The sequence below is a fragment of the Thioalkalivibrio sp. ALMg11 genome, assembly GCF_000377905.1.
GTDB lineage: Bacteria > Pseudomonadota > Gammaproteobacteria > Ectothiorhodospirales > Ectothiorhodospiraceae > Thioalkalivibrio.
This window is the reverse complement of sequence record NZ_KB898872.1, coordinates 113,784-169,356: the sequence shown is the minus strand read 5'-3', so window position 1 is coordinate 169,356 and position 55,573 is coordinate 113,784. Positions and strand designations below refer to the sequence as shown.

General features: G+C 67.3%; 56 protein-coding genes and 1 riboswitch (2 of these 57 only partly in view). Of the genes, 37 read left to right on the top strand and 19 right to left on the bottom strand.

All coding sequences use genetic code 11. The annotated features are described in order from the left end of the window. The 4 genes in view from D578_RS0103450 to mnhG are tightly spaced (at most 15 nt apart) and all read left to right on the top strand, a layout consistent with a single transcriptional unit that may run on beyond the window. A protein-coding gene (locus D578_RS0103450) for a Na+/H+ antiporter subunit D (protein ID WP_018948590.1) crosses the window boundary here: on the top strand, positions 1-177 show its final stretch. It extends 1,329 nt beyond the left edge of the window; 177 of the gene's 1,506 nt are visible here — the last part of the coding sequence; the start codon falls outside the window, past its left edge; its stop codon occupies positions 175-177. Then, positions 174-647 carry a Na+/H+ antiporter subunit E gene (locus tag D578_RS0103445; protein WP_018948589.1) on the top strand — a complete coding sequence of 158 codons (474 nt, stop codon included), beginning with the start codon at positions 174-176 and terminating at the stop codon, positions 645-647. Before D578_RS0103450 ends, D578_RS0103445 begins: the two co-directional genes overlap by 4 nt. A 15-nt stretch (positions 648-662) precedes the next feature. Further along, on the top strand, positions 663-938 hold the full coding sequence (locus D578_RS0103440) for a cation:proton antiporter (protein WP_018948588.1): 276 nt from the start codon (positions 663-665) through the stop codon (positions 936-938). Beyond that, the gene (mnhG, locus tag D578_RS0103435; RefSeq protein ID WP_018948587.1) at positions 931-1,329 is read left to right on the top strand and encodes a monovalent cation/H(+) antiporter subunit G; all 399 of its coding nucleotides are present in this window, start codon (positions 931-933) and stop codon (positions 1,327-1,329) included. Before D578_RS0103440 ends, mnhG begins: the two co-directional genes overlap by 8 nt. Positions 1,330-1,470: 141 nt before the next feature. Here mnhG and D578_RS0103430 read toward each other — a convergent pair whose 3' ends face one another. After that, positions 1,471-1,920 (bottom strand): hypothetical protein, encoded by a 450-nt coding sequence (locus tag D578_RS0103430; RefSeq protein ID WP_018948586.1) that lies wholly within the window; start codon positions 1,918-1,920, stop codon positions 1,471-1,473. Between the two features lie 252 nt (positions 1,921-2,172). Here D578_RS0103430 and D578_RS0103425 point away from each other — a divergent pair, with 252 nt between their 5' ends. From D578_RS0103425 to D578_RS0103415, 3 genes are read left to right on the top strand one after another with little or no spacing between them, the layout of a single operon-like run. After that, entirely contained in the window at positions 2,173-2,856 is a 684-nt protein-coding gene (locus tag D578_RS0103425) for a metalloregulator ArsR/SmtB family transcription factor (protein WP_018948585.1), read from the top strand. A gap of 38 nt (positions 2,857-2,894) precedes the next feature. Further along, the gene (locus tag D578_RS0103420) at positions 2,895-3,629 is read left to right on the top strand and encodes an MBL fold metallo-hydrolase (protein WP_018948584.1); all 735 of its coding nucleotides are present in this window, start codon (positions 2,895-2,897) and stop codon (positions 3,627-3,629) included. Positions 3,630-3,651: 22 nt separating this feature from the next. Next, positions 3,652-4,971, top strand: coding sequence for an MFS transporter (locus tag D578_RS0103415; RefSeq protein WP_018948583.1), 1,320 nt, complete (start codon positions 3,652-3,654; stop codon positions 4,969-4,971). Between the two features lie 27 nt (positions 4,972-4,998). Here the strand turns inward: D578_RS0103415 and D578_RS0103410 are convergent, their stop codons facing one another. After that, a complete protein-coding gene (locus tag D578_RS0103410; protein ID WP_018948582.1) occupies positions 4,999-5,457 on the bottom strand; it encodes a DUF6231 family protein in 459 nt (152 codons plus the stop codon). 105 nt (positions 5,458-5,562) lie between these two features. Here D578_RS0103410 and D578_RS0103405 point away from each other — a divergent pair, with 105 nt between their 5' ends. From D578_RS0103405 to D578_RS0103385, 5 genes are all read left to right on the top strand, one after another. Continuing rightward, positions 5,563-6,045 (top strand): Crp/Fnr family transcriptional regulator, encoded by a 483-nt coding sequence (locus D578_RS0103405; RefSeq protein WP_018948581.1) that lies wholly within the window; start codon positions 5,563-5,565, stop codon positions 6,043-6,045. A 24-nt stretch (positions 6,046-6,069) separates the two neighbouring features. After that, positions 6,070-6,861 carry a YdcF family protein gene (locus D578_RS0103400; protein ID WP_018948580.1) on the top strand — a complete coding sequence of 264 codons (792 nt, stop codon included), beginning with the start codon at positions 6,070-6,072 and terminating at the stop codon, positions 6,859-6,861. Continuing rightward, positions 6,861-8,939 (top strand): hypothetical protein, encoded by a 2,079-nt coding sequence (locus D578_RS0103395; protein WP_018948579.1) that lies wholly within the window; start codon positions 6,861-6,863, stop codon positions 8,937-8,939. The genes D578_RS0103400 and D578_RS0103395 overlap by 1 nt, the downstream gene beginning before the upstream one ends. A 107-nt stretch (positions 8,940-9,046) precedes the next feature. Further along, a complete protein-coding gene (locus D578_RS0103390; RefSeq protein WP_042798333.1) occupies positions 9,047-9,676 on the top strand; it encodes a YdbL family protein in 630 nt (209 codons plus the stop codon). A gap of 38 nt (positions 9,677-9,714) precedes the next feature. Then, complete coding sequence (locus D578_RS0103385; protein ID WP_018948577.1) at positions 9,715-11,082, top strand: YihY/virulence factor BrkB family protein; 1,368 nt, start codon at positions 9,715-9,717, stop codon at positions 11,080-11,082. Positions 11,083-11,101: 19 nt separating this feature from the next. On the opposite strand, the gene D578_RS0103380 is transcribed toward D578_RS0103385, so the two are convergent. Next, a complete protein-coding gene (locus D578_RS0103380) occupies positions 11,102-11,533 on the bottom strand; it encodes an SRPBCC family protein (protein ID WP_018948576.1) in 432 nt (143 codons plus the stop codon). A gap of 157 nt (positions 11,534-11,690) precedes the next feature. Between D578_RS0103380 and D578_RS0103375 the strand changes: the two genes are divergently transcribed. The 3 genes from D578_RS0103375 to D578_RS0103365 are packed head-to-tail and all read left to right on the top strand — an operon-like array spanning position 11,691 to position 16,496. After that, positions 11,691-12,149, top strand: coding sequence for a hypothetical protein (locus D578_RS0103375; RefSeq protein ID WP_018948575.1), 459 nt, complete (start codon positions 11,691-11,693; stop codon positions 12,147-12,149). A gap of 55 nt (positions 12,150-12,204) precedes the next feature. Beyond that, positions 12,205-13,332 carry an efflux RND transporter periplasmic adaptor subunit gene (locus D578_RS0103370; protein WP_018948574.1) on the top strand — a complete coding sequence of 376 codons (1,128 nt, stop codon included), beginning with the start codon at positions 12,205-12,207 and terminating at the stop codon, positions 13,330-13,332. Then, positions 13,329-16,496: an efflux RND transporter permease subunit gene (locus D578_RS0103365; RefSeq protein WP_018948573.1), complete on the top strand. Its 3,168-nt coding sequence runs from the start codon at positions 13,329-13,331 to the stop codon at positions 16,494-16,496. Before D578_RS0103370 ends, D578_RS0103365 begins: the two co-directional genes overlap by 4 nt. Here the strand turns inward: D578_RS0103365 and D578_RS0103360 are convergent. From D578_RS0103360 to metG, 12 genes are all read right to left on the bottom strand, one after another. Further along, positions 16,474-16,899: a DUF1841 family protein gene (locus D578_RS0103360; protein WP_018948572.1), complete on the bottom strand. Its 426-nt coding sequence runs from the start codon at positions 16,897-16,899 to the stop codon at positions 16,474-16,476. The genes D578_RS0103365 and D578_RS0103360 overlap by 23 nt on opposite strands. A gap of 27 nt (positions 16,900-16,926) precedes the next feature. Next, positions 16,927-17,577 (bottom strand): endonuclease III, encoded by a 651-nt coding sequence (gene nth, locus D578_RS0103355; protein WP_018948571.1) that lies wholly within the window; start codon positions 17,575-17,577, stop codon positions 16,927-16,929. Positions 17,578-17,642: 65 nt separating this feature from the next. Continuing rightward, complete coding sequence (locus tag D578_RS0103350; RefSeq protein ID WP_018169451.1) at positions 17,643-18,080, bottom strand: hypothetical protein; 438 nt, start codon at positions 18,078-18,080, stop codon at positions 17,643-17,645. Between the two features lie 107 nt (positions 18,081-18,187). Then, positions 18,188-18,889 carry an electron transport complex subunit E gene (locus D578_RS0103345; protein WP_018948570.1) on the bottom strand — a complete coding sequence of 234 codons (702 nt, stop codon included), beginning with the start codon at positions 18,887-18,889 and terminating at the stop codon, positions 18,188-18,190. After that, on the bottom strand, positions 18,886-19,581 hold the full coding sequence (rsxG, locus tag D578_RS0103340; protein WP_018948569.1) for an electron transport complex subunit RsxG: 696 nt from the start codon (positions 19,579-19,581) through the stop codon (positions 18,886-18,888). The genes D578_RS0103345 and rsxG overlap by 4 nt, the downstream gene beginning before the upstream one ends. Then, positions 19,574-20,635: an electron transport complex subunit RsxD gene (gene rsxD / locus D578_RS0103335; protein ID WP_018948568.1), complete on the bottom strand. Its 1,062-nt coding sequence runs from the start codon at positions 20,633-20,635 to the stop codon at positions 19,574-19,576. Before rsxD ends, rsxG begins: the two co-directional genes overlap by 8 nt. After that, positions 20,635-22,287 (bottom strand): electron transport complex subunit RsxC, encoded by a 1,653-nt coding sequence (gene rsxC / locus D578_RS0103330; RefSeq protein WP_018948567.1) that lies wholly within the window; start codon positions 22,285-22,287, stop codon positions 20,635-20,637. Before rsxC ends, rsxD begins: the two co-directional genes overlap by 1 nt. A 31-nt stretch (positions 22,288-22,318) precedes the next feature. After that, positions 22,319-22,900, bottom strand: coding sequence for an electron transport complex subunit RsxB (gene rsxB / locus D578_RS0103325; protein ID WP_018948566.1), 582 nt, complete (start codon positions 22,898-22,900; stop codon positions 22,319-22,321). After that, positions 22,897-23,475: an electron transport complex subunit RsxA gene (gene rsxA, locus D578_RS0103320; RefSeq protein ID WP_018146036.1), complete on the bottom strand. Its 579-nt coding sequence runs from the start codon at positions 23,473-23,475 to the stop codon at positions 22,897-22,899. Before rsxA ends, rsxB begins: the two co-directional genes overlap by 4 nt. Before the next feature lie 174 nt (positions 23,476-23,649). Continuing rightward, positions 23,650-24,357 carry a hypothetical protein gene (locus D578_RS0103315; protein ID WP_018948565.1) on the bottom strand — a complete coding sequence of 236 codons (708 nt, stop codon included), beginning with the start codon at positions 24,355-24,357 and terminating at the stop codon, positions 23,650-23,652. After that, a complete protein-coding gene (gene mtnB, locus D578_RS0103310) occupies positions 24,357-24,977 on the bottom strand; it encodes a methylthioribulose 1-phosphate dehydratase (RefSeq protein WP_018948564.1) in 621 nt (206 codons plus the stop codon). The genes D578_RS0103315 and mtnB overlap by 1 nt, the downstream gene beginning before the upstream one ends. Before the next feature lie 101 nt (positions 24,978-25,078). Beyond that, complete coding sequence (gene metG / locus D578_RS0103305) at positions 25,079-27,118, bottom strand: methionine--tRNA ligase (protein ID WP_018948563.1); 2,040 nt, start codon at positions 27,116-27,118, stop codon at positions 25,079-25,081. A 456-nt stretch (positions 27,119-27,574) separates the two neighbouring features. Here metG and apbC point away from each other — a divergent pair, with 456 nt between their 5' ends. The 4 genes from apbC (at position 27,575) to D578_RS0103285 (ending at position 30,512) form a co-directional block, all read left to right on the top strand. Next, entirely contained in the window at positions 27,575-28,666 is a 1,092-nt protein-coding gene (apbC, locus tag D578_RS0103300; RefSeq protein ID WP_018948562.1) for an iron-sulfur cluster carrier protein ApbC, read from the top strand. Positions 28,667-28,693: 27 nt separating this feature from the next. Next, entirely contained in the window at positions 28,694-29,260 is a 567-nt protein-coding gene (gene dcd / locus D578_RS0103295) for a dCTP deaminase (protein ID WP_018146031.1), read from the top strand. 31 nt (positions 29,261-29,291) lie between these two features. Beyond that, positions 29,292-30,197 carry a carbamate kinase gene (locus D578_RS0103290; RefSeq protein WP_018948561.1) on the top strand — a complete coding sequence of 302 codons (906 nt, stop codon included), beginning with the start codon at positions 29,292-29,294 and terminating at the stop codon, positions 30,195-30,197. A gap of 96 nt (positions 30,198-30,293) precedes the next feature. After that, positions 30,294-30,512 carry a hypothetical protein gene (locus D578_RS0103285; protein WP_026289152.1) on the top strand — a complete coding sequence of 73 codons (219 nt, stop codon included), beginning with the start codon at positions 30,294-30,296 and terminating at the stop codon, positions 30,510-30,512. A gap of 39 nt (positions 30,513-30,551) precedes the next feature. Here the strand turns inward: D578_RS0103285 and D578_RS0103280 are convergent, their stop codons facing one another. The 3 genes from D578_RS0103280 to fnr form a co-directional block, all read right to left on the bottom strand. After that, the gene (locus tag D578_RS0103280) at positions 30,552-31,121 is read right to left on the bottom strand and encodes a DUF2058 domain-containing protein (RefSeq protein ID WP_018948559.1); all 570 of its coding nucleotides are present in this window, start codon (positions 31,119-31,121) and stop codon (positions 30,552-30,554) included. Positions 31,122-31,463: 342 nt separating this feature from the next. Next, positions 31,464-31,961 (bottom strand): DUF2390 domain-containing protein, encoded by a 498-nt coding sequence (locus D578_RS0103275; protein ID WP_018948558.1) that lies wholly within the window; start codon positions 31,959-31,961, stop codon positions 31,464-31,466. Next, a complete protein-coding gene (fnr, locus tag D578_RS0103270; protein ID WP_042798331.1) occupies positions 31,954-32,685 on the bottom strand; it encodes a fumarate/nitrate reduction transcriptional regulator Fnr in 732 nt (243 codons plus the stop codon). Before fnr ends, D578_RS0103275 begins: the two co-directional genes overlap by 8 nt. Before the next feature lie 282 nt (positions 32,686-32,967). Between fnr and D578_RS0103265 the strand changes: the two genes are divergently transcribed. The 17 genes from D578_RS0103265 (at position 32,968) to cobJ (ending at position 53,867) form a co-directional block, all read left to right on the top strand. Next, on the top strand, positions 32,968-34,206 hold the full coding sequence (locus tag D578_RS0103265) for a cyclopropane-fatty-acyl-phospholipid synthase family protein (protein ID WP_018948556.1): 1,239 nt from the start codon (positions 32,968-32,970) through the stop codon (positions 34,204-34,206). A 131-nt stretch (positions 34,207-34,337) separates the two neighbouring features. Beyond that, entirely contained in the window at positions 34,338-36,236 is a 1,899-nt protein-coding gene (locus D578_RS0103260) for a hypothetical protein (RefSeq protein WP_018948555.1), read from the top strand. Positions 36,237-36,324: 88 nt separating this feature from the next. Next, a riboswitch (cobalamin riboswitch) is annotated at positions 36,325-36,572 on the top strand. Positions 36,573-36,714: 142 nt separating this feature from the next. After that, positions 36,715-38,505, top strand: a complete 1,791-nt coding sequence (locus tag D578_RS0103255) for a TonB-dependent receptor domain-containing protein (protein WP_018948554.1) — start codon at positions 36,715-36,717, stop codon at positions 38,503-38,505. 3 nt (positions 38,506-38,508) lie between these two features. Next, positions 38,509-39,063 (top strand): cob(I)yrinic acid a,c-diamide adenosyltransferase, encoded by a 555-nt coding sequence (locus D578_RS0103250; RefSeq protein ID WP_026287978.1) that lies wholly within the window; start codon positions 38,509-38,511, stop codon positions 39,061-39,063. A 113-nt stretch (positions 39,064-39,176) separates the two neighbouring features. Then, entirely contained in the window at positions 39,177-43,730 is a 4,554-nt protein-coding gene (locus D578_RS0103245; RefSeq protein WP_018948553.1) for a cobaltochelatase subunit CobN, read from the top strand. A gap of 151 nt (positions 43,731-43,881) precedes the next feature. Then, positions 43,882-44,325, top strand: a complete 444-nt coding sequence (locus D578_RS0103240; protein ID WP_012982206.1) for a MotA/TolQ/ExbB proton channel family protein — start codon at positions 43,882-43,884, stop codon at positions 44,323-44,325. Then, on the top strand, positions 44,322-44,612 hold the full coding sequence (locus tag D578_RS0103235; protein WP_018176347.1) for a DUF2149 domain-containing protein: 291 nt from the start codon (positions 44,322-44,324) through the stop codon (positions 44,610-44,612). Before D578_RS0103240 ends, D578_RS0103235 begins: the two co-directional genes overlap by 4 nt. A gap of 59 nt (positions 44,613-44,671) precedes the next feature. Further along, positions 44,672-45,286, top strand: coding sequence for a cob(I)yrinic acid a,c-diamide adenosyltransferase (gene cobO / locus D578_RS0103230; RefSeq protein ID WP_018169472.1), 615 nt, complete (start codon positions 44,672-44,674; stop codon positions 45,284-45,286). Beyond that, positions 45,283-46,575: a cobyrinate a,c-diamide synthase gene (locus D578_RS0103225; protein WP_018948552.1), complete on the top strand. Its 1,293-nt coding sequence runs from the start codon at positions 45,283-45,285 to the stop codon at positions 46,573-46,575. The genes cobO and D578_RS0103225 overlap by 4 nt, the downstream gene beginning before the upstream one ends. After that, positions 46,572-47,426 carry a uroporphyrinogen-III C-methyltransferase gene (gene cobA, locus D578_RS0103220; protein WP_018948551.1) on the top strand — a complete coding sequence of 285 codons (855 nt, stop codon included), beginning with the start codon at positions 46,572-46,574 and terminating at the stop codon, positions 47,424-47,426. The genes D578_RS0103225 and cobA overlap by 4 nt, the downstream gene beginning before the upstream one ends. Before the next feature lie 22 nt (positions 47,427-47,448). Continuing rightward, a complete protein-coding gene (locus D578_RS0103215; RefSeq protein ID WP_018948550.1) occupies positions 47,449-48,558 on the top strand; it encodes a cobalt-precorrin-5B (C(1))-methyltransferase in 1,110 nt (369 codons plus the stop codon). After that, on the top strand, positions 48,555-49,499 hold the full coding sequence (locus D578_RS0103210) for an ABC transporter ATP-binding protein (protein WP_018948549.1): 945 nt from the start codon (positions 48,555-48,557) through the stop codon (positions 49,497-49,499). The genes D578_RS0103215 and D578_RS0103210 overlap by 4 nt, the downstream gene beginning before the upstream one ends. Beyond that, on the top strand, positions 49,496-50,269 hold the full coding sequence (locus D578_RS0103205; protein ID WP_018169477.1) for an ABC transporter permease: 774 nt from the start codon (positions 49,496-49,498) through the stop codon (positions 50,267-50,269). Before D578_RS0103210 ends, D578_RS0103205 begins: the two co-directional genes overlap by 4 nt. A 19-nt stretch (positions 50,270-50,288) precedes the next feature. Further along, positions 50,289-51,683, top strand: a complete 1,395-nt coding sequence (gene cobG, locus D578_RS0103200) for a precorrin-3B synthase (protein WP_018948548.1) — start codon at positions 50,289-50,291, stop codon at positions 51,681-51,683. Further along, a complete protein-coding gene (locus D578_RS0103195; protein WP_018948547.1) occupies positions 51,680-52,333 on the top strand; it encodes a precorrin-8X methylmutase in 654 nt (217 codons plus the stop codon). The genes cobG and D578_RS0103195 overlap by 4 nt, the downstream gene beginning before the upstream one ends. Then, positions 52,330-53,085, top strand: a complete 756-nt coding sequence (locus D578_RS0103190; protein ID WP_018948546.1) for a precorrin-2 C(20)-methyltransferase — start codon at positions 52,330-52,332, stop codon at positions 53,083-53,085. The genes D578_RS0103195 and D578_RS0103190 overlap by 4 nt, the downstream gene beginning before the upstream one ends. Further along, a complete protein-coding gene (cobJ, locus tag D578_RS0103185) occupies positions 53,082-53,867 on the top strand; it encodes a precorrin-3B C(17)-methyltransferase (RefSeq protein WP_018948545.1) in 786 nt (261 codons plus the stop codon). Before D578_RS0103190 ends, cobJ begins: the two co-directional genes overlap by 4 nt. A 13-nt stretch (positions 53,868-53,880) precedes the next feature. Here the strand turns inward: cobJ and D578_RS0103180 are convergent, their stop codons facing one another. Further along, on the bottom strand, positions 53,881-54,681 hold the full coding sequence (locus D578_RS0103180) for a cobalt-precorrin-6A reductase (RefSeq protein ID WP_018948544.1): 801 nt from the start codon (positions 54,679-54,681) through the stop codon (positions 53,881-53,883). A gap of 4 nt (positions 54,682-54,685) precedes the next feature. Here D578_RS0103180 and D578_RS0103175 point away from each other — a divergent pair, with 4 nt between their 5' ends. Then, positions 54,686-55,573, top strand: partial view of a bifunctional cobalt-precorrin-7 (C(5))-methyltransferase/cobalt-precorrin-6B (C(15))-methyltransferase gene (locus D578_RS0103175; RefSeq protein ID WP_026289151.1) — the 5' portion only. The gene runs 357 nt beyond the window's last position; only the first 888 of its 1,245 coding nucleotides appear in the window; it begins with the start codon at positions 54,686-54,688; its stop codon lies off the right edge, out of view.

The window sequence follows — 55,573 nt, the reverse complement described above, 5'->3', positions numbered from 1 at the left end:
GATGTCACCTCCGGCCCGATGATCTGGATGTGGATCCCGGTGATCATGCTGGCCCTGATGACCGTGGCCATCGGTCTCTACGGCGAGCCCATCTATCAGATGGCGGCCATGTCCGCCGAGCAGTTGCTGGATCCGTCGCGGTACATCGAGGCGGTACTCGGGGAGGCCCGCCAATGATCGCGCTGACCTGGAACATCGCGCTGGCCCTGATCTGGGTCTTCCTGACCGGGACGTTTACCACCGGTAATCTGTTGGTCGGGTTCTTCCTTGGCTACGTGCTGCTGGCATTTGCCCTGCGCGACAAGCCGGGGTTTTCCAGCTACGCGCGGCGGGTGCCGAAATTCATCGGGTTTATCGGCTTCTTCCTGTGGGAACTGTTCCTGTCGAACCTGAAGGTGGCCTACGATGTGATGACCCCGACCCACCACATGGTGCCGGGTGTGATTGCCTTCCCGCTGGATGCGAAGACCGATGGCGAGATCACCATCGTCGCCAATCTGATCTCGTTGACGCCGGGGACGCTAAGCCTGGACGTCTCCACCGACAAGAAGGTGCTGTATATCCACGTGATGTACCTGGAGGACCGGGATGCGGTGATCCGCTCGATCAAGTACCTGGAACACCGCGCCCTGGAGGTCCTGCGCTAGGCGCGGGGAGGTCCGATGTTCGATATCGCTATTATTGCTTCCAACGCATTGCTGAGCCTGGCCCTGGTGCTGGCGTTCTGGCGGCTGTACCTGGGGCCGACGCTGCCGGATCGCGTTGTGGCGCTGGAGTTGATTGCGTCGTTGACCATCGGCTTCATTGCGGTCTACGTGATCTCCAGTGGCCGCACCCCGTTCATCGACGTGGCCATGGTTCTGGCGCTGACCGCGTTCCTTGCCGCAGTGGGCTTTGCCCGTTACCTGGAGAAAGGGGGGCATCGGGACGATGATTGAGTTTTTCACGGGGTTGCTCCTGGTCGTCGGGGCCGCGTTCATGGTGGTCGCGGCACTGGGCCTGGTGCGTATGCCCGATCTGCCGATGCGCCTGCATGCCACCACCAAGGCCGGTGTGCTGGGGGCGGGCCTGATGATGGTCGGCGTGGCCGTCTACTTTGGCGACGGCGGGGTCACCACCCGCGCGGTGGCGGTGATCGGCTTCCTGCTGCTCACCGCACCGGTGGCTGCGCACGCGATCGGGCGCGCTGGCTACTTTGTCGGGGTGCCGCTGTGGGAGCACACCAAGACCGACGAGCTGAAGGGCCGCTACGACGAGGAGAATCACACCCTGGCCTCGCCCCCGGAGATGCAGGACGCGAAGCAGGACGACGACGCCCCGCGTTCTTGACCCCGCCGGCGCCCGCGATCTGACGGCCGATCATCCGGGTAGGGGAGACATGACGGTATGCCAGACACGAAAAAGCCGGGGCGCAAGGCCCCGGCGATGGGTACAGTCGTTGGAGTGACGATCGTTCCGGAATGACGGCCCTCAGGCCGCGTGGGTCTCCTTCGCCTCGCGGGCAGCCCGGGCCTGCTCTGGATCGTAGGCTGCGCCGGACCAGAGCATCTCGTAGGCGATCTCCTCGTTTCCGTTCTCGCACAGTTCCAGTACCTGCTGGAAAAGGGGCTGGAAGGTCTCGCTCTGGTGCGACGCCTCGTGTTCGTCGAAGCTCTTCCAGAAGGTGATGATCAGGGCCTCCTTGTCCTTCATCGGGCTCTCGACCGCCTGGCCGATGGTGGAGCCCTCATTGGAGACGGCACCGGAGTTCAGCGCGACAAAGCCGCCGACGAAGCCGGTATCCGAGTGATAGGTCTTTACGTTCTCGCAGAGGACTGCGACACGTTCCTGCAGGTCGTCGATGGTGTATTCCGACTTGAGGATCACGCGGTTGATGGTGACTACACCGTCGGCCGGGAAGTTATTGATCAGTTGGCTCATGACGTTCTCCTGTTGCAGGGGAAGTGTGCCCGAAGGCACGGGATGCTCGGTTAGTTAGTAAGCAACTTCTAATCGAAGTTCCCGACTAATCTACTCAGGAATTCGCGCGACCCCCAAATCACCCAAAAACTGGAGGGCCCGATCCGGCGGGCCCTAGGCGGCGGGAGGATTCCTTCGTTGCCAGATGCGGGTCATCACCGGTCTTGCGTCCGATGCCTGGGTCATTTATCGTTCATTCCAATGAATATTGGAATGAACGCCGTGTCCGGACGTGAACTCAAGGATTTGCTGTACGAACAGGTGGCCCGCATCGCCCGGGCCGCGGCCAGCCCGAAGCGCCTGGAGTTGATCGAGGTGCTGGTGCAGGGCGAAAAGAGCGTCGAGCAGCTGGCGGCCGATGCAGAACTCAGCGTGAAGCTGACCAGCGCCCACTTGAAGGAGCTGCGCCAGGCGCGGCTGGTCGAGGCCCGGCGCGAAGGGCGCCATATGTTCTATCGCCTGGTGGATCAGCATGTCGCCGATTTCTGGGTGATGCTGCGCACCCTGGCGGAGGAGCGCCTGCTCGAGTTGCAGGCCGCGACCCGCGAGATGGCCGAGGGCCCGGGCGAGCTGGCCCCGATGGCCGGCCCCGAACTGCTGGAGCAGGCGCGTCGGGGCGACCTGATCGTGCTCGATGTCCGTCCCGGCATGGAATACGCGAACGCCCATCTGCCGTATGCCCGATCCATCCCCATCAGCGAGCTGCGCAATCGGCTCGGCGAGCTGCCGACCGACCGACCGGTGGTGGCTTATTGCCGTGGTCCGTACTGCCTGATGGCCAGCGAGGCTGTAGAGATCCTGGCCGCGCACGGGTTCCAGGCGACCCGGTTCGAGGACGGCGTTGCCGAATGGCGCTATCAGGGTCTGCCCATTACCCAGGACTCGGAATCCAACTAACCCAAGGAGAGACCGGAAATCGGTCCAGGAGGCACGTCATGTTTTTCCATCAGCTGCCCACGCGGGAATCGTCGCTTTCCTATCTGTTCGGCTGTGGATCGCTGGGGAAGGCGATTGCCGTGGATGTGGTGGACGGGGACCAGGACTGGTTTCTGGAGCGGGCCCGCGAGGCGGGTGTCGCGATCACTCATGTGATCGACACGCATATCCATGCCGACCACTATTCCGGAGGCCGTGATCTGGCAAGGCGTGCCGGAGCCGAGTATTGCCTCCACGCGTCGGATCGCTCGGTGGTCGAGTTCGACTTCCATGCGTTGGAGGATGGCGAGCGTATCGCGGCCGGGAATGTCGAGGTCGAGGTGATCCACACCCCGGGGCATACCGAGGACAGCGTGTGTCTGCTGGTGACCGACAAGCGTCGCGGCGATCAGCCCTGGTTTGTGCTGACTGGCGATACGCTTTTTATCGGAAGCATCGGGCGGCCCGACCTGGCCGGGCGCGAGCGCGAGATGGCAGGGCGCATGTTCGACAGCCTGCATCAACGCCTGCTGGGTCTGCCGGACGAGCTGGAGATATACCCGGGCCATTATGCCGGGAGCGTCTGTGGCGCAGGCCTGTCCGGCAAGCCCTCGTCCACCCTGGGCTTCGAAAAGCGCTTCAACCCGGGGCTCGCGATCAGCGACCGCGAGGCGTTTGTCGAATTTCTGACCGGAGATATCCCGCCGCGTCCTTCGGGGATGGATGCCTACGTTGCCGCGAACATCGCGGCCTGATCCGCAACAAAAGGGACTCGTCATGACGGACCATCACAAGGCCGCGGAGGCCTATGCCCACCTGACCCATGGAATCCGGGAGAACCTCGGGCAGTTCGGTCAGCAGTTGATCCAGGTCTTTTTTGTCGGCCTGACGATCGGAATGATGCGTACGGTCGTGCCGGCCCTGGCGGAGAGCGAGTTCGGCGTGGCCGAGGGCTCGTTCATGATGCTGACCGCGTTCGTGGTCGCCTTCGGCGTGGTGAAGGGGGCGCTCAATTTTGTCGCGGGGCGCCTGTCCGAGCGGCTGGGCCGCAAGACCGTGCTGATGCTTGGCTGGGTGGCGGCGATTCCGATCCCGTTCATGATCCTCTACGCACCCTCCTGGAGCTGGATCGTGGCCGCGACCGTGCTGCTGGGCGTGAACCAGGGCCTGGCCTGGTCGATGACCCAGACGGCCAAGATGGACATCACCCGTGCCGACGAGCGCGGCTTCACCATGGGGATGAACGAGTTCTCCGGCTATGTCGGGGTTGCCGTGGCGGGGATCGTGACCGGCTACATGGCGGCCGCCTACGGCCCCCGCATGGGGCTGCTGATCTTTGGCCTGGTAGTGATCGCGCTGGCGATCGTGCTGACGGCGCTGTTTGTGCGCGAGACCCTCGACTGGGCGAAGGCCGAGGGCGCGCGGCATGCCGCCGGGCAGTCCACAGGGCCCATCCCGCGTTATTCGAAGAATATCTCCGATACGCCCAGCACCTGGGAGGTGTTCACGCTGATGTCCTGGCGCGACCGGCGCATGGCCGCGTTCAGTCAGGCGGGGCTGGTCGAGAAGTTCGTGGATGCGCTGGTGTGGGTGTTCTATCCGGTATTCCTGTACCAGCAGGGGCTCAGCCTGGCGGCGATTGGCTGGGTGGTCGGGATCTACGGCTTCGTCTGGGGCGGCTCGCAGTTCATCACCGGCCGCCTGTCGGATCACGTCGGACGGCGGCAGCCGATCATCTGGGGCATGTGGATTTGCGGCGGCGGGGTGGCGTTGACGCTGCTGGGAGAGGGCGTGCTGTGGTGGTCGTTCGCGGCAGCGGTGACCGGTCTCGGCATGGCGCTGCTGTATCCCAACCTGAGCGCGGCAGTGGCGGACATCGCGCATCCGAACTGGCGCGGTTCGGCGATCGGGACTTACCGCTTCTGGCGCGATCTTGGCTATGGGGTAGGCGCCCTCGGGCTGGGCATCGTGGCCCATGTCGGCGGGTCGGTGGTCTGGGGCTTCTGGTTCGTGGTGATCGCGATGTTCGCCTCCGGTGCCGTGGTCTGGTGGTGGGGCGAGGAGACGCATCCTCGCCTGAATCCGGACGACGAGTAGGCGTGTCGTGTCTGCCTCGGTGGGCTGCTACCAGCGGCGCTTGTCCCACATCTCCGGGTTGGCCCAGAAGCGGGCGTTCAGCCAGTCGGGGGTGAGCTTGTAGTCGTACAGGCTGGTGCGATAGACCGTGTGGTCCGGCGCGGCCGCCTCGGCCTCGGGGTCGTGGCGGAAGCCGAGGGCGAGGAAATCGTTCAGGCCCCAGCGTTCGTCGTCCCGGCGGTGCAGGATGAGCACCTCGTCGGCCCAGCGGTCGCGCAGCCCGCCGAGCAGCTGTTGTCCCGTCGTGACGTCCAGAGCGCTCAGAGTATCCGGCAGCAGGACCAGCGGCACGCGCGGCCCGGGCGGGTGCTCGAGAAATGCCGCGACGCTCTCCTGCTCGACGCCCGGAGGGCTTTCCTGGCGATCCGGGTCAGCCACGAGCAGGACGGCCCGGCCGTCGCGCAGGCGCCGCGGCAGGTGGCGGCGCAGGGCATCGATGTCGATCAAGCGGTACCTCCCCGTTGGTCTTCGTCACCCCGTCCCGGGGTCGCGTTCGTTATACTCTAATGTACTCTCACTTCTACTGCGGACCCGTCAGAAGGAAGCCTCTCCATGTCCAAGGATTTGCTGACCGAATTCCTCTCCAAACACCCGATCTCGGCCTCGCTGACGCCGGCCGAGGTCGAGATCCTTCTCGAATACCTGGAGGTGCTGGAAACCCATCACAAGCAGGTGATCGCCGATATCGGCGAGGTCGGGGAGTCGTTGTTCTTCGTGGTCAGCGGGACCGCCGCGCTGTACCACGACGACGGCAATCAGGAGATCGAGGTCGGGCGCATGCAGACCGGCGAGCTGGCCGGGTCCATGTCGTTCTTCGACCGCGTGCCGCGCGGCGTGCGTATGCGCGCCCTGAGTGACAACACGCGCCTGCTGCGTCTGTCGCGGTCCATGTATGACCGCCTGCGCGTCGAACAGCCGTACATCGCGGTGAACCTGCTGGAGTTCGCCATCATCAGCCTGGATCACCTGATCCGCCGGGTTTCCGAGGACGTGGCCACCTACGCCCACTACCTCTACTCCCCGGGCAAGAAGTAAAGCGGGGCGCAGGCGGAGAGCGTCGTGCTCGCGTCCCTGCAGACGGCGGTCGAATACCTGCTGCTGCCCCCGGGGCTGGGGATTGCGCTGACCCTGGTCGGGGTCGCCTTCTGGCGCGCCGACTGGCGCGGGGGGCGGCCGTTATTGGCGCTGGGTCTGCTGGCGCTGGTGCTACCGAGCCTGAATGTCGTCGCCCAGCCGCTAGCACACAGTATCGAGCGCGATCTGCGCGATGCCGTGGTCGCGGTGGGACGGGCCGATGCCATCGTGGTGCTGGGCGGCGGGCGCTGGCCCGGACGCGCCGAGGACGGCGGCCGTGATGCCCTGAACCCCCAGACCCACGAGCGCCTGCGCCATGCCGCGCGGCTGCACCGCGATAGCGGGCTGCCGCTTCTGGTCTCGGGCGGGCGTCCGGGGGCGTTGCCCGGGCGGCGTTCCGAGGCCGAGTTGATGGCGGCTGCCCTGCAAACCGATCTGGGCGTGCCGGTGCGCTGGCTGGAGAGCACGTCGCGCAACACCTGCGAGAACGCCACGCATACCCGCCAGCGCCTGCAGCAAAGCGACGTGCAGCGGGTGCTGGTGGTGACCCAGGCCCTGCACATGCCTCGGGCCCTGGCCTGCTTCGAACGTGCGGGCCTGGCGGCCGACCCGGCCCCGACCGGCTTTCGCGGCCCCACGAGCGATCCACGGCGGGTCGAGGACTTCCTGCCGACCCTCGATGCCCTGGAGACGTCGCGCTTTGCCCTGCGCGAATGGCTGGCCCGCCTGGTGCGGCCGCTGCGCGATCGTCTGCCGGAGCGGGGCGACCCGGCCTGATGCTCGCGCCGCGCCGTGCACCGGGATTGTATGGCGCGGCGGCCGGGCTGGTGCTCTTCCTGCTGGCGGGTGTGGCCGTGGCCACGGATGCGGAGGCTGAGTTCGATGGCGGCATCCAGCTGGATCTGCGGATCGAATCCCTGTTGCGCGAAGATCTCGACGCGCATGGCCTGAGCACCCGGGTGCAATGGACGAGCGCCGGCCTGTCCCTGGAGATCCGCGCGGATCGCGTCGAACTCCCCGAGCCAATCGGAACCCTGCAAGACCTGCGTGTGGAATGTGGTGATCTGCAGGTGAGTCGTGCCGAGGTCCGCTGCGATTCGGCGCAACTTTGGGGCGATGCCGGGGATCTGCACCTGCGAGGTGCCCGAGTGGGCCTGTATTGGGGGCGCGAGACGGGCGAGTTTGCGCTGGCGGGTGCGTGGCCCGGCTGGTTCGGGGCGCAAGGGGATTTCCACGTGCGGCTGGATCCCGCTCGCGGCTGGGATGTTCGGGCCGATCTGGCGGGGATCAATCTGGCGGCCCTGGCCGGATCCGAGCGTCTGCCGGTGGAGTTGCCCGTGCATCTGGGGCAGGGCGCTGCGGATCTCGCGCTGCACTGGCGTGAACGCGGGCGTTCCGAAGCCACCCTGGCAGTACACGATCTCGCCTTTAGCGACGATCTGGGTCTGCAGGCCGGGGAAGAACTGGACGGTCGGCTGCGCCTCACGGGCGACGCCGACGGCTGGGATGTCGATCTGGCGCTGACAGCGGGTGTGGTGTTCGTCGACCCCTGGTTTGTCGATCTCGATGCCGAGGGCCCGGTGGAGCTGGAGGCCCGGGGGGTTGTGGGGGATGGCGAGGGCCTGGCCGTGCGGGCGGATTCGCTGTCACTGGATTATGGCGACGCGGCCGCTCTGCAAGGACAGGGCCTCGCCTTTGCGCCCGAACACGGTCTGGATGGTCAGTTCCAGGGCGAAGTCGGGGCGTTGGGCGTGATCTACGACAGCCTGCTGTCGCCCTGGCTGGTGGGGACCGCGTTGGGCGAACTGGATGCCTCGGGTCGTCTGACCGGCGAGGTCGAAATGCACGCCTCCGCAGCGCGCTACGCCCGGGTCGAATGGTCCGGGGTCGAGGCCCAGGACCGGCGCGGGCGCTTTGGCGTGAGCGGTGCGCAGGGCGAACTGGACTGGTCGGCCACCGTGCCGGGTGGCCCCGGGCGAATCGGCTTTGAAGCCGCCCATCTGTACGGCCTGCCGTTCGATGCCTTCGCGGCCCGGGTGCGCACCCAGCCACAGGGGCTGGAGCTTCTGGAGGCGACCGAGATCCCGATCCTCGATGGGGGCTTGCGGGTCGGAGCCTTCAGCGTGCAGCAGACGGAGACGGGGCCGGACGTGCAGTTCCAGGGCGGGATTCGGGCGATCAGTCTTGAGCCGCTGACCGAGGTCCTGGGCTGGCCCCGCTTCTCCGGGCAGGTCGCCGGGATGATCCCGCGCGTGCGCCTGGAGGACGGTGATCTGAACGTGGATGGGCGGTTGCTGGTCCAGGTGTTCGATGGCGAGGTGGTGCTGCGCGATGTCTATATCCACGATCTGTTCGGCTATGCCCCGGAGCTCGGGCTGTCGACGCAGATCCAGCGCCTGGACCTGGAGCTGGTCACCCGGGCCTTCGATATCGGACGGATCCAGGGACGGCTGTCCGGGCACGTGAACGATCTGGTGATGGTGGACTGGTCGCCGGTGCACATGGATCTGGAGCTGATGACGCCATTGGACGATCCGGGACGGCGGCGTATCAGCCAGCGGGCGGTGGAGAACATCACCGAGCTGGGTGGCGGCCTGCAGGCGGCGGCCTCGTCGATCTTCCTGCGCTTTTTCGAGAATTTCAGCTATAGCCGCCTGGGCTTTCGCTGCGAACTGCGCGGGGACGTGTGCACTGCTTCCGGCGTCGAGGATCGCCCGGACGGCGGGTTCGTACTGGTAAAGGGTGGTGGCCTGCCGCAGATCGAGGTGATCGGCTACAACCGCCGGGTGGACTGGCCGGAGTTGATTGAGCGCCTGGCGACGATTCAGGGCGGCGAGGGCCCCGTGGTGCAATAGGGCCCCGTGAGGCAATTAAGGATCACGCGATGTTTGGTTACGGTTCAGGATGATGGTGTAGATTGGGCACATGCGGGGTTCACCCGCCCGAACAAGGGATGACAGGCATGAAGGCTTTGTGGAGTGTTCCGGGACTGGCTCTGATGTTCGCGCTGCTTGCGGGTTGCGTGACCATCAATATCTATTTCCCCACGGCGGCGGCGGAGGAGGCGGCCCGCGCCATCGTGCGGGATGCGCTGCAGGTGCCCGAGGCCGAGCCGGCACCGGAGTCCGAGCCCGGTGTGCAGCTGCCGACGTCGGAGCTGCGTCACGCGGGCACGGCGAGCGCCGCGCCGGTGTTGGTGTGGGTGCTGGCACGCCTGGTGAGCCCGGCTGCCGCACAAAGCCCGGACCTGCAGATCGAGACCCCGGCCATCAACCGCATCCGCGCCTCGCTGCGTGAGCGGGGGCCGCAGTTGTCGCCGCATTTCCGCAGCGGTGCAATTGGCTTCGGCAACAACGCAGATGTAGTGATCCGGGATCTCTCCGAAGTCCCGCTGCGCGATCGCAGCACCGTGCAGCGCCTGGTCAGCGAGGAGAACTCGGACCGCGATTCGCTCTACCGCGAGATCGCCCGCGCCAACGACCGTCCGGACTGGGAACGCCAGATCCGCGAGACCTTTGCCCGCGTCTGGGTGGAAGAGGCCCCCTCGGGCTACTGGTATCAGGACGGCAACGGCCAGTGGCAGCAGAAGTAACGTCGCGTGAAGGAAACCCACATCCACGGGAGTGAGGCGTGGCCGGCGTAGCCTGGGCCGAACGCCTGGATGCCCGGCGCCGCCACTTGACGGAGCTGGTCAATTACACGGACCTTTCGGCGCTGCCGCGCTGGAAGGCCGTCCCCCTCGGGATGGTGCGCGGCGTTTTCGCCCTGGTGCGCGAGGTCTCCGAGGGGCAGCTGACACTGCGCGCGATGAGCCTGGTCTTCACCACGCTGCTGTCGATGGTGCCGTTGCTGGCGCTGTCGTTCTCGGTACTCAAGGCCTTTGGTGCCCACAACGCGGTGGAGCCGTTCCTGCTGGGCGTGCTTGAGCCCCTGGGCGAACAGGGGGTGGAGATCGCCCACAACGTGCTCGAGTTTGTCGACAACATGCGCGTGGGCGTGCTTGGGTTCGTGGGTCTGCTGTTCCTGGTCTACACGGTCATCGCACTGGTGCAGAAGATCGAGCTGGCCTTCAACGCCATCTGGCGGGTGGAGAACAGCCGCAGCCTGGCCCAGCGTTTCTCCAACTACCTGTCGGTGATCCTGATCGGCCCGGTCCTGGTGGTCTCCGCCATGGGGGTCACCGCCACCGTGATGTCGTCGGCGGCCATGCAGACGATTGCCGGGATCGGGCCCGTCGGCATGCTGATCACCGAGATCTCGCGGCTGGTGCCCTACCTCCTGATCATCGCCGCCTTTGCCTTTATCTACGTGTTCGTGCCGAACACCCGGGTGAAGGTGATCCCGGCGCTGATCGGGGCCATCGTGGCGGGGCTGCTGTGGCAGAGCGTGGGCTGGGTGTTCGCCAACATGGTGGCGGGTTCGACCCGCTATGCGGCGATCTACTCCAGCTTCGCGATCATGATCATGCTGCTGATCTGGCTCTATCTCGCCTGGTTGATCCTGCTGATCGGCGCGAACGTCGCCTTCTTTGTGCAGCACCCGGAATACATGAACGTGCGCGGTATCCGCCTGCGCCTGTCCGGCGCGGGGCGCGAGCGCATGGGCCTGCACCTGATGCAGCAGGTCGGCCAGCGCTTCCATGACGGGCATCCGGCGCCGACGCTGGACGAGGTCGCCGCGGCGCTGGCCGTGCCGGGCAATGCCCTGGGGGGCTCCGCGCGCCGGCTGGAGGAGGCCGGGCTGCTGTTGAAGGCGGGCGAGGACGGGCAGCAGCTGGTACCGGCGCGGGATCTCGCCGCCATCCGTGTGGACGAGATCCTGGAGGCCCTGCGCGCGGACACCGACGACCACGCCATCCGCCGCTTGCGTGGCAGTTCGGCGGTGGAGACGACTTTGAAGGAAATCGATGTGGCGCGGCGGGAGCGTCTCGATGGACGCACCCTGCGCGATCTTTTGAATGAGACTGCCGGCCATTCCGGAGCGGTGGAAACCGCCTGACGGCTCGCCTGAAGGTCCGTCAGGAGCGCGGCGCCTCGGCGTCCAGGCGCTGTTGGGCGCGGGCCATCAGCTGCCCCGATACGCGTTCCACCAGCGACTGTGCCATGCGTCGCACGGCGGCATCCAGGATCGGATTCAGCTTGTACTCCAGTTCGAAGTCCACCCGCGTGTGGCCCTCGCCATCCGGGGTCAGCCGGTAACTGCCGCGATTGTGAACCCCGCGGATGGAGCGCCAGGCGAAGTGTTCGGGGGCGATGGCGCTGCAGACCTCGACGTCGAAGCCCATGCGCATGCCGGCGGCGCGAATGGTCCAGCGGTAGCAGTCATCGCCCAGCCGCTCGATATGTTCCACGTGGTCGCACAGGTCCACGAAATTGGGGACATGGCTCAGGAGCTCGAAGACCCGATCCGGCTCGGCGCGCAGGGAGGTGGAGTGGCTGATTGTACGCATGGAGGATTCATCTTCGTAGGCGGCTCTTTGGACTAAGAGCCTGGCGTGGGTTCGGGGTTCCACGCAAGTGCGGACCGGATCGGCTTCCACCGGCTTGTCGCACCCGGGGTGGGGGCCTACGATGTTCGCTTACGCTGGCGACCCCCGGATGCCCTTGATGTCCACCGCGCAACAACGTCCCGAACCTGACTTCCTGCAACGATTCGAGGCCGGTTCTACCGGCATTCTGTACTGGGAACAGCTGGACCACCTTTGGACGCGTCTGCGCGAGCACGCGGACGGGGGCTGGTACGTCTATGCGGTGGGGGAGGCGGTCCCGGACGAGCCGGTGCCGCAGGAGACCTTCCTGCGTTTCATCGACGAAGTCGACCCCCTGCTGCGGCGTGATCACGACGAGGATTACTGCGGGATCGTATACGTCGACGACCGCGAGCATCCGGAGTTCGTGAAGATCTTCGATCCCAACAACCTCGGCTCCAGCTGCGGCTCCTCCGGGCTCCGGGTCCTGCCGGGCTGGGTCGTGTCGCGGGTGCCGCCGGTGGACCTGGAGGTCGCGGTGCCGCCTACCGGCAGCCGCCGACGCTGGTGGCAGCGGCTGTTCGGCGGTGCACAGTGAGACCCGGGGCCGGGTTGGTGGTGCGGTCCACCCGGACCTGCCCGGAAGTGTAGCGATGAGCGGGTCTGTCTGGCAGCGCCTGCGCGCCCAGTCCCGGTTGTTCATCGCTCTGGGCATTCTGATCCTCGTGGTGGTCTGGATCGTCTCCGGGATGCTCGGGCGCGAGGCGGAGGAGCCGCCGCAGGCAAGCGACCCCCAGCCCATGGCGGTGGCGGTGACGGAACTCACGGCCGAGTCGGTAGAGCGTTTGTTGGTGCTGCAAGGGCGGGTGGAACCGGATCTGCGCGTGATGGTTCGCGCGGAGACTGCCGGCCAAGTCGCCGAATGGGCCGTGGCCCGCGGGGCGCGGGTGGATGTGGGGGATGAACTCGCGAACCTGCGCATGGATGATCGCGAGGCGCGGCGGCGGCAGGCGATTGCCCGGTTGCGCGGGGCGGAGAGCGAATACGAGGCGGCCCAGCGCCTGCACGACCAGGGCCATGTCTCGCGTACCCAACTGGAGGCCCGCGAGGCGGAGCGCGAGGCCGCACGGGCCGAGCTCGAGGCGATCGAGCTGGACATCCGCAACACGCGGATCGTCGCACCCGTCGCGGGCATCGTGAACCAGCGCCTGGCGGATCGCGGCGACTTCGTCAGTCGCGGCGACCCGGTTGCAGAGGTGGTCGACAACGACCCGCTCCTGGCGGTGGTGCATGTACCCCAGCACCAGATCGGGCGGGTCGAGCCGGGCCAGCCGGCGCGGATCCGTTTCCTTGATCGACGGCGTGCCGAGGGCGAGGTGCGGTTCGTTTCGCGCGTGGCCGAATCGGGCACGCAGACCTTTCGCGTCGAGATTGCCGTGCCGAACCCGGACGAGGCACTGCCGTCGGGTATCAGTGCCGGCGTCGAGATCCCGACCGCTGTGGTGCAGGCGCACAAGCTGTCCCCGGCCTGGATGGGGCTGGATGACGCCGGGCGTGTGGGCGTGAAGACGGTCGACGAGGTGGATCGGGTGGTGTTCCACGCCGTGGAGGTGATCCGGGCCGCGGCCGATGGCGTCTGGGTGACCGGCCTGCCCGAACAGGCACGGGTGATCACCATCGGCCACGGTTTCGTGACGGATGGCGAGCGGGTGCGCCCGCAGGCGGCGGAGGCGGACCCCGGGGCGGCGGTGCCGGAATCGGTGGACGGGGCGGCGCCGTGAGGTCCCTGATCGCCTGGGCGGTGGCACATGCCCGGACGGTACTGCTTTTTCTTCTGCTGATCCTGGTGCTGGGGGCGACCGCCTACAACATCGTGCCCAAGGAGGCGGCACCGGAGATCGATGTCCCGATCTTCTTTGTCTCGGTGCCGTATCCCGGGGTCAGCCCGGAAGACGCCGAGCGGTTGATGCTGCGGCCGCTGGAACGCGAGCTGCAGGCGCTGCCCGGGGTGGACGAGATGCAGTCCTGGGCGGGTGAGGGTTTTGCCCTGGTGCGTCTGGACTTCGAGCCGGGCTGGGACAATCGCCAGGCGCTGTCGGACCTGCGCGAGGAGGTCGACCAGGTGCGCCCCGAGCTGCCGGCCGGTGCGGAGGAGCCGAGCGTCTCCGAGGTCGATCTGTCGCTGTTTCCGGTGCTGACGCTGAATCTCTCGGGGCCGCTGGACGAGCGGGCGCTGGTGCGCCTGGCGCGCGAGCTGCGCGACCGGGTCGAGGCGATCCCCGGGGTGCTGGAGGCGGATGTCGGCGGGGATCGCGAGGAGCAGATGGAGGTCCTGGTCGATCCGCTGGTGCTGGAGACCTATGAGCTGTCCTTCAGCGAACTGACCCGCGCGATCGAGCGCAATAACCGGCTGGTGGCGGCCGGCGCGCTGGATACCGGTGCCGGACGTATTCCGCTGCGCGTGCCGGGCACGATCGATGATATCGACGACGTGCTGGATACCGCGATCCGCGTGGAGGGCGATGCGGTGGTGCGGGTTCGCGATGTCGCGGAGGTGCGCCAGACCTACCGAGATCCCGAGGGCTTCACCCGGATCGATGGCCAGCCGTCGGTTTCGCTGGAGATCCGCAAGGCCTCCGAGGCCAATATCCTCGAGGTCGTGGCCGCTGCCCGGGCGACCATCGAGGCCGCCCGGGCCGACTGGCCGGAAGCGGTGGAGGTGACCTACCTGCAGGACATGGCGCGGGATGTGGATGACCTGCTGGGGGACCTGGAGAACAGCGTGATCACCGCGGTGCTGATCGTGGCGCTGGTGATCCTGGCCATGATGGGTGCGCGGGCGGCGCTGCTGGTGGGAATGGCGATCCCCGGGGCCTTCCTTGGCGGCATCCTGGTGATCTACCTGATGGGCTTCACGCTGAACGTGGTGGTGCTGTTTGGCCTGATCCTGGTCGTGGGCATGCTGGTGGACGGCGCAGTCGTGGTCGTCGAGCTGGCGGATCGCTATGTCGCCGAGGGCATGGCCCGGGCGGATGCATTCCGCGCGGGCGCCCAGCGCATGGCCTGGCCGATTACCACGGCCATAGGTACCACCCTGGCGGTGTTCGCGCCCATGCTGCTGTGGCCCGGCATGGTCGGTGAGTTCATCGTCTACCTGCCGGCCACCGTGATCGTGACCCTGATCGCCTCGCTGGCGATGGCGCTGGTCTTTATCCCGGCGCTGGGTGCGGTGATCGGGCAGAGCCGGCCGATCAACGCCGCGCAGACGCGCTACGTGCGCGCGGCGGAGGAGGGACGCTACGACGAATTGCAGGGGATTACGCGGGCCTATATCCATCTGTTGCAATCCCTGGTGCGGCATCCCGTCTGGACGCTGGCCGGGACGGTCGCGGTGGTCGTGGTTGCCTACGCGCTGTATGCCACGCAGGGCCAAGGTGTGGAGTTCTTCCCGCAGGTCGAGCCCGACTTCGTGCAGGTCCAGGTGCAGGCGCGCGGGGATCTCTCCGTGTGGGAGGCGGACGCCCTGGTCCGGCAGGTGGAGGGTGCCGTGCGCGGCGTGCCCGAGATCCGCCACGTCTACGCGCGCACCATCGGGACCCAGCTGGGCCGTCTGCAGGGCGACTATGCCGAGGACGTGATCGGGGTCATCCAGCTGGAGCTGATTGGCTGGCGGCAGCGGCCACCGGCTTCGGCCATCATCGAAGACCTGCGCCGGCGCACCGCGGACCTGCCGGGGATTCGCCTGCAGTTCAGGTCCCAGGAACGTGGACCGAGCGAGGGTCGCCCGATCGTGGTCGAGGCCGCCAGTGCCGATCCCGACCGGATCCCACCCGTGATCCGGCAGCTGCGCGCCGAGGTGGACGCCCTCGGCGGGTTCGTGGACGTGACCGACGATCTGCCCCTGCCCGGGGTGGAGCTGGAGGTGCGCTTCGATCGTGAACAGGCGGCTCGTTTCGGGGTCGATGTCCCGTTGCTGGGCGAGGGGGTTCAACTGGTCACCAGCGGGATCCTGCTGGGCACCTACCGTCCCGACTACAGCGACGAGGAGGTCGATATTCGCCTGCGCTTGCCGGCTGCGCAGCGCCACCTGCAGCAGCTGGCGGGCCTGAACCTGCCGGGGGCGACCGGACTGGTGCCGCTGGCCCATTTCGCCGAGCTGGTGCCCGTGCCGGCGACCGGCCTGATCAAGCGCCGTGACGGTGATCGGGCCTACACCCTGGAGGCGGATGCGGGCCCCGGCTATCTGGTGGACGAGCGCCAGCGTGCGCTGCAGGCGCGGATGGCCGAGCTGGAGCTGGACCGCGAGGTACGTCTGCGCTTTCGCGGTCAGGCCGAGGAGCAGGCCGAGGCCACAAACTTCCTGCTGAGGGCATTCGGGCTGTCGCTGTTCCTGATGCTCGCGATGATGGTGACCCAGTTCAATCGTTTCTCCCAAGCGTTTCTGGTGCTCTCGGCCATCGTGTTTTCTACCGCCGGGGTGCTGCTGGCGTTGCTGGTACGCGGGGAGCCCTTCGGCATTGTGATGAGCGGGATCGGTGTGCTGGCGCTCGCGGGTATCGTGGTGAACAACAACATCGTGTTAATCGATACCTATAACGAGCAGCGCAGGCTTAGGCTGGATGCGACGGAGGCGGCCCTGCGCGCGGCCGCGCAGCGGATGCGCCCGGTGTTGCTGACGGCGATTACGACCATCCTGGGGCTGTTGCCGATGGTCCTGGCGTGGACGGTGGACTTTTCCGGCCAGGACTTCTACGTCGGCGCGCCGGTCACCGGGTTCTGGGTCCAGCTGGCCACGGCCATCGCCGGAGGGCTGTTGTTCGCGACCCCGCTGACCCTGCTGTTCACGCCCGCCATGCTGGTATTACTGGACCGGTGGGGGCTGGATCGACCGCCCACGTCCGCAAGCGCGGCGGGCTCCTCGGTCAGCGGGTCGCCAGGCGCTTGATGCACTCGAGGTAGGCGTTCTCGTCCGGCGCGGCGTTGCTGCGCTGGGCTTCCCACAGGATCTGGCCCAGGCACTCCATCATCCGGTGCTCGGCATCCATGACGCCGAAGCGGGCACACAGGCCCTGGTGCAGCTGTCGGGTGCCGGCCGGGCGGTCGGTGCGTGCCTGATCGCGCAGGCTCAGGTGCATCGCCATGTGTAGGAACGGGTTGGAGGTGCCGAGCTCCGGCGGGAATTCGCCGGTCAGCGCGGTCTCGCGGTCCTTCAGGTAGTTGTGGTACTCGGGGTGGTCCGAGATCACGTCCACCAGTTGCTGTTCCAGATCGGACAGGGCCTCGCCGGCCTGGGCCTTTTGCCAGGCGTCGACGAACTGGGTGCGGATCTGGTCGCGGTTGCCGTACATGGGGTGTCCTCGGGGTAATGGTGGTGGTCAGGCGCCACGGGTCGGGGGCGGCGTCTTGGCCTTGTATTCGCACAGATCCTCGATCGGGCAGCGCCAGCATTCCGGTTTGCGCGCCTTGCAAACGTAGCGCCCGTGCAGGATCAGCCAGTGGTGGGCGTCCTGCAAGTACGCCTTCGGGGTCAGGCGCATCAGGCGCTTTTCCACCTCCAGCACGGTTTTTCCCGGGGCCAGTCCGATGCGGTTGGCGACGCGGAAGATGTGCGTGTCCACCGCGATGGTGGGGACGCCGAAGGCGGTGTTGAGGATGACGTTCGCGGTCTTGCGGCCAACGCCCGGCAGTGCTTCCAGCGACTCGCGATCACGCGGGACCTCGCCCCCGTGGCGCTCCACCAGCAGGCGGCAGGTTTTCATCACGTTCTCGGCCTTGGCGTTGTACAGGCCGATGGTCTTGATGTGTTCCTTGAGACCGTCCAGGCCCAGCTCGAGGATGGCCTCGGGCGTGTTGGCGACCGGGTAGAGACGGCGCGTGGCCTTGTTGACGCCGACATCCGTGGCCTGGGCCGACAGGATGACCGCGATCAAAAGTTCAAAGGGGGTGTCGTAGTCGAGCTCGGTCGTCGGCTCGGGGTTCGCCGCCTTCAGGCGCTCGAAGATGGCTTCTCGCTTCGCGGCGTTCATGGATGCGGGGCTCCAAACAAACCGGCCCCGCTTCGCGGGGCCGGCAACTCGCGTAGTGGCGTTCCTCAGACGTGGCGGAAGTGGCCAATATCCGGCGCAGCGTCGCGCGGGTTGGACTCGGCTTCCTTCTCCAGGTCCTTGATCAGCTTGGCGTGCTTCTCTTCGATGTCGTGCATCGCTTTTTCGTCCATCTTCGGGAAGATGACGTCACGGATGAACGAACCCAGCTCGTCCAGGCAGCTCGGCCAGTACTTGTCGTTCAGGTGGAACGCGTGGTGGGCATGGGTGCCCATCGGGTAGCTGTCGAACTTGCGGATCATGGTGTAGGACAGGTCGCTGTCCTTCTCGACAAAGTCCTTGGCGAAGTCGTACCACCACTTGTAGTACTTCTCCTGGAGCTCGTCGTTGAACCCGTGGTTCTCGAAAAAGGCGGCGATCGTGCCGCGCGGGGCGAGGCCGTAGCGCGTGCCGCGCTTGCCAGCAAACGGGAAGTGTCCAGCCATGCCAATCTCCTGGGACGTTTGAATGTCCGGGGCATGCACCCCGGTAGAACGGATTCGTGGCGCCGGAAGTTTACCGGCTGACACCCAATAATCAAGGCCAGACCCGATCAGGCGTTGTCGGGGCTCGCCTCGGTTGCGGTCGCTGTCTCGTCGTCGGTGGTGCTTGGTTCCGCTTCGAACTGGCTGTCGATCCAGTTCTTGGCGGCGATCAGCAGGCCCATGGCCATGAATGCGCCGGGTGGCAGCAGGGCCAGCAGGAAGCCGTGCTCGGACGGGTAGAGCTGCAGGGTCATGCCGTGGCCCCAGTCGCCGAACAGCAGGTGGGCGTTGGCCATCAGGGTGCCCTGGCCAAGGACCTCGCGCAGGGCGCCCAGGGCGATCAGCACGCCGGTGAAGCCCAGTCCCATCATCAGGCCGTCCAGCGCGGCGCGCGGGACCGAGTTGCGCGAGGCGAATGCCTCGGCGCGGCCGATGATGGCGCAGTTGGTCACGATCAGTGGGATGAAGATGCCGAGGATCAGGTACAGGCCGTGGAACCAGGCGTTCATCGCCAGTTCGATCGCGGTGACGATGGAGGCGATGATCAGCACGTACACCGGGATGCGGATCTCCGGGCGCGCATGGTCACGGATCAGCGAGACCAGCACGTTCGATAGCAGCAGGGTCAGGGTGGTCGCGATGCCGAGGCCGATCGCGTTGACCATGGTGCCGGAGATCGCCAGCAGCGGGCACAGGCCCAGCAGCTGCACCAGACCGGGGTTGTTGTGCCACAGGCCGTCGCGAATGATTTCGGTCAGGGTCGGGTTCATCGGTTTGCCTCGTTGTCCCCGTTGGCTTCGTTGTGCGGGAGCGGTTCCACCACGGAGCCGGTCGCGTCGGGCCGGGTCGCCAGCAGCTCGTCGCGGTGTTGGGCGAAGTATTCCAGTGTGCGATAGACGGCGCGAACCACCGCACGCGGGGTAATGGTGGCCCCGGTGAACTGGTCGAAGACCCCGCCGTCCTTGCGCACGTGCCAGCCCTCGGCCGGCGGGTCGCCCAGCGAGCGCCCGTCAAAGCTGCGGATCCAGTCGGAGCGTTCGGCCTCGATGGTATCGCCCAGTCCCGGGGTCTCGCGGTGCGCGGAGACCCGTACGCCCTGGAGTTCGCCGTCGCGGTCGATGCCGATCAGCAGGTGGATGTTGCCACTGTAGCCGTCGGGGGCGACCGCGGAGAAGACGATACCGACCACCTCGTCGTCCGCATCGCGGGCGAACCAGGCCGGCAGGTGAGCGCCGCCCAGCAGATCGTGGTCCAGGTCGATGGTGTCGTGGACCGGGTCGTTGCGGTAGTCGAGTTCCCCGGTCAGCTCCGCGATGCGGTTGCGGTTGACCGCCATGCGGTTCTCCGCGATGCGCGCCTCGGTGGAGTCCTGGACCAGGGCGACGATGCCGGCCCCGGCGGCGGCAAACCCAGCGAGCAGGGCGGTCGCAAGCAGGATGTCCCGCGGCTTCAGGTTACCCATGGCCGTCCCCCGGTGGCGGTCCGCGGCGCTCGCGGCCGAAGATGCGCGGGCGCGTCAGGTGGTCCAGGGTCGGCGCGACCATGTTCATCAGCAGCACGGCGAAGGCGACCGCGTCCGGGTAGCCGCCCCAGGTGCGGATCACGAAGATCAGCACGCCGATGCCGGCACCGTAGAGGATGCGCCCCAGCGGGGTGGTGGAGGCGGAGACCGGATCGGTGGCGATGAAGAAGGCCCCGATGATCACTGCTCCACTGAACACGTGGAAGGCCGGGGAGGCGAAGGAGTCCGGGTCCAGAATCCAGAAGAAGCCGGCCGGGATCGCCACGCCCAGGATCACCGCCACCGGGATGTGCCAGTGGATGATCCGCCGGAACAGGAGGTACAGGCCGCCGAGCAGGAAGAAATTGCCGATCCACTCCCAGCTGGTTTCGCTGAAGGTGCCGAACAGCGGATTGGTGGTGATCTCGCTCACGGTGCGCCCGGCGCCCAGGCCCTCGCGCATCGCATCCAGCGGTGTGGCGCGGGTGATGGCATCCCAGTCCATGGCGGCCGGGAGGCTGCCGGTGAGGATCGTCTGCAGCGTCTGGCCGAGGCCCAGCGACATCTCGGACAGGGTGTCCGGGGCCGGCCACAGGGCCATCTCGCGCGGGAACGAGACCAGCACCACCACGTAGCCGACCATCGCCGGGTTGAACGGGTTGTAGCCCAGCCCGCCATACAGGTGCTTGGCGACGATGATGGCGAAGGCGATGCCGATCAGGGTGACCCAGATCGGTGTGAGCGGCGGTACGGCCAGGGCGAATAGCCAGCCGGTGACGATCGCCGAGTTGTCGCCCAGCGTGGCCATCACCGGGCGCTTGCGGGCGGCGACGATCGCGGCCTCGAAGGCCACCGCGAACAGCACCGCCAGGACCACATTGACCAGCACGCCCCAGCCGAAGAACCAGGCCATCGCGAGGGTGCCGGGCACCAGTGCCATCAGGACCTGCTGCATGACCCCGCCCACCGAGTGGGCCGGGATCATGTGCGGCGAGGATTCGGTGCGAAAGCGCATCAGCGGTTGCCCGTGTCCGTGGAATCGCGTTCGGCGGGTGCGTCGGGTTTGGCGGCGGCCTCGTCCGGTTGTTCGGTCTTCGAGTCCTCGGTTGTGTCCCCGGCCTTGGCGGCCTTGCGCGCCCGGGCGCGCTCCAGCGCGGCCTGGATGGCGGCCTGCTTGTCGCTGTCGGCGTTACCGTCGCCATCGGCGCTGCCCTCTTTCTTCTTGAGCGCCGCCTTCTTCTTGGCCATGCGTTCGGCCTTTTCGCGTTCCTCGCGCTCGATGCGTTCCTGGCGGAACTCGTAGCGCTCGCGCGCGATGTCCGACTTCTGGCGTTCCTTCTCGCGGGCCCAGATCTCGTTCTTGGCATAGCGGTAGTACTGCACCAGCGGGATGTTGCTGGGGCAGACATGCGCGCAGCAGCCGCATTCAATGCAGTCGAACAGGCCGTAATCCTGGATCGTGTCGAAGTCCTTGGCTCTGGCCTGCCAGTAGAGCTGCTGCGGCAGCAGCTGCGCCGGGCAGGCGGCCGCGCACTCGCCACAGCGGATGCAGGGCATCAGCGGGCCGGGGGCGGGGGTGTCCTGCGGGCGGGTGGCCAGCAGGCAGTTGGTCCCCTTGATGACCGGGATGGCGTCGTCGTGGACCGCGAAGCCCATCATCGGGCCGCCCATCACCAGGCGGTCCACGCCCTCGGCGTAGCCGCCGGTGGCGGCGATCACATCGGCGAACGGGGTCCCCAGCAGGGCCTCGACATTGCGCGGATGCTGCACGCCCGGCCCGGTGACGGTGACGATGCGCGACAACAGCGGGCGACCCTGGATCACGGCGTCACAGACCGCCTTGAAGGTACCGGGGTTGTTGCAGATCATCCCGATGTCCGCCGGCAAGCCGCCGCTGGGGACCTCCTGGCCGGTGAGGACCTTGATCAGCTGGCGCTCGCCCCCGGTGGGGTAGATGGACGGCACCGAGACCAGCTGGAGCCGGTCGCGCAGCTCGCCGGGGAGGGTCTCGGTCAGCGCCCGCATCGCCTCCGGCATGTTGTCTTCCACCGCGAACAGCACGCGCTCCACACCCAGCAGGTGCGCGACAATGCGGATGCCCTCGAACACCGCCTCGGGGGCGCTGCGCAGCAGCGAGTCGTCGGCGCTGATGTAGGGTTCGCACTCGGCCCCGTTCACGATCAGCGTGTGGATGCGCTGGCCGGCGCGTGGATTGAGCTTGACCGCGGTGGGGAAGGCGGCACCCCCCAGTCCGACGATCCCGGAATCACGAATGCGCTGGCGCAGCTTGCGCGGGTCGCGGGTGTCCCAGTCGAGCCAGGGCTCCATGCGAGTTTCGCCCCAGTCGTCGCGGCCATCGCTTTGGATGATGATGCAGGGGGCGTTGAGGCCCGAGGGGTGGGGTACGGCGTGGTTAGTGATCTCTACCACCTCGCCGGAGGTCGGGGCATGCACGTGGGCCGCGATATAGCCCTTGGACTGGCCAATGCGCTGGCCCTTGGTCACGGAGTCGCCGACCGCCACGCATGGCTCCGCCGCCTCGCCGATATGCTGGCCCAGCGGGACGATCAGCCGGGACGGCACACCCATCACCAGCACCGGATCGCGGGTGCTGGCGTCGGACTCGTCGGCCAGTTTCAGGCCCCCATGGAAGCGATGCAGCTGCATAAGCGTAGTCTAACGGTTCGCGGGCTCCGGCTTAGCCGGATCGCGAACCGTCCGCGATGACGTGGATGGGCCGCTCGATAGGCGAAGGATCCGGCTCCGCCCAGCGCCATTCGGTGATGTCAGTGCCGACCGGGACCATGGCGATGCAGTCCACCGGGCAGGGCTCGATGCACAGCTCGCAGCCGGTGCATTCTTCCTCGATCACGGTGTGCATCTGCTTGGCAGCCCCGAGGATTGCGTCCACCGGGCAGGCCTGGATGCACAGGGTGCAGCCGATGCAGATGTTCTCGTCGATGATGGCGACGGCCTTCTCCTGCTCTTCTTCCTCCAGCGGCGTGGGCTCGCGGTCGAGCAGGTCGGCCAGGGCATGCACGGTCGCCTGGCCGCCGGGCGGACAGCGGTTGATGTCCGCCTCGCCGGAGGCGATGGCCTCGGCGTACGGGCGGCAGCCGGGATACGAGCACTGGCCGCACTGGGTCTGCGGCAGCAGGGCGTCGATCTGATCCACGACCGGGTCGGACTCCACGCGAAAGCGCTGCGCGGCGAAACCGAGGATCACCCCGAACACGGCGGCCAGGCCGCCGATCGCGAGGATGGCATAGAGCACGCTCACAGCCGCACCAGCCCGGAAAAGCCCATGAACCCCAGCGACATCAGTCCGGCGGTGATCATGGCGATCGCGCTCCCGCGGAACATCACCGGCACGTCGGCCACGGCGATCCGCTCGCGGATGGCGGAGAACAGGATCAGCACCAGCGAGAAGCCGACCGCGGCGCCGAAGCCGTACAGGGCCGACTCGACGAAGTTGTGCGCCTCCTGGACGTTCAGCAGGGCCACGCCCAGCACCGCGCAGTTGGTGGTGATCAGCGGCAGGAAGATGCCCAGCACGTTGTACAGCAGGGGCGAGGTCTTGCGCACCACCAGCTCGGTGAACTGCACCACGGCGGCGATGACCAGGATGAAGGCGATGGTGCGCAGGTACTCGAGCCCGAGCGGGAGCAGCAGGTATTCGTTGATCACGTAGGAGCTGACCGCCGACAACGTCAGCACGAAGGTCGTGGCCAGGCCCATGCCGGTGGCCGTCTCGACCTTGCGCGAGACCCCCATGAACGGGCACAGGCCCAGAAACTTCACCAGTACGAAGTTGTTCACGAGGATCGTACTGATGAGGATCAGGACGTATTCCACGTTAATTCCGAGTCTTCAGGTCAACAATACAGTATCCGGGAGTGGTACAGCGTACTCAACCCCGAGGGCTTCGCGGGTATCCGCCTGCTGCGGGGTGACCCCGTCTTCGGGCTGCTTCCAGGTGCGGCGCTCGGCCGGCGGACCACCTTGGGTTCGGCGGGCCTGAGTATGAGACTAGTCGCCCTGCGCGCCGGCGGGCATGAGCGAGGTCAGGGGCCGCACCGGATGCGCGTCCTGCGCATCCGGTGCGGCCTCGGGCCGGGCGCTCAATAGCCAGGCCTGGTGAGCGCAATCCAGTTCGTCGCCGCGCGCGGACAGGACCAGCACCGTCTCCGGTGTGCGGCCGATCTCTTCCGCCAGCCGGCGGTAACTGCCGGCATCCCGACGGCCCCCGATCCGGGTATCGAACAGCCCGTCCAGGCATTCTTCCACTTCCGGGTGCGGACTGTGGCGTAGCCAGTCGCGCTGCACCGGGGCCGGGGTTGCGCCGAAGCTGTAGAGGGCGACGCCGGCCGCGTGCAGGCGCACCAGGGCGTCGGCTGTGGTCGCGTCCAGTTGTGGCTGCAGTGCGCCGGCTTCCAGCGCGTCCGCCCAGACCATGCCCTGCAACTGGCGCACCGGGGTGATGTCCTGACCGCTGCGAATCCACGCGCGGATCTGGTCGAGCAGGCCGTCTACGTCCAGCTCGCGCCCGGAGTAGGCGAGGATGTCCGCCAGGGTGCGCTGCACGGCGGTGGTTTCGGCGTGCCGGTCGAGGAAGTCGGGCAGCGCCTCCAGGGCATAGGGTTCCAGGGTCTCGCGCAACACGTCGGATGGGGCGAGGATGCCCTCGAAGGCCAGGATGATGGCCTGAGGCGCAGAAAGCGCGGCGGAGGCGACCATTACTCGACGAGCTGGCGGGCCAGCGTCTCGCACTCGAACATGAACTCGAAGGCTTCGGTTCGCTGCATCGCCAGTTCTACGGTCTGACCCCACGTGTACAGGCCGTGCCCGGTGATCAGATACCCGGCGAGCTCCGGATTGCGCGTCATGGCGGCGTCGACCTGGGCGGCCAGCTGCTGCACGTCCGGGTGATTGGCAAACACCGGGATCTGGAGGCCGCGCGAGGGGTGTTCGCAACCCGGGAGTTCGCGTAGGGCTTCGTAATCGCGCAGCAGCAGCGCGCCGGCCACCTGACGCGACAGCACCGTGCCGTGGATGCTGTGCGTGTGCAGTACGGCCCCCAGTTTGGGGTCGTGGCGGTACATGATGATGTGCAGGAAGGTCTCGGGGCCGGGGTCTCCGCTGCCGGAGATCAGGTGGCCTTCCAGGTCGACGACCATGAAGTCGTGCGCGTCCAGCAGATCCTTGCTGCGACCGGGGGCGGTGATGACGATGTGCTGGTCATCCAGGCGCGCGGAGAAATGCCCGGTGCGCGCCGGGATCCAGCCGCGGTCCGCGAGCTCGCGTCCGGCGTCGGCCAGCAGGCGGACCTGTGCTTTGAATTCGGGGCTTTGTTCCATGCGTCCGGGGATCGAGAAAAGAGCGGCAGCTTACGCGAGCAACGGGCGCAAATCCATGGGCCGCGGGTGTTCTGCGTAAATCGAGTCTCCGGGAGCGGGCATTACTTGACGCGCATGCCGGGGCGGGCGCCGTCATCCGGGCTCAGGATGTAGAGCTCCGAGCCGCCCGGTCCGGCGGCCAGTACCATGCCCTCGGAGACGCCGAAGCGCATCTTGCGCGGGGCCAGGTTGGCGACCATCACGGTATGCCGGCCGATCAGGTCCTCCGGCGCGTAGGCCGACTTGATGCCGGCGAATACCTGGCGGGTTTCACTGCCGATGTCCAGGGTCAGCTTCAGGAGCTTGTCCGCGCCTTCGACGTGCTCGGCGTTGGCGATCCGCGCGATGCGCAGGTCCACCTGGGCGAAGGTGTCGAAATCGATGGTGTCGGCGATCGGGTCCACGTTCGCTTCCGGGGCGGCGTTGTCGGGGGCACTGGATGCCTCGGTGGGGGCAAGGGTGGCCTTCGACGCCTCCAGCAGCTTGTCGATGGTCTCCGCTTCGATGCGGGTCATCAGCGGCTTGAACTTCTGGATGCTGTGCCCGACCAGCGGCTCGCGGCTGGCCCAATGGGTGTCTTCAAGATTCAGGAACTCGGCGGCGTCAGCGGCCAGTTTCGGCAGCACCGGGGCGAGATAGACGATCAGGATGCGGAACAGGTCCAGCCCCTGGGTGTTGATGGCCTGGACCTCGGACTCGCGGCCTTCCTGCTTCGCCAGCACCCAGGGCTGGGCTTCGTCGATGTACTGGTTGGCCTGGTCGGCCAGGGCCATGATGCGGCGCATTGCCTGGGCGAATTCGCGTTTCTCGAACGCCTCGGCGATCGCCTCGCCCTCGGCAACGAAGGCCTCGTGCAGGTCGGGCCGCGGCAGTTCCGCGGCCAGCTCGCCGTTGGAGCGCTTGTTGATGAAGCCGGCGCAACGGCTGGCGATGTTGACCACCTTGCCGACCAGATCCGAGTTCACCCGCTGCACGAAGTCTTCGAAATTCAGGTCCAGGTCGTCGACGCTGTCGCCCAGCTTGGCGGCCAGGTAATAGCGCAGGGACTCCGGATTCAGGTGGTCCAGATAGTCGCGGGCGCGGATGAAGGTGCCGCGCGACTTGGACATCTTCTGGCCGTTGACGGTCAGAAAGCCGTGGCAGAACACCGCGGACGGGGTGCGATAGCCCGCGCCGTGCAGCATGGCCGGCCAGAACAGGGTGTGGAAGTAGGCGATGTCCTTGCCGATGAAGTGATACAGCTCGGCGTCGGAGTCCGCGCCCCACCAGGCGTTAAAGTCCAGGCCCTGCTGTTCGGCGTGGGCGCGAAAGCTCGCCATGTAGCCGATCGGCGCGTCCAGCCAGACGTAGAAGTATTTGCCCGGCGCATCGGGGATCTCGAAGCCGAAGTAGGGCTCGTCGCGGGAGATGTCCCAGTCGCTCAGGCCGGTGTCGAACCACTCGTCCAGCTTGTTGCGGATCGCGTCCTGCAGGCGCCCGGAGCGGGTCCAGTCGCGCAGGAAGGCCTCGAAGTCGCCGAGCTTGAAGAAGTAGTGCTCGGAGGCGCGCGATTCCGGACGCGCGCCGCTGATCGCGGAGACCGGGTCCTTCAGGTCCAGCGGGCTGTAGGTGGCGCCGCAGGCCTCGCAGGAATCACCGTACTGCTCGGCCGCGCCGCATTTGGGGCAGGAGCCCTTGATGAAGCGATCCGGCAGGAACATCCCGGCCTCGGGGTCATAGGCCTGGTCGATGGTGCGGGTCTCGATGTGTCCGGCGTCGCGCAGTGCGGTGTAGATCTGCCCCGCCAGTTCGCGGTTCTCGTCCGAATGGGTCGAGTGGTAGTGGTCGAACCCGATGCGGAACTCGGCGAAATCGGACTCGTGCTCCTGACGCACGCGTTCGATCAGTTCTTCCGGCTCTATGCCCTCGGCGCGCGCCTTCAGCATGATCGGGGTGCCGTGGGCGTCGTCCGCGCAGACATAGATGACCTCGTGGCCGCGCGCGCGCTGGAAGCGCACCCAGATGTCGGTCTGGATGTATTCGACCAGGTGGCCCAAGTGGATCGGGCCGTTGGCGTAGGGCAGGGCGCTGGTGACAAGGATCTTGCGCGGGGTGTCGGTCATTGCTTGGCTCGCGTTGGCGGCACCGGGCCGCAGGGTGCAGGGGCGCTATTGTCGGGGCTGGCTGTCGGGTTGTCGAGGCGTGCCAAGGGCTCCGGCATGTTGTCCACAGAAGTTGTGGATAACTCTGTGGGCAACCCGGTGGAATCGGTCGCCAAGCCTTGCCACACAAGGCCGCATGACAAATTGGTTAAAAATCGACCAACCTGTAAGAATCCCATAGAAACAGAAAGATGCATAACTATTATGCAGTAACTTAGATGCTTGTTCGCCTATCTTGGCCGATGCTCCCCATCTTCGGGCCCTTTGTGCATAAAACCGTCGCAAGGGCCTTGACACCTGCCTTAATGCGCGCCTTGAGGCTTCGGAAAGGACGGGTGGCTGGTGGTGCCATTGGCGTAGTGCACTGGGGCCAGTAGAATCGCGCGATCACTCCCAACACCGGATGCCACGATACCCATGGCCGAACTCGCGCGAGAGCAGATCGAAAACGCCCTGAAGACCGTTCAGGACAAGTACCTCGAGCAGGACCTGGTCGCCGCCGGCGCGGTCCGGGACATTCGCGTGGACGGTGCCCGCGCCGCCATCGATATCCAGATGGGGTACTCCGCCGCTGGCTACCACGACGAATTGCGCGCCGCGATCCAGGGCGCACTGGCCGGCGTGGCCGGGCTGGAATCGTCGGAGGTGACGATCAGCACGAAGGTCACGACCCACGCGGTGCAGAAGAGCCTGAAGCCGATGGCCGGGATCAAGAACATCATCGCCGTGGCCTCCGGCAAGGGCGGGGTGGGCAAGTCCACTACCGCGGTGAACCTGGCGCTGGCGCTGGTCGCCGAGGGCGCGCAGGTCGGCATCCTGGATGCCGACATCTACGGCCCGAGCCAGCCGCGCATGCTGGGGATCAAGGACAAGCCGGAATCCAAGGACGGCAAGAGCATGGAGCCGCTGGAGCGCCATGGCGTGCAGGCAATGTCCATTGGGTTCCTGATCGACGAGGACACGCCGATGATCTGGCGTGGCCCGATGGTCACGCAGGCGCTGGAGCAGCTCCTGAACGAGACCAACTGGAAGGATCTGGACTACCTGATCATCGACCTGCCGCCGGGCACGGGTGACATCCAGCTGACCCTGTCGCAGAAGATCCCGGTCTCCGGTTCGGTGATCGTGACCACGCCACAGGACATCGCGCTGCTGGACGCGCGCAAGGGCCTGCGCATGTTCGAGAAGGTGGAGGTGCCAGTACTCGGCATCATCGAGAACATGAGCATCCACATCTGCTCGAAGTGCGGCCACGAGGAATACATCTTTGGCCAGGGCGGCGCGGAGGGCATGGCGGAGGAATACGGCGTGGATCTGCTGGGCGCGCTGCCGCTGGATATCCGCATTCGCGAGCAGGCGGACGGTGGCGAACCCACCGTGGTCGCCGACCCGGAAGGTCGTATCACGGAGATCTACCGCGAGATCGCGCGGCGCACGGGTGCCAAGCTGGCCGAGCAGTCCAAGGACTACAGCAGCAAGTTCCCCAATATCGTGATCCAGGACAACTGATCCGGTGCGTCACCAGGGACTGGGCCAATGAGCATCAAGGCGGACCGCTGGATTCGGGAGATGGCCGAGACCAAGGGCATGATCGAGCCCTTCGAGCCCGGCCAGATCCGCTACCGCGACGAGCAGCGGATCGTGTCCTATGGCACATCCAGCTACGGCTATGACGTGCGTTGCTCGGATCACTTCAAGATCTTTACCAACATCAACTCGAGCATCGTCGACCCCAAGGGTTTCGACGAGGGCAGTTTCGTGGACGTGCAGTCGGACTGCTGCATTATCCCGCCGAACTCCTTTGCCCTGGCGCATACGGTCGAGTACTTCCGCATCCCGCGCGACGTGCTGACCATCTGCCTGGGCAAGTCGACCTATGCGCGCTGCGGCATCATCGTCAACGTAACCCCTCTGGAGCCCGAGTGGGAAGGTCATGTGACGCTGGAGTTCTCCAACACCACGCCGTTGCCCGCCAAGATCTACGCCAACGAGGGCGTGGCGCAGATGCTGTTCCTGCAGTCCGACGAGGTCTGTGAGACCTCCTACAAGGACCGCGGTGGCAAGTACCAGGGCCAGCGCGGCGTCACGCTTCCGCGCACCTGACCCATTCCTTCAATTAGGGAGTAGGACCGCCATGCGTATCGTGATCGCGCTGGGCGGCAACGCCCTGCTGCAACGCGGCGAGACCCCCTCGGCCGAGGCCCAGCAGCACAATGCCCGACGTGCGGCGGCGGCCATCGCGGCCGTGGCGCGCGAGCACGAGGTGGTCGTTACCCACGGCAACGGGCCCCAAGTGGGGTTGCTCGCAAACCAGGCGGAATGCGATCGCATTGCCTGGCCACTGGATGTGGTTGGGGCCGAGAGCCACGGCATGATCGGCTACATCCTGGCGCGGGAACTGCACAACGCGCTGGGTCATGACCGGGTGGCGAGTCTGCTCACCCAGACCGAGGTCGACCCGAACGACCCCGCCTTTGACCACCCGGAAAAGTTCATCGGCCCGACCTGGGGCGAGGCTCGTGCCCGTGCGCTGGCCGAGGAGCGTGGCTGGGACGTCGCCCCGGACGGTGAGGGCTGGCGGCGGGTGGTGGCCTCGCCGGAGCCGCAACGCCTGCTGGGCATGGAGGCCGTCCGCAGTCTCGTGGATGGCGGATCGGTCGCGATCTGTGCCGGGGGCGGCGGCGTGCCGGTCGCACGTGACGGCGACGGGCGTCTCTATGGCATCGAGGCCGTGGTGGACAAGGACCTGACGGCGGCGCGCCTGGCTGCACATGTCGAGGCGGATTGGCTGTTGATGCTGACCGACGTCGACGGGGTCTACATGGACTGGGGCACGCCGGACGCGCGGCGCCTGAAGGCGCTGCTGGTCACAGCCGTGGATCCGGCGGCGTATCCGGCTGGATCCATGGGCCCGAAGATGGACGCTGCGCGGCGCGCCGCGCAGGATGGCATCCGCGTCGGGATCGGTAAGCTGGAGGACGCCGCGGCCATCCTGGCCGGGCGAGCGGGGACCCGGATCCTTCCAGTGGGTGCGGCCTGACGGCCTGGAAGGGAGCCCCTGGCCGTTACATTCGCCCTTGCGCGCCGGCCGCGGAACTTGCAGGCTTCAAGTACAAATGGAACAAGAGTGAACATGATGCGAGAGATTCAGCGAGCCGCCCCCCTGGTGATCGGGCTGACGGCCGTGGGCCTGCTGGCGCTGGGTTGCGGCAGCGGCGGACCGGAGGAGTCGGCTGGTCCCGCCCAGGGTCTGGAGCAGGGCGGCATCACGCCGCAGGACATGTCCAGTGACGAGGCGCGGCGCCCGCAGCAAAGCGGCCTGCCTGCAGCGGACGTCAAGCGATCGACGGACTGAGCCGGTGAGTGCTCGATGGTTGTGCTGCGTACGGGGTATTCACCACATGAGGTCGTCGGGTACGACGTAGTCCTTGTAGGGATCGTCCGGATCGGCTTCCGACCCGGCGTCGTCCACGGCGGGGATGACTAGCGGCCATTCCGGATCGCGCTCGCGAATGCGGTCCGCGGTCTCGCGCGGGATGACCCGGAACCCCTTTTCCGGGCGCACATCCAGGCCGGCAAGCGCGGCGCGGCCATCGGCCAGGCGCTTTTGCAGGTCGGCGGTCACCGGGAGGTGGCGGATCTGCCCGCCCTGCTGGAAGTGATAATCCAGAGCGGCATCGCCGGTGGGGATTGGCGCCAGGTGGGTGCTCACCAGTTCGCGGACCTGCGCGTGGCGCGCCCGGCGTTCGGCACGTTCCTGCTGTTCGCGGTTCTTCTGTCGCGAACGCTCAGCCTGCTCGGCCTTGCGCGCCTCGGCAACGCCTGGCTCCGGACCGGTATTGCGGTCCTTTTTCTTTTTCGCGTTGCCTTTCTGGGCCTTGTGCTTTTGCGACTTGGCCTGGCGAACCTGTTTTTCGTCCACCAGCCCCTTCTTCAGGAGCTGACTGCGCAGATCTTCCGACATGAATCCTGCCGTGTTCGGTCAATGGGTTAGGGAAACACTCATCCATGTACACGTTCGCGCTCGAGTCGCTTTTGGGCGCGAACAAGGCGCGGTGACTGCCGTGCAGTCACTCTGCACAAGGGAACCGCAACGCCGTGCGCGCGCAAAAGCGGCCGAGCCCCTTCGGGGTTGGCACCCCAGGTTCCCCGATCCTGCGTTGCGCCGCTTGCAGGTAGAAGCCACTACCTGCTGCACGACGCGCCTTGGTTCGGAAAACCTGGGGTGCCAACGCGAACGTGTACATGGATGAGTGTTTCCCTAAGAGCATAGCCGGAATCTGCCCTCGCGTGCAGCATGCGCCGGTCAGGTCGCGGCAAACGCGCGCACTCCGTCGCGGATCTCGGCATCCGGTAGATCGGGGAACAGGGTGCGCAGTCGGCGCTGGGGATCGATGGCGTTGGCCCCGGTGCTCTGTTCGGTCTGGCGTCGGGCCTCTGCAAGCAGTTGCAGGCCAGCGAGGCGCTCGCTTTGCAGCTCCAGCGCCAGTACGGCGCGGTAGAGCGTGTCGCGTTCGGGGGTGTGGAGTTGCCGACGCAGTACGCGGAGGCGTTCGGTGGAGGATGCCTGCCAGCGCCGGGCCGTTTCCCGGAGTGCCCGCCATTGCGGGGCGCTCAAGGGCTGCGGGTACCACAGGGCAAACAACGCCAGCATCACGTCCACGCCAAAATCGTCCTGCCAGCGCATCAGGCACTCGCGCGCGACGGGGTCGGCCCAGAGGCTGGCGGCGAAATCCCAGAACGGGGCGAAGTCTGTGGCCAGTGGGTCTTCCCCTGGCTCCGGCTCGGGTCCGGGTTCAGGCACTGCTCGCGGCGGAGGTGAAGGTGACGCCGGCCGTGTTGCGCAGGCCGTCGGGCTGGAGGATCTCCAGATCCCGGGTGTGCAGGTTGATCACGCCCTGGTTGCGCAGCTGAGTAAACAGGCGGCTGATGGTCTCCTGGGTCAGGCCCAGGTGGTTGGCGATGTCTGCCCGTGACATGGGCAGGTAGAACCGCTCGGGGGACAGGCCGCGGGCGCGATGGCGCTCCGACAGGACGATCAGGAAGGTCGCCAGACGCTGTTCCGCGGTGCGCTGGCCGAGCAAGGCGTGCAGGCTTTCGTCCTGGGCCAGTTCCTGACTCATCACGCTCATCATGTGCTGGCGGAAGGTCGGCAGGCGGCCGGCGAGGTCGTCGACATGGCCGTAGGGCACGGCGCAGACGCTGGTGGACTCCAGCGCAATGGCGCTGACCGGGTGTTTGCCGGAGTGGATCGCGTCCAGCCCCAGCAGGTCGCCGGCCAGCGCGAAGCCGGTGATCTGTTCGGTCCCGTCATCGGAGATCAGCACCGTTTTCAGTGCCCCGGTACGGACCGCGTACAGCGCTTCGAACTTGGTCCCCATGGTGAACAGGGCCGCGCCCTTGGCGATGGGCCGACGTTGCTGGACGATTTCGTCGAGTTGCCAGAGTTCATCCTGGGGCAGGCCCATGGGCAGGCAGAGCTGGCGCAAGGTGCAGTGCTGGCAGGCTTGGGTGGGTCGTAGCGTCATGCGTGCAGGGTAGCCGTTTTTTCGGCGTTGGGGAAAGCGATTTTCGGGGTATGCCATCGGGGGCGGGAATGCGGTACTGTCCCGATGAGTTGTAAGCGATTACAAAAGGCTCTGCCGTCGGTCAGGGCCGCACATCGAGATGGCTCGGTGTCTTCCCGACGGCTGCGTGGAAATGCGCTATATCGGTAATTAGACTGAGTCTAGAGCCTGCGACACGATCACGGTCGGCATTACACGTGAGGGCTGAGAGACCCGACCGATAGAACAAGGACAGGGGTAGAGATGATCGAGCGGTTACTGGAACGGTACATACGCTACGGGACCTTTGTGCTGCGGCATCCGGATGGCCGCGAGCAGCGCTTCGGGAGCGGCGCGCCGGAAATCACGATGCAGCTGCATGATAAGGCGGCGTTACGCAAGATCGGACGCGACCCGGGCTTCCAGCTGGGCGAGACGTACATGGACGGCCTGTGGTCGCCCGGCCCCGAGGGCTTGCAGGTGTTCCTCGACGTGGCCATGCGCAACTTCGCGCCGATGTTCAAGCAGCGGGTCAACCCCGCCGTGCGCATGCTGCGGGCCCTGATCGAGCAGGGCAACAAGGTGGCGCGCTCCTACCAGAACATTGCTCATCACTACGATGTTGACGAGTGGCTTTATCGCCAGTTCCTGGACGAGGGCATGTTCTACAGCTGCGCCTATTTCGAACGCTCGGACATGAGCCTGGAAGAGGCGCAGCAGGCCAAGTGCGCGATGCTGCGCAAGAAGCTCATGCTGGAACCGGGCATGCGGGTGCTGGATGTTGGTTGCGGCTGGGGGGGGCTGGCCTTCCATCTCGCCGAGCATGCCGGTGTGCATGTGGATGGTGTGACGCTGTCGAAGGAGCAGCTGCGGGTTGCCCGTGACGAGGCCAAGCGTCGGGGGCTCGAGGATCGGGTGCGGTTCCTCTATCAGGACTACCGCGAACACGACGACCAGTACGACCGCATCGTCAGCGTCGGCATGTTCGAGCATGTGGGCACGCCCAACTACGAGACGTTCTTCCAGCGCGTGCACGATCTGCTGAAGCCGGAAGGCATCGCGGTGCTGCACACCATTGGACGTCAGGAGGCACCGGCGACCTCCAACCCCTGGTTGAGCAAGCACATCTTCCCGGGCGGGTATACGCCCGCCTTGTCCGAGGTGATGGCGGCACTGGAGCCCACGCCGCTGTACACCACGGATATCGAGTTCTGGCGCCTGCATTATGCCGAGACACTGGCCGAGTGGTATCAGCGCTTCCAGAAGATCCGGCCCGAGGCCGTCGAGCGCTTCGATGAGCGTTTCTGCCGCATGTGGGAGTTCTACCTGGCCAGCTGCGAGGGCACCTTCCGCTGGTGGAATCAGGTGGTCTTCCACGTGCAGATCGCCAAGCAGCAGGATACCGTGCCGCTGACCCGGGACTACCTTTATCGTGAGGGTGCCCCGGCCGTCGTTTCCACCCCGCCCGGGGAGGGCCGCGCGCCGCGCAACGACGCCGCCTGAGAGCAGGCGGATCGATTCCCGCCCGATCCCGAAGCACCGCCAAATGCGCGCGAACCGAGTGCGCTTTCCCTACACTAGGGGTGACGTTGCGGCCATGCCGGCAGTAACGATCCATTCCGGAGCAGGGGCGCGTGTTCGGTCGCTTTAGTAAACGCAGGGAGGCACAGGGCCCGGAAAGCCCGCAGGCTGGCGGACCGTCACAGGAACACGTCCTGATCGAGGCGGCCGGGCGTAGCCGCATTACCGAGGTGGCTGCCACCGCGCGGCGCGTGCCCTGGTCGCTGAACTTCCTGCAGTTGCTGTGGGCCGCTGGGCCGGTCACGTTCCTGGCGATGCAGGGTGGCTACTTCCTCGGTTTCGGCCACGCCGCCCCGGCACAGAACTTCATCTTCTTCGCCGTTTACACCCTGCTGTTCGGGGTGATCGGCCTGGTCGCGCGCTTCGTGGCGGACGCCACACGGGGCAAGCGCCAGGAGCGCTCGCGCGATCAGCTGCGCAACACCATCGACTTGCTGCCGGATCTGCTGTTCGTCACCCGCGACCTGGCGATGGGGGAGATGACCCCGGACATGCGCCGGCGGAAGGCGGCCCAAGTCCTGTTGCACGAGGTGGATATCGCACCCGAGGCCGTGGCGGTCGCGGTGCGCGAGATGACCGGCGATGCCAGCCTGGCGGCGGCCGCGGAGCAGATCGAGATCTATCGCCGCCTGGGCCTGCGCTCGCGCGTGGGCGATCTGGTGGCTGCGACCGACGACTCCAGGCTCGCGGCGCTGGAGAAGCTGCACCATGAGGCTCCGGAGGTCGCCGATCTGCTGCGCGACCGCCTGCAGGGCGTGGCGCCGACCCAGGAGGATGGTGTGCGCCGGGTGGACCAGTTCCTGGATCGACTGTTCTCCGCCGCGGATGCTGACGACTTGGTCCGCTGCACCCTCGACGATGTGCAGGCGATCTTCGTGCTCGCCTTCGAGCTGATGAACGGACGTCAGATCAAGCGGCTGAGCTTCGAATGGTCGGGGGGGTGGCAACTCGGGGCGGCCCTGGACCGACTGGAATCCCAGGGCAATCGCTTTCGTGTGGCCCAGGCCGGGGTGGTCAGCCGCCTGCGCTCGCTCGGCATCCTGCTATCCCAGCACGAGGCGTCGGGTCTGGATCCACAGGCCCTGCGCGAGCCGATCGTCAGCCTCGGTCGTCAGGTGCTGGAGGCGGTGCAGCGGTTGGAGGATCTCGAACCTTCGGAAAATTCTGCGGACGGCCAGCTCCTCGGTCTTGCCCTGCGCCGGGTCGAGGACTTGCGCGAGGCGCGCGACCACCTGATGCAGTCGCAAAGCCGCTACACCAATGCGGTGGAACGCTGGGAGGCCCTGCGTCGGGCGCAGGTCGAGAAGCGGGGCGAGAAGCGCTGGTTCAAGCGCAGCGTGCGCGGTATCCGGGTGAGCGAGGAGCTGATCGAGCTGACCGACGACCAGAAGCTGAAACTGGCCAGCCACTTCTGCTCTTTCCTCAAGGAACACAAGATCGAGCGCGAGGGAGACCTGTTCTACTTTGGCGGCTCGGCGCTGGATGCGGAGACCGCCAAGCGGATCGGGATCCAGCTCGCCCTGATCATGGAGCCGCTGGTGGATCTTACGAACCCCAGTATCCAGCGCGCGATCTATGCGAACCCCGCGGCCTATCTGGGCGGGCTCTACGTCGGCATGAGCGCGGATGCCAAGGCAGGCCTGGGCTCGGCGATGGTGCGCAAGGTCCGCCAGGATCTCGGGCGCATGGCCGAGTGGCTGGCGATGCGCCTCACGCGGATTTATCACCTGCCATTGAGCGATTCCATGCGGGACTTCCTGGTCAGCCACTATGGGGCCAACCGCGAGCGCCTGGATATGCTGGCGACCCATCCCGGGGACGAGTCGCACCCGGTGGCGTTGCGTGCCGAGCGCTCGCCCGAGTTCGACGCCATGCTGCAGGACAAGACCTGGGGGCTGCTGCTCAAACGCGGTACCCGCTATCTGTATGCCGAGGAACGGCGCCGCCGATGATTGGTTCAGACATGCGAACTTGGGTAGCTCCTTTCGGGATCGCGCGGCGGGTGGGTTAGCGGCTGGTAATTTTGCGCCCAACTGTGTAGGGTTCGCTACGTTCCTCGGTGCCCGACCAAGCACGGCTTGGCGGGTTAAACGGGAAGATCGGTGAGTCTCCGACGGGCCGCAAGGCCCTGGGATGAATCCGACGCTGCCCCCGCAACGGTGATCGAGCGAGAGACCGCCCGTCGGTTTCTGATGGTCGCGGCCAGTGCCACTGAACCCTGGGTTCGGGAAGGCGCCGCGCCGGAACGCTCGTCAGTCCGGAGACCGGCCAGGGAATGATCGCGCGGCATGCGGCGGGCATGCGAGGCGGATGATCGGGCCCGGCCGTTCGCCGGTCGTGGCCGATCCCCCTCGTGTCTGTCTCCCCCTGTCTGTGCGATCCCGACGAATCAACGGCGTGCGGGCGGCTCGCCGGGAGACAACAAAAAACATGAAACGCACAGCACTCTCCGCGGCCATCCTGCTGGCCACTTCTCCCGTTCTGGCGGACACGCCGGATACCGACGAAGCGCAGACGCTGGAGACCGTCCAGGTCACCGCCACGCGCATCGCACAGACGGTGGACCAGACCCTCGCTTCGGTGACCATCATCGACCGCGAAGAGATCGAACGCCTGCAGCCACGTCAGTTCACCGATCTTCTGGAAGGGCGAGCCGGCATCGAGACCTCCCAAAACAGCGCCTTCGGGAAGACCACTTCCGTCTTCACCCGGGGGTCGAGCTCTGGGCACACCCTGTTGCTGGTCGATGGAGTTCGAATGGGTTCTGCGACGGGTGGCGGGGCAAGTTGGCAGTTCCTGCCGCCGGAGGAGATCGAGCGCGTGGAGATCGTGCGCGGACCGCGCACCAGTATCTACGGTTCCGACGCGATCGGAGGGGTTGTGCAAGTCTTCACCCGTGAAGGCCGCAAGGGGCCGCCGAAGGTTAGTGCATTTTTCGGTGGCGGTAGTTTCAATACGTGGGAGGTCGGCGTTGGCGTAGCGGGTGGTACCGATAACACGAACTACAGCTTCTCGGTCAGCCACTTCGATACCGACGGCATCAACGTCCAAGACGGTGTGGGCGATGAAGACCGCGATGGCTATGACAACACCTCGCTTGCCACCAAGGTCTCGCACCGGCTCGATAATGGAGTCGAGGTTTTCGGTAATGTGCTGTATTCAGAGGGTAGAACCGAAATAGACGGCACTGAAGATGAAACTGATTTTCGGCATGCCGCCCTTCGTGGTGGCTTGCGAGTGCCTGTAACCCCTTTTTGGGATACCGAATTCAGTGTTAGTCACAGTCGCGATGAGAACGATAATTTCAACGAAGGCGCTTTTTCTTCTCGCTTCGATACCAAACGCAACGGTGTGGATTGGCGAAACGATCTCGAGATAACGGATCGTGTTTACTTGATTGCCGGCATCGATGCGTATGAAGACCGGGTGGATAGCACCACCGATTATGCTGAAGATTCTCGGTACAACGTTGGAGCATACTCGGTGATTCAGGTTGGCTTGGGCCGCCATGATTTCGAGGGAAGTTTGCGTTACGACGACAATGAACAGTTTGGCGACAAGGTGACAGGGCAGGTAGCCTGGGGTATGCAGGCTACCAACATCCTACGGCTGCGCGCGTCTTATGGAACGGCCTTCAATGCGCCTACGTTTAACCAACTGTATTGGCCGGGGGCGGGTGATCCAGAACTTCAAGCAGAAGAGTCCGAAACGGCTGAAATAGGCCTTCGCGCTAGCTTTGATCAAGGGTATCTGGATGCCTCGATTTTCCAATCGAGAGTGGAAAAAATGATTCCAGTTTGGCCACCTGAAAACGTCGACGAAGCGAGGATTTCCGGGCTTGAGTTGGAGGGTGGATACGAACGTTATGATTGGATTTCGCGCGCTTCGTTGACCCTTCTGAATGCAGAGGATCGTGAAACAGGCAATGAACTTCCTCGCCGGTCCCCGGTAACTGCCCGCTTCGATCTGGATCGGCAGTTCCAAAGTTTCTCGGTCGGGGGGTCTGTGATCGCGAAGAGTCGCTCGTACAACGATGCCAACAACGATGAACAGCTGTCTGGCTATGGCCTTCTGAACCTACGCGCGAGCTATCAGATCCATCCGGAATGGCAGCTTCAGGCTTCGGTCCAGAACGTGTTCGACAAGGACTACGAGACGGCGGGCGGCTACAACCAGCCGGGGCGTGCCGCGTTCGTGAAACTGCGCTATCAGCAGAGGTGATCCATGGGTAATCGACTGTCGAAGATTGCGACCCGCACGGGTGATGAAGGCCGAACCGGCCTTGGTGACGGCTCGCGAGTGGACAAGGACTCGCATCGCGTCGAGGCCTTCGGTGATGTGGATGAGCTGAACAGCGTGATCGGCCGGTTGCTGATCCATGACCTGCCCGAAGAGGTCCGGCGCTCGCTGGCGCTGGTGCAGCACGAGCTGTTCGACCTGGGGGCGGAACTGGCCGTGCCGGGCCATCAGGCGTTGCCGGATGCCTCCGTGGAGCGTGTGGACGTGGAGCTTGAGTCCTTCAACGATGATCTGCCGGCCCTGGAGGAGTTCATCCTCCCGGGCGGCGGGCCGGCCGCGGCCGATTGTCATATCGCCCGTACGGTCTGCCGCCGGGCGGAACGGCGTCTCGTTGCGCTCAATCACCACGAGGCGTTGCGCCCGGGTTCGCTGGCCTACATCAACCGGCTGTCGGATCTCCTGTTTGTGCTCTGTCGCGTGCTCGCGCGCCACGAGAACGGCGAAGAGGTCCTCTGGCAGCCGGCCAGCCGGCGTGGCTGAAGCGCTCTTCTGAGGGGCGCCGCTGCGGCGGCGCCCCAATCCCATTGCAGTGGTCGCTGGCGTGTCGGGTACACGCCTCGCGGCCCCTTGCGCCTGTTTTTCGGGAAATCTCCATGCGTTTTCGTCGCACAACCCTGATTGCTATTGCGTTTTTTCTATTCGGCGTCGGAACGGCCGGGGCCGGGCCGCTCCTGGTGGGTGTTGTTTCCGATCGCTCGGCGGCGGAGGTCGCCGCCGGGGCGCATCGCTTCCTCGAGGCCCATCCGGAGGCGGAGGTCGTACTGCGCACCCCGGAGCAGCTCACGGACAAGTCGGACGAGGCGGTCGCGGCGCTGTGGCGCGAGGCGGACGCGGTGCTCGTCGCGGCCGTCTTCGGGGATCAGGCCGCGCGCCTCGATCGCCTGTTGCGGGAGGCCCCGCCGCCCGAGGGAGCCCCGATCCTGGCCATCAACAGCGTTCGCCACCTGACGGCGTTGTCGCGGATCGACGGTGAGGCCGTACTCGCGGGGCTCGATGACGAGATGCGTACCGAACTGGCGGCCAACCCGGATCCGGGTGAGGACCCGCGCGCGCACCTGTCCCGACAGCAGGAGCGCTTCCCCGAACAGGCGGACTGGCTGGCCGGGCGGGCGTTCTACCAGGGGCGCACGCCGGAGAACATGGAGGGCCTGATGCGCTGGCTGGCCGCGCATGGCGGCCACGCGATCGACGTACCGGACCCGGACCCGCGCGAGACCATCCGCTACTACCGCCATGGCAGCTCCAGCCCCGATTCGGACGCCCTCGATCTGGAGGAGGGTCCGGCCGTGGCGCTCCTGGATCTGGATACCGGCGACCGGCCGGGCGACCGCGCCCTGCTGGATGCGGCCTGCGAGGCCCTGGAGAACCGCGAGATCCAGTGTTTTGTGGTGCTCGCGCGCTGGGGCGGGGCGAGCCGCGAGGCGATCGAGACCCTGGAGAACGTGGCCGGGCCGGCAGATCTCGCCGGGATCGTGAGTCTGCAGGACTTCGTGGTCGGCGGGGGCGGCAACCGCGAGGCGGTGGCCGAGGCCTTCGGCGAGCTGGATGTCCCGGTGATCAAGGGCATCCGCCTGGCGGATGTGAGCGCAGCCCAGTGGCGGCTGTCGCACGAAGGCATCCCCTGGGACAAGGTGCACTACCACGTGGCCATGCCGGAGTTGCAGGGTATGAGCCAGCCGATGGTGCTGGCGGCCGCGGGCGCCCCGGAACAGGATGAACGCACGGGTGTGCGCCTGATACTGACCGAGCCGGTGGGCGAGCGCGTGGAGGCTTTGGCCGACCGGGTGGCAAGCTGGCAGCGGCTGCGCACCCTCGACAACGCGGACAAGCGGGTCGCGGTCGTCTACTACAACCATCCGCCGGGTCGCCAGAACATCGGCGCGGACAAGCTGGATGTGCCCGAGTCCCTGCTGGAGATGTTGCAGCGGCTGGAGGCGGCCGGCTATGACCTGGGCGACAACGTGCCGGAGGATGCCGAAGCCCTGCTGGACATGATCCAGGACCGGGCGGTGAATCTCCCGGAGCAGGCAGATGCGCTGGACGCGATCGCCGGCCGGGTGGCCGCGCTCGATCGCGAGCAGTACCAGGCCTATTTCGACGCCCTGCCGGAGTCGATCCGGGCCGAGTTGGTGGATGGCCCGATCGGCTACCTGCAGGCGAGGCTGGAGGCGGCCAAAGCCGCCGACGAGATCGATTTGGCACAAGCCGCGCTGGAAAGCGGTGTCGGTGATCTGCGCCACATGCTCGAGAGCTATCCGCACGCGGCCCAGGATCGAGCGCTGGATCTGCTCGCACAATTCGAGGCGGCCTGGGAGGCCACGCTGGCGGGTGAGGACGCGCATGCGACGACCGAGCAATTGCGCAAGGCGCTGGTGCGCACGGGCATCCCCGGCCTGACCGGCTGGGGCGAGCCGCCGGGCGAGGCGATGACCCGCGACGGCGAGATGCTGTTCCCCGGGATCGAGTTCGGCAACGTGTTCATCGGACCGCAGCCGCCGCGTGGCTGGGAGGTCAGCGAGCGCCTGCTGCACGCGAATACCACCTTCCCGCCGACCCACCAGTATGTCGGCTTCTACCACTGGATCCGCGACCACTTCGAGGCGGATGCGCTGGTCTATGTCGGCCGCCACTCGACCCGGGAATTCCTGCCGCGTCGGCGGGCGGGTCTGGCGGCAGATGACTACCCCGAGATCCTCGGGGGCGCCCTGCCGATCATCTACCCCTACATCGTCGATGGGGTGGGCGAGGGCATCCAGGCCAAGCGCCGGGCCATGGGCGTGATGATCAGCCACCTGACCCCGCCATTGGCGGCGACCGAGCTGTACGACAGCCTGCTGGAACTGCGCCAGCTGGTGGAGACCTACGAGGCCGCGGCTCAGCCGGATGCCGCCACCCGTTCGCGGGCGGTACAGACCCTGCGCGAACGTATCGAGGATCTCGGCCTGACCGAGACCATCGAGCGGGAAATGGCCCGGGGGCATCATCACGACCACGGGCACCACCATGACGACCACGGCGATCACCACGTGGGTCATGACGAAGAGCCCGACACCACCGGGCATGGCGAAGGTCATGCGGACGAACATGGCGACGAGCAGCGTGACGCGGACCATCACCGGGAACATGGGGATGAAGAGCACGAGCACGCCCATGAGCATGATCATGAGAACGAGCATGCGGATGAGGGGCATGACGAACACGCCACGACCCGGCTGTCCGAGATGGACGAGGAGTTGCTGGTCCACGAGATCGGCCACTACCTGACCGACATGCAGGAAGACCAGATGCCCCTGGGGCTGCACGTGTTCGGGCGCGACTGGAGCGACGAGGCCGTGGACACGATGCTTGAGTCGATGGCCGGTGACGACGCGATCGGCGACGACTGGGACGCGAAGCTGCGCGGATCGCCGGCCAGCGAGCGTGCGCATCTGCTGGCGGCCCTGGAGGGGCGTTTCGTGCCACCGGGCCAGGGCAACGATCCGATCCGGACGCCGGAGGTGTTGCCGACCGGGCGCAACTTCCATGCGCTGGCGGCGGATCTGGTGCCCACGCGCATTGCCTGGGGCATTGGCCAGGAACTGGCCGCGGATGCCCGTGAGCACGGCGATCCCGAGGCCGACGGCAGCGAGGCGATCATCCTCTGGGCGTCGGATACCGTGCGCGACGAGGGCGTGATGATCGCCTTCGGCATGGACATGCTGGGCATTCGCCCGGCCTGGAACAGCCGCGGGATCGTCCAGGGACTGGAACGCATGGACCTCGACGAGGCGGAGCGTGACCGCCGTCGCGATGCCCTGTTCACCACCTCCGGTTTGTTCCGGGACCTGTACGAGGACCAGCTGGTGTGGCTGGATCGTGCCGCTCGCCTCGCGCTGGATGGCTCGTCCGACATCATTCTTGCGGAATACCCCGAGCTGGAACCGGCACTGGAAGCGGCCCTGGCCCCGCTGGGGCAGGACCTGCGCGATCCGGGCGACGAGCCGCTGGCGCGTAACGATGTGGCCGCGCAGTGGGTGGAGGACACCCAGGCCCTGCGTGCGGCCGGGCTCGATGGCGCCGGGGCCGGGCAGCAGGCGGCCCTGCGCGTGTTCGGCTCCGCGCCCGGGGCCTACGGCGCGGGGGTCAACCGGCTGGCGGATCGCTCCGGCGCCTGGGAGGACCGCGCCGAACTGGGTGCGGCCTACCTGCGGCGCATGGGCCATGCCTACGGGGCGGATGAGTCCGGTGGCTCTGCGCACGAGGCCTTCGAGGCCCGTCTGGGCCAGGTCGGACGGACCTACCTCGGGCGGGCCTCGCATCTCTACGGCCTGCTGGACAACGACGACGGGTTCGACTTCCAGGGCGGTCTGTCCACCGCGGTCGAGAGCATCCGCGGCGAGGTGCCGGACAACCGCGTGCTGCAGCACGCCGATCCGGACGACCCGCGGGTGGAGACCCTGGGCCGCGCGCTGATGCGCGAATTGCAGGGGCAGAACCTGAACCCGCAGTGGATCGAGCCGCTGATGGATCACGGCTATGCCGGGGCCCGCACCATGGCCCGGGACTTCGTCGACAACCTGTGGGGCTGGCAGGTGACCAACCCGGAGATCATCCGCTCCTGGGTCTGGGACGAGGTGCACGACGTGTACCTCCAGGACCGCCACGGGTTGGGGATGCAGGAGTTCCTGGCCGACGGCCACAACGTGCACGTGAAGACCCACCTGCAGGCCGTGCACCTGGTTGCGGCCAGCCACGGATTCTGGGACGCCGATCCCGAGGTGCTGGATGCATTGTCCGAGCGCTTCGCGGAACTGGTCGCCGAGCACGGCCTGCCCGGCAGCGGTCACACGCGCCCGGATCACCCCATGCTGGACGAGGTGGCCGAGCGCCTGGACGACGCCGAGCTGCGCGCGGCCTTCGAGGCGGTGCGGGCGGCCGCGCAGATCGACCGGGCGGAGCCCGAGGCCGACCCCAGTCGCGTCACCGAGATCCAGCCGCTGGAAGACCCTACCGCGCAGGAGGCGCAGGAGATCCCCGAGCCGGCCGAGGCCGACGGCGGTCAGGAGACCGGCGACGAGGCGGCGGGCATGCCCTGGCTCCCCTGGCTGGTGGCTGGTGCGCTGTTCCTGCTGCTACTCGCCGGTATTGCTGCGGGCCGGCGGCGATAACCGCCATGGGCATTTTCGACCCTGTACTTGTAGGAGCCGAGCCCTCTCGGCGATTGGGGCAATGGTTACACCCCATCGGCCAGAGGCTGGCCTCCTACGCAGGACGGAAGGCCGTACGAATGGCTGAACAAAGGTTAATGAGGTAACGCGAATGTCGTTCTCGATCACGATGGAACTGATGGACACCGTGGTGCGCTGGCTGCTGGAGCCAGTGATCGTTGGCCTGCTGGTGCTGGTCGCGGTCGCCGTCTGGGAGCTCGGGCTGGCACTGGGTGAACGCTCCGGTGGGGTACGCCGTCTGGAATTGAGCGGCGATGCCGAACGCCTCGCTTACCGTGCCCGGCGGCGCATCGACCGCGCCGATCTGCTGGCGCGCATCGGCCCGATGCTCGGGCTGATGGGGACGTTGATCCCGCTGGGTCCGGGGCTGGCCGCGATGGGCCGGGGCGAACTGGAAATCCTCGCCCAGGCCGTTACGGTGGCTTTCAATACCACGGTGCTGGGGCTGCTGGTTGGCATCCTCGGCTTCCTGCTCGGGCGGTTGCGCCGGCGCTGGTATGACGCGGCGATGGAGCGTATGGAGGCGGCGGCATGAGGGTCCCGCACTACCGCGCTTCGCGCTTCGACGCGCCCGACGAGGAGCCGATGGGCCCGCTGGCCAATCTGGCCGACATCATGCTGGTGTTTGCCGTCGGCCTGATGGTGGTGATGGCCGCATCGGGCGGCGGGCTGGAGCCGGCCAGTGGCGGCGCCGAGATCGAGCCCGGGCGCGAGATCCCGGACCCACCCGAAGGGGCCGGCGAGGCCGGCTCGGGCTACGAATCCATGGGGCAGGTCTACCGCGATCCGGAGACCGGACGGATGATCCTGATCGGCGAATAGCCACTCTAGGCGCCGTCCGAATGCCCGTATGACGCAACGAATCAAGGAGTAACAGAACGATGAGCGAAGACACCGAAGCGGCTCGAGCCGAACGCCACGCCCAGCGCATGGCACGCAAGAAGGAGGTCGTGGACCGCAAGATCGCCGAGGCCCAGGAGGAGAAGGGGGTTTTCCTGATCCTGACCGGCAACGGCAAGGGCAAGAGCTCCTCCGGCTTCGGCATGGTCGCCCGTGCCCTGGGGCACGGCATGCAGGTGGGCATCGTCCAGTTCATCAAGGGGCAGTTCGCCACCGGCGAGGAGGCCTTCTTCCGCGGTCAGGACAACGTGCAGTACCACGTGATGGGCGAGGGCTACACCTGGGAGACCCAGGACCGCGAGAAGGATGTCGAGGCCGCCCGCGATGCCTGGGCGCATGCCCGCGACATGCTGCGCGACCCAAACGTCGATCTGGTGCTGCTCGACGAGCTGCACATCGCGCTGAAATACCAGTACCTCGACGTGGCCGAGGTCCTTGAAGAACTGGCCAACCGCCCGCCGATGCAGCACGTGATCACCACCGGCCGCGCCGCGCCCAAGGCGATGATCGAGGCGGCCGATACCGTCAGCGAGATCGGTGTGGTCAAGCACGCCTTCCAGGCCGGCATCAAGGCGCAAAAGGGGATCGAGCTGTGAGCGTGAGCTGTCCCGCCGCGTTCGTGGCGGCCCCGGCCTCGGGCCAGGGCAAGACCACGATCACCGCCGCCATCGCCCGCTACCACCGCAACCAGGGCCGGCGCGTGCGCGTGTTCAAGACCGGCCCCGACTTCCTCGACCCGATGATCCTGGAGCAGGCCTCCGGCCACCCGGTGGATGCGCTGCATCTGTGGATGGTGGGCGAGGCCGCCTGCCGGGCGATGTTGTACGAGGCGGCACAGACGTCCGACCTGATCCTGGTGGAGGGATCGATGGGGCTGTTCGACGGGGATCCCTCCGGCGCGGATCTGGCCCAGGCCTTCGGGTTGCCGATCCTGGCGATCCTGGATGCCAGCGGTATGGGGCAGACCTTCGGGGCGCTGGTGCACGGCTTGTCGACCTATCGCCCGGGCTTGTCATTCGCCGGCGTGATCGCCAACCGGGTGGGCAGCCCGGGGCATGCCCGGATGCTGGAGGACTGCACCCCGGACGCAATCCGCTTCTTCGGCGCCGTGCAGCGCAACGAGACGCTGAGTGTCCCGGATCGTCACCTGGGCCTGGTCCAGGCGGGCGAGATCGCCGACCTGGATGCGCGGCTGGAGGCCGCCGCGGCCGCGATCGAAGAGGCCGGCGTGACGGGCCTCCCGGAGCCCGTGACCTTTCATCCGGAAGCGATCGCGCCGATCACGGCGACCCTGTCCGGCGTACGCGTCGCGATTGCACGGGATGCGGCCTTCGCGTTCATGTATCCGGCCAATCTGCGTCTGCTGGAGAAGATGGGCGCCGAACTGCGGTTCTTTTCCCCGCTTGCCGGGGATGGGCTGCCGGAGGCCGATGCCGTCTGGCTCCCGGGCGGCTACCCCGAGTTGTATCTGGATCAACTGGCCGCCAATACCGCTCTGAAGTCGGACCTGGAGGCCCACCATGCGGCCGGTCGCCCTATCCTGGCGGAGTGCGGGGGCTTCCTCTATCTGCTGGATGAACTGGCCGACCGCGAGGGCCACACCGCGGCCATGGCCGGACTGGTGCCGGGCAAGGCCCAGCTGGCGGACCGCTTGCAGGGCCTGGGTCTCCAGGCGGCCCCGCTGCCGGAGGGCGAGTTGCGTGGACACACCTTCCACCACACCCGCTCCGAGGTCGGCCTGGAACCCTACGGCCATTGCTGGCGGGCCCGCGGGACGGGGTCGCAGGGGGAGGCGATCTATCGAGATGGTCGCCTGAGCGCGACCTATCTGCACGCCTGGTTCCCGTCCAACCCCGAGGCCACGGCGCAGCTGTTTCAGCCATGAGTGATGCGCAGCGGGATAATGTGACGCGGATCGGACCGGGGGCACGCGCCGGGGCCAGCATCCGGCTGGGCGGCGAGCGGCGGGCCGGCTGCGTGGATCTGGTCGGCGCCGGGCCGGGCGATCCGGGTCTGCTGACACTGGACGCGGTGGCTGCGATGCAGCACGCCGACATCCTGCTGCACGACCGCCTGATCCCGGATGCGATCCTGGATCTGGCGAACCCGGAGGCGCAGCGGCTGTACGTGGGCAAGGCACGCTCACGGCACAGCTGCGATCAGGGGGACCTGAACGAGCGCATGATCGCGTTGGCGCGGGAGGGGCACTACGTGGTGCGCCTGAAGGGTGGGGACCCGTTCGTCTATGGTCGCGGCGGCGAGGAGGCGGCGGCGATCGCCGCGGCCGGGATCCCGGTCCGCATCGTGCCGGGGATCACCGCGGCGGGTGGCTGCGCGGCGTATGCCGGGATCCCGTTGACCCATCGCGATCATGCCTATCGCTGCCAGTTCGTGACCGCCCATCGCCGCGCCGGCGAGACCGATCTGGACTGGGCCTCGCTGGTCCATCCGCAGCAGACCCTGGTCGTCTACATGGGGCTGCACACCCTGGCCGAGGTCTGCGGCGAGATGATGGCGGCGGGCGCGGATGGCGCGATGCCGGCCGCGTTGGTGGAGCAGGGCACGCGCCCGACGCAGCGCGTCATCGAGGGCACGCTGGCGGACCTTCCCGCGCGGGTTGCGGATCTGGCCATCCAGTCGCCCGCGTTGCTGATCGTGGGCGAGGTGGTGCGCCTGCGCGAGACGATTGCCACGCCGGGCTTCGAGCCCGGGCCGGGGACGCATGAAGTCGGCTGATCGCTACAGTGCGGAGGGCGGCATGCGCCCGGAGACGTGCGAGACAACCGGGCGCCTGCGCACCGGCCTGACCACCGGTGTCTGCGCGACCGTGGCCGCCGTGGCCGGCGCACGCTGGCTGCTGGAGGGGCGGCGGCTCGAGACGGTCGAGGTCACCCTGCCGAGGGGGCAGGTCGTGCGCCTGGCGTTGAACGATCTGGAGCCCACCCCGGGTGGCGCGGTCGCCGGGGTCATCAAGGATGCCGGCGATGACCCGGATGCCACCCACGGGGCTCGGGTCTGGGTCGAGGTGACCCTGTGTGGTGCACCTGGCGTTGTGTTCATGGCGGGTGCCGGGGTCGGGACGGTCACGCGTCCGGGCCTGGTGCTGGCGCCGGGCGAGCCGGCGATCAACCCGGTCCCGCGACGCATGATGCAGGGGCATCTGGAGGCGCTTGCCGAGGCGACCGGTTACAGCGGGGGCTTCCGGGTCACGGTCGGGGTGGATGGGGGCGAAAGGATTGCCGAGCGGACCATGAACGCCCGCCTGGGCATCCTCGGCGGTCTCTCGATCCTGGGCACCACGGGGATCGTGCGCCCGTTTTCCTGCGCCGCCTATATCGCATCCATCCATCAGGCCATCGACGTGGCCCGCGCCAACGATTGTCCGTGCGTGGCCTGCTGTACCGGCGGCACCAGCGAGGCGGCGGTGCGTGAACGCTACGGCCTGGACGACATCGCGCTGATCGAGATGGGGGATCTGTTCGGGGCGGCGCTGAAGTACCTGCGGCGCCACCCCCTGCCCGCGGTGGTGCTGGCCGCGGGTTTCGGCAAACTCAGCAAGTTCGCGGCCGGGCACCTGGATGCGCATAGCCGCAAGTCGCGCATCGATCTCGACGCCCTGGCGGAGGAAGCCGCGGATCTGGGCGCCAGCCCGGACCTGGTGGCGCGCATCCGCGCGGCCAACACCAGTGCCCAGGCCCTTGCGGATTGCCTGGAACAGGGCGTGGCCCTGGCCGACCGGATTAGTGCACGCGCCTGGCAGCGAGCCCGCGGGATGTTGCCGGAGACCACGGCGCTGGAGGTCTGCGCGGTGGATCGGGCGGGGCGCATCGTCGGGTTTGCCGATGGCGCCAGGGGCCTTGCGCCATGACGGCCGCGGCGATCGCCCTGCAGTCGGTAGCCAAGCGCTACGCCGGTGGCCGGGTCGGGCTGGCGAACGTGGATCTGGAGGTGCCGGCGGGCAGCTTTTTCGGCCTGCTGGGTCCGAACGGGGCCGGCAAGACCACCCTGGTGGGGCTGTTGACCACGCTGGTGCGGGCGGATCGCGGTTCGATCCGGGTCTGCGGGCACGATGTGGCCACGCAGGCGGTGGCGGCGAAGGCGTGCATGGGCGTGGTGCCGCAGGAGGTGAATTTCAACAGCTTCGAGCCGGTGGGCGAGATCGTCGAGGCCCAGGCGGCCTACTACGGGCTGTCCCCGAGGCGGGCGCGCGAACGAACCGGCGAGGTGCTGGAACAGGCGGGTCTTCTGGACCGGCGCGAACAGTCGGCCTGGGGCCTGTCGGGCGGCATGAAGCGCCGGCTGATGATTGCCCGCGCCCTGGTGCATCGCCCTCGCGTTTTGTTGCTGGACGAGCCGACGGCGGGAGTGGACCTGGAGGGGCGCCATGCAACCTGGGAGCTGCTGCGCGGCTTGAACGCGGATGGCGTGACGATCCTCCTGACCACCCACTATCTGGAGGAGGCCGAGAGCCTGTGCGACAGGCTGGCGATCCTGGATCAGGGCGAGATCGTCGCGCGCGGCGAGACCGGCGAGCTGCTGCACGGTCTGAACGTGCAGACGCTGGTGCTGGAATTGAATGCGCCTCTGGACGCGGCCCCGGTCCTGGAGGGGCTGGCGACCCGTCTGGTGGATACCTGGACCCTGGAGATCGATCTCCCGCAGGGCATGGAGGTCAATGACCTGTTCGATCGCCTGGGCGGAAGCGGGGTCCGGGTCGCGGGACTGCGCAACAAGCGCAACCGGCTCGAGTCGCTATTCCTGCAGCGCATTGCGAAACGCGCGGACGCACTGCAAGGGGCCGGGGCATGAGACTCGCGGCCTACGCATTCGCCTATCGCGGGATGGTGGTCAAGCAGGTGCGCCGGTTCCTGCGGGCCTGGGTGCAGAACCTCCTGCCATCGGTGGTGACGACCGTCCTGTTCCTGGTGATCTTCGGTCATCTGATCGGGCGCGAACTGGGCACCATGCGGGGGGTCGACTACGCCGATTTCATCCTGCCCGGCCTGATCATCCTGGCGGTTGCCACCAATGCCTACAGCAATGTGACGCTGGCGTTCTACGGCGCCCGCCTGCAGCGGCATATCGAGGAGCTGCTGGTCGCGCCGCTGCCCGCCTGGCTGATTGTGGCGGGCTTCGCCACCGGTGGCGTGATCCGCGGGCTGCTGGCCGGGGCGCTGGTGGCGCTGGTGGCGATCCCGTTTACCCATCTCCAGCTGCACCACCTGGCGGCCACGTTGGGGATCGCGCTGATCAGTGCCTTGCTGTTCGCGCTGGCCGGGCTCTTGAACGGCCTGTATGCGCGCAGCTTTGACCATACCTCCGTAGTGGCCACGTTCGTGCTGACCCCGCTGATCTACCTGGGAGGCCTGTTCTACCCGGTGGAACGGATGCCCGAGCCCTGGCAGTCGTTGGCGGTGCTGAACCCGCTGTATTACATGATCGAGGGCTTTCGCTACGGCCTGCTGGGGACCGGGTCCTTCGCCTGGGCCACGACCTTCTGGGTCCTCGTGGGGGCGACGCTCGTCGTCGGTGGGCTGGCCTGGGCCCTGGTGGCGCGCGGCGTGCGGATCCGCACATGAGCGCGGGCAGGGTGAAGTCGTGATTGCCGATCGTCCGCGGGTGCGCCAGGCCTGTCCGGGGGTTGCCGCGCCGATGAGCACCGGGGACGGTCTGCTGATGCGGGTACGTCACCCGATCGGGGGGCTGGATGCGGAGCAGGCGCAGACCCTCGCGGAGGTGGCGCGTCGCTTTGGTTCCGGTGCCCTGGAGCTGACTAGCCGCGGCAATCTGCAGTTGCGCGGTCTGGACACGGCGGATCTGGAGCCGGCACGTGCCGAGCTGGAGAACGCGGGTCTGGCCGATCGCGATCCCGCGGTGGAGGCGGTGCGCAATGTCCTGGTGGCCCCGGTGACGGATATCGATCCGGAGGCGGCCATGGATGTACAGCCGGTCGCGCGGGACCTCGCGCGGGCGCTGGGGGAGCACCCGCGTCTGCGGGCGCTGCCGCCGAAGGTAGGGGTGCTGGTAGAGGCCGGCGGCGATTTGCCGCTGGATGGAGTGCCGGCGGACCTGCGGCTGGAGGCCTGTGCGGGGCTGGGAGGGGTGTGGTTTCGGGTGGCTGTGGGCGCGTCCAGTCGCACGGCCACGGTGCTTGGCTGGACGCGCCCGGAGAAGGTCGTGGACGTCGCCCTGGTGGTGCTCGAACGCTTCGTGGAATTGCGCGAAGGCGAGGTGGATCCGCCGGGGCGGGTGGCCGGTGCCGTGGCCCGGTTCGGCCTGAATGTGCTGACCCCGCCGGGGTTGGAGCGGGTGCTCCCGGGCGGGGACTGGGTCGCGGCCCGGATGCCCGGATGCGCGGATGCCGGGATGGGTACGTGCCTGAACGGGCGAGCCTTCGGGATCGCGTTTCCGTTCGGGGCCCTGCGCGCGGAGGCCCTGCAGGGCATGGCCGAACATATCCGGCCGCACGACGGACGCTTGCGGCTGACACCGTGGCGCAGCCTGCTCGTGACCGGGGCATCACCGGTGGAATCAGCCCGGGTCGCCGAGTGGGGCGGTGTGACCGACCCGAATGATTCTCGCCTGGCGGTGAGTGCCTGTATCGGGCAAGTGGGTTGCTCCGCGGGCAGTACGTACACGCGGGAGGATGCGGAGACGGCCGGGGCATCTGCCCGCGGGCTGCTTGCGGGTGGCGGGCATGTGCACGTCAGTGGCTGCGACAAGCACTGCGGGCGCCCCGCAAACGCACAGGTCCTGCTCACGGCGCGGGAAGGTCGTTACGACCTGTCGCTGCAACGCGCGCCCGCGCAATGGGAGACCGTCCTGACGAGGCTGAGACCCGGGCAGGTCGAGTCGGCCCTTACGGCCCTCGATACGGTTGCCCGTGAAGAGTGTGGCGCGAATGAGTCGAGGATCGAGGCCCTGCAACAGTTGGAGGGCACGGCACTGACCCGGTGGATGAACGCAAAGATGAACAACGGAGATTCAGCATGACACAGAGCGATACGGCCGGGGCCGTACCCGACTATATCCGCGACGGGGCGGCCATCTACCGGGAGTCCTTTGCGATGATCCGGTCCGAGGCGGATCTCGACCGCTTTCCGGAGGACCTGGTGCCCGCGGTGGTACGCATGATCCATGCCTGCGGCATGACCGATCTGCCGCGGGACGTCGGGTTTTCCGCCCGGGTGGCCCGGGCGGCCATGGATGCGCTGGCCGCCGGCGCGCCGATCCTGTGCGACAGCAACATGGTGGCGCACGGGGTCACGCGGGCCCGGCTTCCGGCGGACAACCGGGTGATCTGCAGCCTGCGGGAGGACGGGGTGGCGGCGGCCGCCGAGCGTCTGGGAACGACGCGTTCGGCCGCGGCGCTGGAATGGTGGCGACCGCATCTGGACGGCGCGGTCGTGGCCATTGGCAATGCACCCACGGCGCTGTTTCACCTGCTGGAAATGCTGCACCAGGGTGCGCCGCGGCCGGCCGCCGTGCTCGGTATACCAGTGGGATTTGTGGGTGCGGTGGAGAGCAAGGAGGCGCTGGCCAGCAGCCCGCTGAACCTCGATTACCTGACCATTTTCGGACGCCGGGGTGGCAGTGCCATGGCCGCGGCGGCCATCAACGCCTTTGCGAGTGACCGGATATGACGACATCCCCCAACCTGCAGGATTCCTCGGACGCGGGCTGTCTGTACGGCGTGGGCACCGGTCCCGGTGATCCCGAGCTGTTGACGCTGAAGGCCGCGCGGCTGATTGCCGAGAGCCCGGTGGTGGCCTACTTCTGTCGCCGGGGCGGCCGCGGCCAGGCGCGTGCCATCGTGGATGCCCATCTGGGTGCCGGGCAGCGCGAGATGCCGCTGGAGTATCCGGTGACCAACGAGATCCCGCACGGCTCCGACGAGTATCGCAGCCGCATCGAGCAGTTTTTCGACGCCGCCGCCGAGCAGCTGGCCGCCGAATTGGGGGCCGGGCGTTCGGTGGTGGTGCTGAACGAAGGGGACCCGTTCTTCTACGGCTCCTTCATGCACGTCTACCTGCGGCTGAAGGAGCGTTTCCCCACCCGCATCGTGCCCGGCGTGACCTCCATGATGGCCTCCGCCGCGCAGTTGCCCACGCCGTTGACCATGCGCGATGACCTGCTGACGGTGATCCCGGGCACCATGCCGATCGACGATCTGCGCCAGGCCCTGCAGGGGACCGATGCTGCGGTCATCATGAAGGTTGGAACCCATCGCGATGCGGTGGTCGGGGTCCTGCGGGAACTGGGGCTGGACGAGCGTGCCTGGTACGTGGAACGCGCGAGCACGCCGGAGGAGCGGGTCCTGCCGTTGGACGAGATCCCGGAGCAGGTGCCCTATTTCTCGATGATCGTGATTCCCGGGCGAGGGGTGCGGCGATGAGCGGGGATGACGGTCGGCCGCTCGGGCGGCTGAGTGTGCTCGGGGTGGGGCCGGCCGGGCCGGAATGGCTTACGCCGGAGGTTGCTGCCCGTCTTGAAGCGGCGACCGACCTGGTGGGGTACGGGCCGTACCTGGAACGCATTGCGGGCGCGCATCACCGTGTTCACGCCTCGGACAACCGCGAGGAGCTGGCGCGCGCGACGCACGCCCTGGACATGGCCGCCGAGGGGCGGGACGTGGCGGTGGTCTCGGGTGGCGATCCCGGTGTGTTCGCGATGGCGGCGGCCATTTTCGAGGCCCTGGAAGGGGCACCGGCGGGACGCTGGGAGGACGTCGAGGTGGACGTGGCCCCCGGGGTTTCGGCGATGCAGGCCGCCGCCGCGCGGCTGGGGGCGCCGCTGGGGAACGATTTCTGCGTGATCTCGCTGTCGGACAATCTCAAGCCCTGGTCGCTGATCCAGCGCCGGGTGCGGCTGGCGGCCGAGGCCGATTTTGCCATGGCCTTCTACAACCCGATCTCGCGCGCGCGACCCTGGCAGCTGGGCGAGGCACTGGGGATCGTGCGCGAGGTCCAGGGGCCGGACACCCTGGTGGTGCTGGCCACTGCGGTGGGACGTGGCGAACGCGAAGACGTGCAGATCTCCACCCTCGGCGAGGTGGACCCGGCGGCGGCGAATATGAGCACGCTGGTGATCGTCGGCGCCACATCCACCCGCGTGTTGGAACGCCCTTCGGGCCGGCGGCACGTGTACACCCCGCGTTATGTCGAGGCGGCGGAATGAGCCGGGACCCGCTCTAGCCGTGGGTGTCCGGGAGCGCTTCCAGCCAGTCGAGTACCGCCTGCGGGGCGTGGAACCGTGGCACCCCGGGGGCGTCCGGCGGGCGCTCCACCATCACCACCGGGATACCCCGTTCGCGGGCTGCCTGCAGCTTGGCGGCGGTGGCCTCGCCGCCGCTGTCCTTGGTTACCAGAACGTCAATCGCGTGTTCCCGCAGCAGGCGCGCCTCGTCCTCCGCCGCGAACGGGCCCCGGGCATGGATCCAGGTGACCCGTGGCAGCGCCGGCGGCGGTTCGGGCGGGTCGATGGTGCGGATGACATAGTCCAGTTCGGGCGCGGCCTCGAAGGCCTCAAGGTGCTGGCGGCCGGTGGTCAGCAGCACGCGCCGGCCGAGTGCCGGCAGGGTGCGGCCGGCGGCCGCGAGATCGGACACGCGGATCCATCTGTCATCCGCTCCGGCCTCCCACGACGGTCGGGTCAGGCGGGCCAGCGGGATACCGGTCTGGCGCGCAGCCGCGACGGCGTTGGCCGAGATCTGCCGCGCGAACGGGTGGGTTGCGTCCACCAGGGCGTCGACCGCGTGTTCGTGCAGCCAGCTGGCAAGGCCCTCGGCGCCGCCGAAACCGCCCGTGCGCCGTGGCAGCCGCGACGGGCCCGGTTTCCGGGTGCGCCCGGCCAGCGAGACGGTGGACTGCAGCCGCGGGTGGCCGTCCAGCAGCGGCTCCAGGGCCGCGGCCTCGGTGGTGCCGCCCAGCAGGAGGACATGCCGCGGGCGCGGTGGCCGGGCGTCGTTGGAAAGGGGTGAACGGGAGGTCATGGAGATGCCAAGTGTAGCGACGCAGCCGGGCGGGACGCCATGGTTGCACATCGTCGGGGTCGGTGCGGACGGTCTGTCCGGACTGGCGCCGGAGGCCCGTGCGGCCGTGGCGCAGGCGACCACGGTGATCGGGGGTGCACGGCATCTGGAGATGTTGCCGGAGCAGCCAGGGCAGGAACGTCTGGTGTGGCCCTCGCCGCTGGAGACCGCCCTCGACTGGATCGAGGCGCGGGCGGGGCAGCCGCTGTGCGTGCTCGCCAGTGGCGACCCGTTCTGGTTCGGGGTGGGCGCGACGTTGATGCGGCGTTTCCCGGTGGCGGCCACCCGGGTGTTTCCGGCGCCCTCGGCATTCAGCCTGGCCGCCGCGCGGATGGGCTGGCCGTTACAGGAGACCCGCTGCCTGTCGGTCCACGGGCGCCCGCTGGAAGCGCTGCGCCCTTGGCTGCACGACGGCGCGCGGCTGCTGATCCTGAGCCGCGACGGCGAGACCCCCGGCGAGCTGGCCCATTGGCTCAATGACCTGGGTTTCGGGGCCTCGGCCCTGACGGTCCTGGAGCAGTTGGGCGGGGCCCGGGAGCGCATTGGCGCGACCACGGCGGCGGACTGGGGCGCTCGCGAGGTGGATCCGCTGAACACGATCGCGCTGGAATGTCGCGCCTCCCCGGTGGCCCCGACGGCCCCGGTGATCGCGGCCAGCGCCGGCCGACCGGAGGCGCAGTTCGAACAGGACGGGCAGATCACCAAGCGCGAGGTCCGTGCGGTGACACTGGCTCTGCTGGCGCCCGGGCGCGGCGAGTGCCTGTGGGACATCGGCGCCGGCTCCGGTTCCATCGGCATCGAGTGGATGCTGGCGGATCCGGCCAACCGCGCCCTGGCCATCGAGCCGCGCGCG

What these genes read in the sequence shown, in the direction of transcription:
- D578_RS0103180 (WP_018948544.1), bottom strand. Translation starts at nt 54,681, where the DNA reads ATGACCTCCCGTTCACCCCTTTCCAACGACGCCCGGCCACCGCGCCCG.
- D578_RS0103190 (WP_018948546.1), top strand. Translation starts at nt 52,330, where the DNA reads ATGACGACATCCCCCAACCTGCAGGATTCCTCGGACGCGGGCTGTCTG.
- rsxG (WP_018948569.1), bottom strand. Translation starts at nt 19,581, where the DNA reads ATGGGTAACCTGAAGCCGCGGGACATCCTGCTTGCGACCGCCCTGCTC.
- D578_RS0103245 (WP_018948553.1), top strand. Translation starts at nt 39,177, where the DNA reads ATGCGTTTTCGTCGCACAACCCTGATTGCTATTGCGTTTTTTCTATTC.
- D578_RS0103440 (WP_018948588.1), top strand. Translation starts at nt 663, where the DNA reads ATGTTCGATATCGCTATTATTGCTTCCAACGCATTGCTGAGCCTGGCC.
- D578_RS0103380 (WP_018948576.1), bottom strand. Translation starts at nt 11,533, where the DNA reads ATGCGTACAATCAGCCACTCCACCTCCCTGCGCGCCGAGCCGGATCGG.
- dcd (WP_018146031.1), top strand. Translation starts at nt 28,694, where the DNA reads ATGAGCATCAAGGCGGACCGCTGGATTCGGGAGATGGCCGAGACCAAG.
- cobO (WP_018169472.1), top strand. Translation starts at nt 44,672, where the DNA reads ATGAGCGAAGACACCGAAGCGGCTCGAGCCGAACGCCACGCCCAGCGC.
- D578_RS0103405 (WP_018948581.1), top strand. Translation starts at nt 5,563, where the DNA reads ATGTCCAAGGATTTGCTGACCGAATTCCTCTCCAAACACCCGATCTCG.
- mnhG (WP_018948587.1), top strand. Translation starts at nt 931, where the DNA reads ATGATTGAGTTTTTCACGGGGTTGCTCCTGGTCGTCGGGGCCGCGTTC.
- cobJ (WP_018948545.1), top strand. Translation starts at nt 53,082, where the DNA reads ATGAGCGGGGATGACGGTCGGCCGCTCGGGCGGCTGAGTGTGCTCGGG.
- D578_RS0103205 (WP_018169477.1), top strand. Translation starts at nt 49,496, where the DNA reads ATGAGACTCGCGGCCTACGCATTCGCCTATCGCGGGATGGTGGTCAAG.
- mtnB (WP_018948564.1), bottom strand. Translation starts at nt 24,977, where the DNA reads ATGGAACAAAGCCCCGAATTCAAAGCACAGGTCCGCCTGCTGGCCGAC.
- rsxD (WP_018948568.1), bottom strand. Translation starts at nt 20,635, where the DNA reads ATGCGCTTTCGCACCGAATCCTCGCCGCACATGATCCCGGCCCACTCG.
- D578_RS0103215 (WP_018948550.1), top strand. Translation starts at nt 47,449, where the DNA reads ATGCGCCCGGAGACGTGCGAGACAACCGGGCGCCTGCGCACCGGCCTG.
- apbC (WP_018948562.1), top strand. Translation starts at nt 27,575, where the DNA reads ATGGCCGAACTCGCGCGAGAGCAGATCGAAAACGCCCTGAAGACCGTT.
- D578_RS0103425 (WP_018948585.1), top strand. Translation starts at nt 2,173, where the DNA reads ATGAACGCCGTGTCCGGACGTGAACTCAAGGATTTGCTGTACGAACAG.
- rsxC (WP_018948567.1), bottom strand. Translation starts at nt 22,287, where the DNA reads ATGCAGCTGCATCGCTTCCATGGGGGCCTGAAACTGGCCGACGAGTCC.
- D578_RS0103285 (WP_026289152.1), top strand. Translation starts at nt 30,294, where the DNA reads ATGCGAGAGATTCAGCGAGCCGCCCCCCTGGTGATCGGGCTGACGGCC.
- D578_RS0103350 (WP_018169451.1), bottom strand. Translation starts at nt 18,080, where the DNA reads ATGGCTGGACACTTCCCGTTTGCTGGCAAGCGCGGCACGCGCTACGGC.
- D578_RS0103235 (WP_018176347.1), top strand. Translation starts at nt 44,322, where the DNA reads ATGAGGGTCCCGCACTACCGCGCTTCGCGCTTCGACGCGCCCGACGAG.
- D578_RS0103430 (WP_018948586.1), bottom strand. Translation starts at nt 1,920, where the DNA reads ATGAGCCAACTGATCAATAACTTCCCGGCCGACGGTGTAGTCACCATC.
- D578_RS0103360 (WP_018948572.1), bottom strand. Translation starts at nt 16,899, where the DNA reads ATGTACGGCAACCGCGACCAGATCCGCACCCAGTTCGTCGACGCCTGG.
- D578_RS0103315 (WP_018948565.1), bottom strand. Translation starts at nt 24,357, where the DNA reads ATGGTCGCCTCCGCCGCGCTTTCTGCGCCTCAGGCCATCATCCTGGCC.
- D578_RS0103390 (WP_042798333.1), top strand. Translation starts at nt 9,047, where the DNA reads ATGAAGGCTTTGTGGAGTGTTCCGGGACTGGCTCTGATGTTCGCGCTG.
- D578_RS0103375 (WP_018948575.1), top strand. Translation starts at nt 11,691, where the DNA reads ATGTCCACCGCGCAACAACGTCCCGAACCTGACTTCCTGCAACGATTC.
- D578_RS0103370 (WP_018948574.1), top strand. Translation starts at nt 12,205, where the DNA reads ATGAGCGGGTCTGTCTGGCAGCGCCTGCGCGCCCAGTCCCGGTTGTTC.
- D578_RS0103240 (WP_012982206.1), top strand. Translation starts at nt 43,882, where the DNA reads ATGTCGTTCTCGATCACGATGGAACTGATGGACACCGTGGTGCGCTGG.
- D578_RS0103210 (WP_018948549.1), top strand. Translation starts at nt 48,555, where the DNA reads ATGACGGCCGCGGCGATCGCCCTGCAGTCGGTAGCCAAGCGCTACGCC.
- D578_RS0103445 (WP_018948589.1), top strand. Translation starts at nt 174, where the DNA reads ATGATCGCGCTGACCTGGAACATCGCGCTGGCCCTGATCTGGGTCTTC.
- nth (WP_018948571.1), bottom strand. Translation starts at nt 17,577, where the DNA reads ATGAACGCCGCGAAGCGAGAAGCCATCTTCGAGCGCCTGAAGGCGGCG.
- D578_RS0103345 (WP_018948570.1), bottom strand. Translation starts at nt 18,889, where the DNA reads ATGAACCCGACCCTGACCGAAATCATTCGCGACGGCCTGTGGCACAAC.
- fnr (WP_042798331.1), bottom strand. Translation starts at nt 32,685, where the DNA reads ATGACGCTACGACCCACCCAAGCCTGCCAGCACTGCACCTTGCGCCAG.
- D578_RS0103265 (WP_018948556.1), top strand. Translation starts at nt 32,968, where the DNA reads ATGATCGAGCGGTTACTGGAACGGTACATACGCTACGGGACCTTTGTG.
- D578_RS0103420 (WP_018948584.1), top strand. Translation starts at nt 2,895, where the DNA reads ATGTTTTTCCATCAGCTGCCCACGCGGGAATCGTCGCTTTCCTATCTG.
- D578_RS0103280 (WP_018948559.1), bottom strand. Translation starts at nt 31,121, where the DNA reads ATGTCGGAAGATCTGCGCAGTCAGCTCCTGAAGAAGGGGCTGGTGGAC.
- cobA (WP_018948551.1), top strand. Translation starts at nt 46,572, where the DNA reads ATGAGTGATGCGCAGCGGGATAATGTGACGCGGATCGGACCGGGGGCA.
- metG (WP_018948563.1), bottom strand. Translation starts at nt 27,118, where the DNA reads ATGACCGACACCCCGCGCAAGATCCTTGTCACCAGCGCCCTGCCCTAC.
- D578_RS0103415 (WP_018948583.1), top strand. Translation starts at nt 3,652, where the DNA reads ATGACGGACCATCACAAGGCCGCGGAGGCCTATGCCCACCTGACCCAT.
- D578_RS0103395 (WP_018948579.1), top strand. Translation starts at nt 6,861, where the DNA reads ATGCTCGCGCCGCGCCGTGCACCGGGATTGTATGGCGCGGCGGCCGGG.
- D578_RS0103290 (WP_018948561.1), top strand. Translation starts at nt 29,292, where the DNA reads ATGCGTATCGTGATCGCGCTGGGCGGCAACGCCCTGCTGCAACGCGGC.
- D578_RS0103255 (WP_018948554.1), top strand. Translation starts at nt 36,715, where the DNA reads ATGAAACGCACAGCACTCTCCGCGGCCATCCTGCTGGCCACTTCTCCC.
- D578_RS0103195 (WP_018948547.1), top strand. Translation starts at nt 51,680, where the DNA reads ATGACACAGAGCGATACGGCCGGGGCCGTACCCGACTATATCCGCGAC.
- D578_RS0103250 (WP_026287978.1), top strand. Translation starts at nt 38,509, where the DNA reads ATGGGTAATCGACTGTCGAAGATTGCGACCCGCACGGGTGATGAAGGC.